The sequence below is a fragment of the Kitasatospora sp. NPDC088861 genome (assembly GCF_044750105.1).
Taxonomy (GTDB): domain Bacteria; phylum Actinomycetota; class Actinomycetes; order Streptomycetales; family Streptomycetaceae; genus Kitasatospora.
Window position 1 is genome coordinate 111,444 of sequence record NZ_JBIVJF010000018.1, and the last position, 57,671, is coordinate 169,114.

Annotated in this window: 44 protein-coding genes and 1 other RNA gene (2 of these 45 cut by a window edge); 10 read left to right on the forward strand and 35 right to left on the reverse strand. The window is 72.8% G+C overall.

All coding sequences use genetic code 11. The annotated features are described in order from the left end of the window. From ACIP37_RS26325 to ACIP37_RS26340, 4 genes are all read right to left on the reverse strand, one after another. On the reverse strand, window positions 1–706 hold the 5' portion of the coding sequence (locus tag ACIP37_RS26325) for an FAD binding domain-containing protein (protein WP_363587211.1). It extends 161 nt beyond the left edge of the window; only the first 706 of its 867 coding nucleotides appear in the window; its start codon is at window positions 704–706; the stop codon falls past the left edge of the window. A 310-nt stretch (window positions 707–1,016) separates the two neighbouring features. Beyond that, window positions 1,017–2,627: a beta-N-acetylhexosaminidase gene (locus ACIP37_RS26330; RefSeq protein WP_400810320.1), complete on the reverse strand. Its 1,611-nt coding sequence runs from the start codon at window positions 2,625–2,627 to the stop codon at window positions 1,017–1,019. Between the two features lie 129 nt (window positions 2,628–2,756). Further along, window positions 2,757–3,041 carry a DUF3039 domain-containing protein gene (locus ACIP37_RS26335; protein WP_063349181.1) on the reverse strand — a complete coding sequence of 95 codons (285 nt, stop codon included), beginning with the start codon at window positions 3,039–3,041 and terminating at the stop codon, window positions 2,757–2,759. 61 nt (window positions 3,042–3,102) lie between these two features. Beyond that, window positions 3,103–3,687, reverse strand: coding sequence for a YqgE/AlgH family protein (locus ACIP37_RS26340; RefSeq protein ID WP_063349180.1), 585 nt, complete (start codon window positions 3,685–3,687; stop codon window positions 3,103–3,105). Window positions 3,688–3,986: 299 nt separating this feature from the next. On the opposite strand from ACIP37_RS26340, the gene murA reads away from it, so the two are divergent. Continuing rightward, window positions 3,987–5,327 carry a UDP-N-acetylglucosamine 1-carboxyvinyltransferase gene (gene murA / locus ACIP37_RS26345; protein ID WP_363587206.1) on the forward strand — a complete coding sequence of 447 codons (1,341 nt, stop codon included), beginning with the start codon at window positions 3,987–3,989 and terminating at the stop codon, window positions 5,325–5,327. Window positions 5,328–5,456: 129 nt separating this feature from the next. On the opposite strand, the gene ACIP37_RS26350 is transcribed toward murA, so the two are convergent. From ACIP37_RS26350 to ftsE, 8 genes are all read right to left on the reverse strand, one after another. Next, window positions 5,457–5,738: an HU family DNA-binding protein gene (locus ACIP37_RS26350; protein WP_030059737.1), complete on the reverse strand. Its 282-nt coding sequence runs from the start codon at window positions 5,736–5,738 to the stop codon at window positions 5,457–5,459. A gap of 509 nt (window positions 5,739–6,247) precedes the next feature. After that, the gene (locus ACIP37_RS26355) at window positions 6,248–7,720 is read right to left on the reverse strand and encodes an NAD-dependent malic enzyme (RefSeq protein ID WP_063349178.1); all 1,473 of its coding nucleotides are present in this window, start codon (window positions 7,718–7,720) and stop codon (window positions 6,248–6,250) included. A 323-nt stretch (window positions 7,721–8,043) separates the two neighbouring features. Next, a complete protein-coding gene (locus ACIP37_RS26360; protein ID WP_363587207.1) occupies window positions 8,044–10,347 on the reverse strand; it encodes a UvrD-helicase domain-containing protein in 2,304 nt (767 codons plus the stop codon). Between the two features lie 128 nt (window positions 10,348–10,475). Beyond that, window positions 10,476–10,857: a transfer-messenger RNA gene (ssrA, locus tag ACIP37_RS26365) on the reverse strand. A gap of 85 nt (window positions 10,858–10,942) precedes the next feature. After that, window positions 10,943–11,419 carry an SsrA-binding protein SmpB gene (smpB, locus tag ACIP37_RS26370; protein ID WP_350881115.1) on the reverse strand — a complete coding sequence of 159 codons (477 nt, stop codon included), beginning with the start codon at window positions 11,417–11,419 and terminating at the stop codon, window positions 10,943–10,945. 43 nt (window positions 11,420–11,462) lie between these two features. Then, on the reverse strand, window positions 11,463–12,599 hold the full coding sequence (locus ACIP37_RS26375) for a S41 family peptidase (RefSeq protein WP_363628098.1): 1,137 nt from the start codon (window positions 12,597–12,599) through the stop codon (window positions 11,463–11,465). Window positions 12,600–12,709: 110 nt separating this feature from the next. Beyond that, window positions 12,710–13,621, reverse strand: a complete 912-nt coding sequence (gene ftsX, locus ACIP37_RS26380; RefSeq protein ID WP_350881111.1) for a permease-like cell division protein FtsX — start codon at window positions 13,619–13,621, stop codon at window positions 12,710–12,712. An 86-nt stretch (window positions 13,622–13,707) separates the two neighbouring features. Beyond that, the gene (ftsE, locus tag ACIP37_RS26385; protein ID WP_063349173.1) at window positions 13,708–14,397 is read right to left on the reverse strand and encodes a cell division ATP-binding protein FtsE; all 690 of its coding nucleotides are present in this window, start codon (window positions 14,395–14,397) and stop codon (window positions 13,708–13,710) included. Window positions 14,398–14,748: 351 nt separating this feature from the next. Here ftsE and ACIP37_RS26390 point away from each other — a divergent pair, with 351 nt between their 5' ends. Beyond that, window positions 14,749–14,943, forward strand: a complete 195-nt coding sequence (locus ACIP37_RS26390) for a hypothetical protein (RefSeq protein ID WP_363370334.1) — start codon at window positions 14,749–14,751, stop codon at window positions 14,941–14,943. 67 nt (window positions 14,944–15,010) lie between these two features. Here the strand turns inward: ACIP37_RS26390 and prfB are convergent, their stop codons facing one another. The 3 genes from prfB to ACIP37_RS26405 all read right to left on the reverse strand — a co-directional run bounded on the left by prfB (window position 15,011) and on the right by ACIP37_RS26405 (window position 19,611). Beyond that, entirely contained in the window at window positions 15,011–16,123 is a 1,113-nt protein-coding gene (gene prfB / locus ACIP37_RS26395) for a peptide chain release factor 2 (RefSeq protein ID WP_363587366.1), read from the reverse strand. A gap of 80 nt (window positions 16,124–16,203) precedes the next feature. After that, the gene (locus ACIP37_RS26400; protein ID WP_363587364.1) at window positions 16,204–17,463 is read right to left on the reverse strand and encodes a serine/threonine-protein kinase; all 1,260 of its coding nucleotides are present in this window, start codon (window positions 17,461–17,463) and stop codon (window positions 16,204–16,206) included. Between the two features lie 228 nt (window positions 17,464–17,691). Next, window positions 17,692–19,611, reverse strand: coding sequence for a protein kinase domain-containing protein (locus ACIP37_RS26405; protein ID WP_363628097.1), 1,920 nt, complete (start codon window positions 19,609–19,611; stop codon window positions 17,692–17,694). A gap of 320 nt (window positions 19,612–19,931) precedes the next feature. Here ACIP37_RS26405 and ACIP37_RS26410 point away from each other — a divergent pair, with 320 nt between their 5' ends. Then, window positions 19,932–22,886 (forward strand): FtsK/SpoIIIE domain-containing protein, encoded by a 2,955-nt coding sequence (locus ACIP37_RS26410; protein ID WP_363587360.1) that lies wholly within the window; start codon window positions 19,932–19,934, stop codon window positions 22,884–22,886. Window positions 22,887–23,243: 357 nt separating this feature from the next. Here ACIP37_RS26410 and ACIP37_RS26415 read toward each other — a convergent pair whose 3' ends face one another. From ACIP37_RS26415 to ACIP37_RS26480, 14 genes are all read right to left on the reverse strand, one after another. Then, complete coding sequence (locus ACIP37_RS26415; protein ID WP_363628096.1) at window positions 23,244–24,098, reverse strand: hypothetical protein; 855 nt, start codon at window positions 24,096–24,098, stop codon at window positions 23,244–23,246. 70 nt (window positions 24,099–24,168) lie between these two features. Further along, window positions 24,169–24,978 carry a hypothetical protein gene (locus ACIP37_RS26420; protein WP_363587356.1) on the reverse strand — a complete coding sequence of 270 codons (810 nt, stop codon included), beginning with the start codon at window positions 24,976–24,978 and terminating at the stop codon, window positions 24,169–24,171. Window positions 24,979–25,144: 166 nt separating this feature from the next. Then, window positions 25,145–26,053: an enoyl-CoA hydratase/isomerase family protein gene (locus ACIP37_RS26425; protein ID WP_363628095.1), complete on the reverse strand. Its 909-nt coding sequence runs from the start codon at window positions 26,051–26,053 to the stop codon at window positions 25,145–25,147. Next, window positions 26,050–27,240 (reverse strand): cytochrome P450, encoded by a 1,191-nt coding sequence (locus ACIP37_RS26430; protein WP_363628194.1) that lies wholly within the window; start codon window positions 27,238–27,240, stop codon window positions 26,050–26,052. The genes ACIP37_RS26425 and ACIP37_RS26430 overlap by 4 nt, the downstream gene beginning before the upstream one ends. A gap of 266 nt (window positions 27,241–27,506) precedes the next feature. Further along, window positions 27,507–28,892, reverse strand: coding sequence for a cytochrome P450 (locus ACIP37_RS26435; RefSeq protein ID WP_400810328.1), 1,386 nt, complete (start codon window positions 28,890–28,892; stop codon window positions 27,507–27,509). A gap of 111 nt (window positions 28,893–29,003) precedes the next feature. Then, window positions 29,004–29,594, reverse strand: coding sequence for an ATP/GTP-binding protein (locus tag ACIP37_RS26440; RefSeq protein ID WP_350881092.1), 591 nt, complete (start codon window positions 29,592–29,594; stop codon window positions 29,004–29,006). Further along, window positions 29,569–29,943: a DUF742 domain-containing protein gene (locus ACIP37_RS26445; RefSeq protein WP_350881090.1), complete on the reverse strand. Its 375-nt coding sequence runs from the start codon at window positions 29,941–29,943 to the stop codon at window positions 29,569–29,571. Before ACIP37_RS26445 ends, ACIP37_RS26440 begins: the two co-directional genes overlap by 26 nt. Then, on the reverse strand, window positions 29,940–30,350 hold the full coding sequence (locus ACIP37_RS26450) for a roadblock/LC7 domain-containing protein (protein ID WP_350881088.1): 411 nt from the start codon (window positions 30,348–30,350) through the stop codon (window positions 29,940–29,942). Before ACIP37_RS26450 ends, ACIP37_RS26445 begins: the two co-directional genes overlap by 4 nt. Next, on the reverse strand, window positions 30,347–31,654 hold the full coding sequence (locus ACIP37_RS26455; RefSeq protein WP_363628094.1) for an ATP-binding protein: 1,308 nt from the start codon (window positions 31,652–31,654) through the stop codon (window positions 30,347–30,349). Before ACIP37_RS26455 ends, ACIP37_RS26450 begins: the two co-directional genes overlap by 4 nt. A gap of 420 nt (window positions 31,655–32,074) precedes the next feature. Beyond that, the gene (locus ACIP37_RS26460) at window positions 32,075–37,021 is read right to left on the reverse strand and encodes an NAD-glutamate dehydrogenase (protein WP_363587348.1); all 4,947 of its coding nucleotides are present in this window, start codon (window positions 37,019–37,021) and stop codon (window positions 32,075–32,077) included. Between the two features lie 283 nt (window positions 37,022–37,304). Beyond that, window positions 37,305–38,930, reverse strand: coding sequence for an L-glutamate gamma-semialdehyde dehydrogenase (gene pruA, locus ACIP37_RS26465; RefSeq protein WP_363587374.1), 1,626 nt, complete (start codon window positions 38,928–38,930; stop codon window positions 37,305–37,307). A gap of 150 nt (window positions 38,931–39,080) precedes the next feature. Further along, a complete protein-coding gene (locus tag ACIP37_RS26470; protein WP_363587346.1) occupies window positions 39,081–39,740 on the reverse strand; it encodes a haloacid dehalogenase-like hydrolase in 660 nt (219 codons plus the stop codon). Window positions 39,741–39,825: 85 nt separating this feature from the next. Then, window positions 39,826–40,335, reverse strand: a complete 510-nt coding sequence (locus ACIP37_RS26475) for a DUF6912 family protein (RefSeq protein ID WP_400810332.1) — start codon at window positions 40,333–40,335, stop codon at window positions 39,826–39,828. A 90-nt stretch (window positions 40,336–40,425) separates the two neighbouring features. Then, entirely contained in the window at window positions 40,426–41,577 is a 1,152-nt protein-coding gene (locus ACIP37_RS26480) for a patatin-like phospholipase family protein (RefSeq protein ID WP_363587344.1), read from the reverse strand. Window positions 41,578–41,937: 360 nt separating this feature from the next. On the opposite strand from ACIP37_RS26480, the gene ACIP37_RS26485 reads away from it, so the two are divergent. Next, window positions 41,938–42,378 carry an Rv3235 family protein gene (locus ACIP37_RS26485; protein ID WP_063349159.1) on the forward strand — a complete coding sequence of 147 codons (441 nt, stop codon included), beginning with the start codon at window positions 41,938–41,940 and terminating at the stop codon, window positions 42,376–42,378. 140 nt (window positions 42,379–42,518) lie between these two features. On the opposite strand, the gene secA is transcribed toward ACIP37_RS26485, so the two are convergent. Continuing rightward, a complete protein-coding gene (gene secA / locus ACIP37_RS26490; RefSeq protein WP_363587342.1) occupies window positions 42,519–45,281 on the reverse strand; it encodes a preprotein translocase subunit SecA in 2,763 nt (920 codons plus the stop codon). Between the two features lie 242 nt (window positions 45,282–45,523). On the opposite strand from secA, the gene ACIP37_RS26495 reads away from it, so the two are divergent. Both ACIP37_RS26495 and ACIP37_RS26500 read left to right on the forward strand, forming a co-directional pair. Beyond that, window positions 45,524–46,096 (forward strand): GNAT family N-acetyltransferase, encoded by a 573-nt coding sequence (locus ACIP37_RS26495; RefSeq protein WP_400810335.1) that lies wholly within the window; start codon window positions 45,524–45,526, stop codon window positions 46,094–46,096. A gap of 56 nt (window positions 46,097–46,152) precedes the next feature. Continuing rightward, window positions 46,153–47,376 carry a DNA glycosylase AlkZ-like family protein gene (locus ACIP37_RS26500; protein WP_363587338.1) on the forward strand — a complete coding sequence of 408 codons (1,224 nt, stop codon included), beginning with the start codon at window positions 46,153–46,155 and terminating at the stop codon, window positions 47,374–47,376. Between the two features lie 19 nt (window positions 47,377–47,395). On the opposite strand, the gene ACIP37_RS26505 is transcribed toward ACIP37_RS26500, so the two are convergent. Continuing rightward, on the reverse strand, window positions 47,396–48,154 hold the full coding sequence (locus ACIP37_RS26505; protein WP_079135841.1) for a response regulator transcription factor: 759 nt from the start codon (window positions 48,152–48,154) through the stop codon (window positions 47,396–47,398). 205 nt (window positions 48,155–48,359) lie between these two features. Next, a complete protein-coding gene (gene hpf, locus ACIP37_RS26510; RefSeq protein WP_363587336.1) occupies window positions 48,360–49,052 on the reverse strand; it encodes a ribosome hibernation-promoting factor, HPF/YfiA family in 693 nt (230 codons plus the stop codon). Between the two features lie 370 nt (window positions 49,053–49,422). Between hpf and ACIP37_RS26515 the strand changes: the two genes are divergently transcribed. Beyond that, window positions 49,423–50,142, forward strand: a complete 720-nt coding sequence (locus ACIP37_RS26515) for a phosphoribosyltransferase family protein (RefSeq protein WP_363628092.1) — start codon at window positions 49,423–49,425, stop codon at window positions 50,140–50,142. 61 nt (window positions 50,143–50,203) lie between these two features. On the opposite strand, the gene ACIP37_RS26520 is transcribed toward ACIP37_RS26515, so the two are convergent. The 3 genes from ACIP37_RS26520 to mtrA all read right to left on the reverse strand — a co-directional run bounded on the left by ACIP37_RS26520 (window position 50,204) and on the right by mtrA (window position 54,828). After that, complete coding sequence (locus ACIP37_RS26520) at window positions 50,204–52,069, reverse strand: LpqB family beta-propeller domain-containing protein (RefSeq protein ID WP_363587332.1); 1,866 nt, start codon at window positions 52,067–52,069, stop codon at window positions 50,204–50,206. After that, complete coding sequence (gene mtrB, locus ACIP37_RS26525) at window positions 52,044–54,080, reverse strand: MtrAB system histidine kinase MtrB (RefSeq protein ID WP_400331400.1); 2,037 nt, start codon at window positions 54,078–54,080, stop codon at window positions 52,044–52,046. The genes ACIP37_RS26520 and mtrB overlap by 26 nt, the downstream gene beginning before the upstream one ends. Before the next feature lie 70 nt (window positions 54,081–54,150). After that, a complete protein-coding gene (gene mtrA, locus ACIP37_RS26530; RefSeq protein WP_030247322.1) occupies window positions 54,151–54,828 on the reverse strand; it encodes an MtrAB system response regulator MtrA in 678 nt (225 codons plus the stop codon). Window positions 54,829–55,116: 288 nt separating this feature from the next. Between mtrA and ACIP37_RS26535 the strand changes: the two genes are divergently transcribed. The 3 genes in view from ACIP37_RS26535 to ACIP37_RS26545 are tightly spaced (at most 5 nt apart) and all read left to right on the forward strand, a layout consistent with a single transcriptional unit that may run on beyond the window. After that, window positions 55,117–56,286, forward strand: a complete 1,170-nt coding sequence (locus tag ACIP37_RS26535; RefSeq protein ID WP_400810339.1) for a hypothetical protein — start codon at window positions 55,117–55,119, stop codon at window positions 56,284–56,286. A 5-nt stretch (window positions 56,287–56,291) separates the two neighbouring features. Next, entirely contained in the window at window positions 56,292–56,951 is a 660-nt protein-coding gene (locus ACIP37_RS26540; protein ID WP_363587328.1) for a DUF4129 domain-containing protein, read from the forward strand. Further along, window positions 56,948–57,671, forward strand: partial view of a DUF4350 domain-containing protein gene (locus tag ACIP37_RS26545; RefSeq protein WP_400810341.1) — the 5' portion only. The gene runs 509 nt beyond the window's last position; the window shows 724 of its 1,233 coding nt (coding positions 1–724); the start codon lies at window positions 56,948–56,950; its stop codon lies off the right edge, out of view. The genes ACIP37_RS26540 and ACIP37_RS26545 overlap by 4 nt, the downstream gene beginning before the upstream one ends.

Sequence of the window (57,671 nt, forward strand, 5' to 3'; positions counted from 1 at the left end):
CGGTCGCGGCCGGGTCGATCTCCCGGCTGCCGTCCCAGTCGATGCAGCCGGCGACCCAGGCCTCGGCCTCCAGCGGGCGCAGCGGCACCGGTGCGACGGCGCCGACCGCGCAGCGCACGGCGCGCCGGGCGGGGTCGAGGACCAGCGCGACGGAGGCGGTGGCGCGGGCCGGGCCGCTGCGGCCGGTGGCCTTGAGGAAGACCTGCGGGGCGTGCAGCAGCGGGACGCGCACCCAGGTGAGGAGTTCGCCGGGGCGCACCGGGTCGAGGCCGGTGAGCAGGTGACTGACCGGCACCTCGCGGCTGGCGCCGGCCCGGGCGAGGGTGACGCTGGCCTCCAGGGCGGTGAGCACCGGGAGGGTGTCGCCGGCCGGGGCGGCGGTGACGATGTTGCCGCCGAGGGTGCCGACGTTGCGGACCTGCGGCGGGCCGGCGGTGCGGGCGGCGTCCGCGAGCGCGGGGATGAGCGCGGCGAAGTCGGGGCGGTCCATCCGGGCGTGGGTGAGTCCGGCGCCGAGGACGGCGGTGCCGCCGTCCTCGTAGCGCCAGCCGCGCAGTTCGGTGATCCGGCCGAGGCCGACCAGGGCGGCGGGGCGTAGCCGTCCGGCGTTGACGGCTTCCATCAGGTCGGTGGCTCCGGCCACCGGTACCGCGGCCGGGGTGGCGGCCAGCGCGTCGACGGCCTCGTCGAGGGAGGCCGGCAGCATGATCGTCCGGTTCACCTGGGTCCCACCGTGCTCCACTTGCTCATCGATCGGCTGCCGCCCGCGGCCTTCGGCCGTGGTGTCCGCGTCAGCAGCCCGGCCTGGCCCGTAGGGTACGGGCGATCGGGCCGGGTTGGGCAACTCTGGCACACAATGCTCGATGATCATTTCGGGGCAGGTGAACGGGACTGCCCGATTGGGACGGATACCGGGCGGTATCTGCCCCGGCCCGAACCGGACCAGGGCAGATGTTCATCTGTTCTTGACGTCAGATGACCACTCAGAAGTTCCCGCCGGAACGAGTCCGTCGCGCTCAGCGCACCGGCGGCGGGCCCTCGATCGGCCGGCCGGCCACCCCGGGCCAGCGCTGCCAGGGATGCGGGCCGTCCGCCGGGCGGTACTCCACGCCGAGCGCGTCCAGCACCTTCAGGTGCGCCTCCAGCCGGTGCTGGAAGCCGGCGTAGTCGCGCTCGGCCGGATCGGTGGGCAGGTCGGACCAGGCGACCTCGGCGAAGGCCACCAACCGGGGGAAGGCCCGGTAGTCGATGTCCCGGGCGCTGTCCATGAACTCGCTCCACAGGTTGGCCTGGGTGCCGATCACGTGCCGGGCCGCGGTCTCGTCCAGCTGCCCGGGCACCGGCTCGAAGCGGTACACGTCCTCCAGCGTGCGCACGAAGCCGACCGGGATCGGCTCGTCCGGGCCGTCGGCCTGCCGGTGGTCGAAGTAGACGTGCTGCTCGGGGCACATCACCACGTCGTGCCCGGCCTTGGCCGCGGCGATCCCGCCACCGAACCCGCGCCAGGAGGAGACGGCGGCGCCCGGGGCGAGCCCGCCCTCCAGGATCTCGTCCCAGCCGATCAGCCGGCGGCCGCGCTCGGCCAGCCAGCGGTCGAAGTGCCGGATCACGAAGCTCTGCAGCTCGTCCTCGTTGGCCAGGCCGAGCTCGCGGATCCGCGCCTGGGCGGCCGCGCTGTCCTTCCACTGCTCCTTGGGGCACTCGTCGCCGCCGAGGTGGATGAACTCGGACGGGAAGAGTTCCAGGACCTCCTCCAGCACGCCCTCGAAGAAGCGCAGGGTGTCCTCGGAGGCGTTGAGCACGTTGTGGCTGACGCCCCAGTCCGTCCAGACGCCGAGCGCCGCGGTGTCCACCACGTCGGTGTTGCCCAGCTCGGGGTAGGCCGCGACGGCGGCCTGGGTGTGCCCGGGCAGGTCGACCTCCGGGACGACGGTGACCCCGCGCGCGGCCGCGTAGGCGACGATCTCGCGCAGGTCGTCCTGGGTGTAGTAGCCGCCGTGCGGGCGGTCGTCGCGGCGCTGGCCGGCCCGGTAGCCGACCATCGAGCGGTCCCGCCAGGCGCCGCGCTCGGTCAGGCCGGGGTAGCGCTTGATCTCCACCCGCCAGCCCTGGTCGTCGGTCAGGTGCAGGTGCAACACGTTGAGCTTGTGCGCGGCCAGCAGGTCGACGAAGCGCAGCACGTCCGACTTGGGCAGGAAGTGCCGGGCGACGTCGAGCAGCGCACCGCGCCAGCCGAACCGCGGGGCGTCCTCGATGTCCGCGCCGGGCAGCACCCAGCCGGTGCCGCGCAGCGGGGAACGGCGGAAGGCGTCCGGGCCGAGCAGCTGCCGCAGGGTCTGCGCCCCCCACAGCGCACCGGCCGGCCCGCCCGCGGCTATCAGGGCGTGGCCGCGGCGCACCGTGATCCGGTACGCCTCGGCGGCCAGCGCGTCGTCCTGGACCAGTTCGATGCCCGCGCCCGGCCGGCCCGGGCCGAGCGGCAGCCCGGTGGCCGCGGACAGCGCGGTGCGCAGCCACCGCTCGGCGTCGGCCAGCCCGGGCGGCGCGGTCAGCGTGGTGGCGTCGTCGAGGGGGAAGTCCTCGTCCGGGCGGCGGACGGCACTCGAAGGCACGGGAATGAGGTCCATTCCGACATCCTGCCCCCGCCCCGGACGACTGGCATAGACCACTTCGGAAACGCGGCACTATGCAAAACGGCGCTGTGCACAACCACACCCTGCGCAACGGCGCCGGGCACCGGCCCGCGGCGGTCGGTGCTACTTGCCGCCGTTGTTGTCGTCGCCGCCCTGCGGCTTGCCGATGCCGTCGTAGATCTCCTTGCACATCGGGCAGACCGGGTACTTCTTCGGGTCGCGCCCGGGCACCCAGACCTTGCCGCAGAGCGCCACCACGGGCGAGCCGGAGAGCGCGCTCTCCATGATCTTGTCCTTCTGGACGTAGTGCGCGAAGCGCTCGTGGTCGCCGTCCCCGTGGGACACCTGGGGGACTGGCTCGACCAGGGTGCCGGTGCCGAGGCCGCGCTCGGGCTCAAGAGTGCTCATAGGTGCCAAGTCTATGGGCGCCCCGCGAAACCCGGCCAGTATCGCGACGGCGGCCCGTACGTCAGTTCAGCGTCGGGTCGTCCGGATAGGTCGCGAGCAGCGCCAGCGGGCCGCGCTGGCGGCGCAGCACCGAGCGCCACAGCCGCTCCGGTTCCGGGCTGGAGATGTCCCCCGGCTCGCAGTCCACCAGGTACCAGGCGCCGCTCCCCAGCTCCGTCTCCAGCTGGCCCGGCGACCAGCCGGCGTACCCGGCGAAGATCCGCAGCGCGCCCAGCTCGCCGGCCAGCACCTCGGGCGGCGCCTCCAGGTCCACCAGGCCGATCGCGCCGTGCACCCGCCGCCAGCCGAGCGGCTCGCCGGTGCCCGGCTCCCCTGGCGCCACGGCGAGGCCGAGCGCCGAGTCCAGCGCCACCGGTCCGCCCTGGAACACCACGGCGGGCTGCCCGACCAGCCGCCCCCAGCCGTCCAGCACGCTGCCCACCTCGACCGGCGTCGGCCGGTTGAGGACCACGCCGAGCGCCCCCTCGACGTCGTGGTCGAGGAGCAGCACCACCGCCCGGGCGAAGTTCGGGTCGGTGAGCAGGGGCGTCGCGACGAGCAGACGGCCGGTGTGGGACCGTCCTGCGTGCGAGTGGGCCGCCGTCATGCCCACATGATCCCGCAGAACGGCCGGGGTCGGACACCTCAACGATCGAAACCCCGCCACGCCGGACAAACACCCGAACGGCCCCTCCGGCGGGCGGGAGCGAGCCCGGAGAGAGGACCATCACGGGAGAGGCTCACGGGAACCATCGGCACGCCCACTACCATCTACGGATGGTGGACGCCCTTCTACGGTGCCGACTCGGTTTTGCCGGGGGCCCGAGCGCGCCCGTACCAACCGGTCCACCACCGGCTCTCTACCGGAGCCTTCCCACTCCTCTGGCACCCCGGATTGCGAGAACGATGACCGACGACGTCCTGCTGGTCCACGGCGGAAACCCGCTCGAAGGCGAGATCCGCGTCCGCGGTGCGAAGAACCTGGTGCCCAAGGCCATGGTCGCCGCCCTCCTCGGCCAGGGCCCCAGCAGACTGCGCAACGTCCCGGACATCCGCGACGTCAAGGTGGTCCGCGGACTGCTCCAGCTGCACGGGGTCACCGTGCGGACCGGCGACGAGGACGGCGAGCTGATCCTCGACCCGTCGCACGTGGAGAGTGCGAACGTCACCGACATCGACGCGCACGCGGGCTCCTCGCGGATCCCGATCCTGTTCTGCGGCCCGCTGCTGCACCGCCTCGGCCACGCCTTCATCCCGGGCCTGGGCGGCTGCGACATCGGCGGCCGTCCGGTCGACTTCCACTTCGAGGTGCTGCGCCAGTTCGGCGCCACCATCGAGAAGCACCCGCAGGGCACCTACCTGGTCGCCCAGCAGCGCCTGCGCGGCACCAAGATCGAGCTGCCCTACCCCTCGGTCGGCGCGACCGAGCAGGTGCTGCTCACCGCCGTCCTCGCCGAGGGCGTCACCGAGCTGCGCAACGCGGCCATCGAGCCGGAGATCGTCGACCTGATCTGCGTGCTGCAGAAGATGGGCGCGATCATCACCCTGGGCACCGACCGGACCATCCTGATCACCGGCGTCGACGAGCTGGGCGGCTACACCCACCGCGCGCTGCCGGACCGCCTGGAGGCCGCTTCCTGGGCCTGCGCGGCGCTGGCCACCAGGGGCGACATCTACGTCCGCGGCGCCCGCCAGCTGGAGATGATGACCTTCCTGAACACCTTCCGGAAGGTCGGCGGCGCCTTCGAGGTGGAGGACGAGGGCATCCGTTTCTGGCACCCGGGCGGCGAGCTCAAGGCGATCGCCCTGGAGACCGACGTGCACCCGGGCTTCCAGACCGACTGGCAGCAGCCGCTGGTCGTCGCCCTGACCCAGGCCACCGGCCTGTCCATCGTCCACGAGACGGTGTACGAGTCGCGGCTCGGATTCACCGGCGCGCTCAACCAGATGGGTGCACACATCCAGCTGTACCGCGAGTGCCTGGGCGCCACCCCGTGCCGCTTCGGCGCGCGCAACTTCCTGCACTCGGCGGTCGTCTCCGGCCCGTCCAAGCTGATGGGCGCCGAGCTGGTCATCCCCGACCTGCGCGGCGGCTTCTCGTACCTGATCGCGGCGCTGGCGGCCGAGGGCACCTCGACCGTGCACGGCATCGACCTGATCAACCGCGGCTACGAGAACTTCATGGACAAGCTGCGCGACCTGGGCGCCCACGTCGAGCTGCCGTCCGAGCAGCTGGTCGACGCCTGATCCGCAGGGCCCACCGGGCCACGGGCCCACGGGCCCACGGGCCCACGGGCCCACGGGCCCACGGGCCCACGACGAGAGGCCGGGCTCCCCAGAAGGGGAGCCCGGCCTCTCGGGCGTTCAAGGGGTGGTTCAGGCGCCCTTGGCGGCTTCCTTCAGCTTGGAGCCGGCGCTCACCTTGGCGCTGTAGCCGGCCGCGATCTGGATCGGCTCACCGGTCTGCGGGTTGCGGGCGGTGCGGGCGGCGCGGTGGGTGCGCTCGAAGGTCAGGAAACCGGGGATGGTGACCTTCTCGTCGCCCTTGGCGACGACCTCGCCGACGATCTCGGCGAAGGCGGCCAGAACGGCGTCGGCGTCCTTGCGGGTCACCTCGGCGCGCTCGGACAGCGCGGCCACCAGCTCACTGCGGTTCATGTGTACTCCTGTGGTCTGTTCGCTTGCGGTGTGCGGGGGCCCATCGGTACTCCCACCGGGGGGCACCCGGATAGGCCGCAGGTCCGCACACTGTGCTCATGCAGGCAATGCGTGGTCGCAGGCCGGGTCCGTACCCGATGCCGCGCGCCGGTGCCGTCGAAGGCCCGTCCGCCTGCCTGGATACGAATCCTGCCCCGACCAGCCCCGAGAAAGCCAATCGGGCCCCGGCCACGACACCCGAACGAACCCCACCCGTTGGAGGTGTGACGCTCCGTCGGCTCCGGCGGACCGGGCCCGGGCGGCGGTCGGGATGACGCGCCGGAAGACCAGGGGGACGTTCCGTACTTGTCGGACACGCCTGCCCCGTGCAGGGCTACCGTACGCCCTAGGCACGACAAGCCCAAACACGCCCCTCGCCCTTGTGTCGCAAGGGTTCGGGGCGGGCTCGGGCGGGTAAGGCCGCTATTCGGACATTTGACCGATCAGCGACACGTCGGCCGCCTCGCCGGTCAGAGCTTGACGGTGGGGAAGGAGGAGGCGTCGAGCGTGCCGACGATTCCCGGGGTCGGACGGGCCGGCTCCGTGCTCTCCTGGACGCCCGCCAGCGCCGCCTCGCGCACCGCCGAGGCGACCGTCTTGGCGACGTCCTTGTGGAAGACGCTCGGGATGATGTAGTTGGCGTTCAGCTCGTCGTCGGCGACGGTGGTGGCCAGCGCCCGGGCGGCGGCGATCATCATCTCGGTGTTGACGGTGCGGCTCTGGGCGTCCAGGAGGCCGCGGAAGACACCCGGGAAGACCAGCACGTTGTTGATCTGGTTGGGGAAGTCGCTGCGGCCGGTGGCGACCACGGCGGCGGTCTGCCGGGCGATGGCCGGGTCGACCTCCGGGTCCGGGTTGGCCAGCGCGAAGACGATCGAGTCCTCGGCCATGGTGGCCAGGTCGTCGCCGTCCAGGACGTTCGGGGCCGAGACGCCGATGAAGACGTCGGCGTCCGCCACGGCCTCCTTGAGGCTGCCCGTGCGGCCCGAGCGGTTGGTGTGCTCGGCGATCCAGCGCAGGCTGTCGTTGAGGTCCTCCCGGCCCTGGTGGACCACACCGCGCACGTCCGCCACGGTGGCGTGCTCGACGCCGGCCGCCAGCAGCAGCTTGAGGATCGCGGTACCGGCGGCGCCGGCGCCCGACATCACCACCCGGATGTCGCTGATCTCCTTGCCGACCACCTTCAGCGCGTTGGTGAGGGCGGCCAGCACCACGATCGCGGTGCCGTGCTGGTCGTCGTGGAAGACCGGGATGTCCAGGGCCTCGCGCAGCCGGGCCTCGATCTCGAAGCAGCGCGGCGCGGAGATGTCCTCCAGGTTGATGCCCGCGAAGCCGGGGGCGATCGCCTTGACGATGGCCACGATCTCGTCGGTGTCCTGGGTGTCCAGGCAGATCGGCCAGGCGTCGATCCCGGCGAAGCGCTTGAACAGGGCCGCCTTGCCCTCCATGACCGGCAGCGCGGCGGCCGGGCCGATGTTGCCCAGGCCCAGCACCGCCGAGCCGTCGGTGACCACGGCGACGCTGTTGCGCTTGATGGTGAGGCGGCGGGCGTCCTCGGGGTTCTCGGCGATCGCCATGCAGACCCGGGCGACGCCCGGGGTGTAGATCATGCTGAGGTCGTCACGGTTGCGGATCGGGAGCTTGGACGACATCTCGATCTTGCCGCCGAGGTGCATCAGGAAGGTGCGGTCCGAGACCTTGCCGATCGACACGCCGTCGATCGCCCGCAGCTTCTCGACGATCTCCTCGCCGTGCGCGACCGAGGAGGCCGCCACCGTCACGTCGATCCGCAGCGCCTCCAGGCCGGAGGCGGTGACGTCGAGACCGGTCACCGAACCGCCGGAGGACTCCACGGCCGTGGTGATCGCACTGACGGCGTTGCCCCGGGCCGGGACCTCCAGCCGCACCGTGATCGAGTTGGAGACACTGGGCACCGTCGCCATCGACGCTTCCTTCTTCCGTCCGTGCGGCAGGTTCAACATTTTGTTGAAGGCATCGCCTGCGCATGCTAGACCTCGATCGTCGCACCTTCCAAGGGATAGCCAGAAATAACGTTCATTGAGTGTGCGGACCCGACAACTTCTTGCCTCTCCGGGCCGATGCGTTACATTGGACGGGACACCGGCTCGATCCAAGCCCCCGGGCCCAACCTTCGTCCCTTCGAGGGACCACTTGCCGCGAGGCGAGCATGGCGGGTCGGTGTCACTAACGTCTGAAGGCCCCTCACCATCCGGTGAGGGGCCTTCTTCGTCCGGCGAACCGGCCGTCAGCCGTGCAGCAGCGCGGGCACGCCGGCCGCGTCCGGCAGGTCGTCCGGACCGGACAGCACGGTCAGCCGCTGGGTCGCCCGGGTGAGCGCCACGTACAGCACCCGCAGGCCGGCCTCCGACTCGCCGGCGATGCCGGTCGGGTCGGCCACCACGGTCGCGTCGTACTCCAGGCCCTTCGCCTCCAGGCTGCCCAGCACCACCGCCCGCTCGCCCAGGCCCTCGGCCCAGCCGGCCGCCTCGGCCCGGCGGTCCATCGGCACCACGATCGCCACGGTGCCGTCCACCTCGCCCAGCAGCCGCTCCAGCTCCGCCCGGGCCGCCGCGCCGAAGGCCTCCGGGGCGGGGTCCACGACGGCCGCGAAGCGCGGCTCGACGCCGACCCGGCGCACCGCGGTCGGCGACGGGGTGCCCGGCGCGGCCAGCGCCAGCACCTTGGCCGCGACCTCGGCGATCTCCGCCGGGTTGCGGTAGTTGACGGTCAGCGTGAAGCGGCGGCGCGGCTTGCCGGACAGCACCTCGTCCAGCGCGGCCTGCGCCTCCTGCGGGAACGGCCAGGAGGACTGCGCCGGGTCGCCGACGATCGTCCAGGTCGCCATCCGGGCCCGGCGGCCGATCATCCGCCACTGCATCGGGGTGAGGTCCTGCGCCTCGTCCACGATCACGTGCGCGTACTCGGTGCGCTCGACGGGGACGCGCTCGCGCTGGCGGGAGCTGCGGTCGGCGAAGGTGGTGACCTCCTCCAGCCCGCTCAGCAGGTCCACCGCGTCCACCTCGCGCACCTTCGGCCGGGCCGCCTCGCCGAGCAGCACCTGGAGCTCGTCCACCAGCGCGACGTCGTGCGCGGACAGCGCGCCCTCGCCGTTCGGGGACAGCCGGCGCCAGGACGCCGCCAGCAGCCTCGCCTCGTCCGGGGAGACGGCGCGGCGGGCGATCCGGTTGATGTGCCGGTGCTGCTTGAGCGTGCCGAGCACCCGGCGCGGGGTCACGGCGGGCCACCAGGCATCCAGGAAGTCCAGGAACGACGCCTCGTCCGAGACGTACTCGTCGAAGGACTCCTTCTCCTCCTGGCGCTGCTCGCGGGCGTAGTGGTCGGTCGGCTTCGGCAGGTGCCGGGTGACCTCCTGCCACAGGGCGTCCAGCAGCAGGCGGCGGGCGCGCGGGCGCAGCAGGTTCAGCGGGGTGCCGCCGGAGCCGATCACGTTGCCGCGCACGGCCTTGAGTCGGCCCGCGTCCAGCTTGAGCACCTCGCCGCGGGCGACCACCTTCAGCTCCTGCGGCGCGCCCAGCTCCAGCGCGGCCCGGGCCGCCCGGCGCAGCAGCTGGACCATCCGGCCCGAGCCCTTGACCCGGGCCGCCTCCGGACTGTCGTAGGTGCCCGCCTCGATGCCGTCCACCAGCGAGCCGACCGCGCGGATGGCGACCTGCCCCTCCTCGCCGAGCGAGGGCAGCACGCCCTCGGTGTAGGAGACCAGCAGCGGGGTCGGCGAGACCACCAGGATGCCCCCGGCGTAGCGGCGGCGGTCCTGGTACAGCAGGTACGCGGCGCGGTGCAGGGCCACGGCGGTCTTGCCGGTGCCCGGGCCGCCGGTGACGAGCGTGGCGCCGGCGGCGGCCGCCCGGATCACCTCGTCCTGCTCCTTCTGGATGGAGGAGACGATGTCGCGCATCGAGTGGCTGCGGGCGCGGCCGAGCGAGGCCATCAGCGCGCCGTCGCCGACCACCGCCAGCTCCCGGCCGTTCAGGGTCGGGGTGAGGTCGGGACGCAGCAGGTCGTCCTCGACGCCGATCACCCGGCGCCCCTTGGACCGGATCACCCGGCGGCGGACCACCCGGCCCGGCTCGACCGGGGTGGCGCGGTAGAACGGCGCGGCGGCGGGCGCCCGCCAGTCGATCACCAGCGGACCGTACTCGGCATCCAGCACGCCCAGACGGCCGATGTGCAGGGTCTCGGCGACGGCCGGGTCGGCCGGGTCGAGCGGCGTGTCGGAGGGGATGCCGTGTTCCTCCGGGGCGTCCGCCCGCTGGAGGTCGATCCGGCCGAACAGGAAGTCCTCGAACTCGTTGTTCAGGCGCTGGAGGTGGGCGCCGGCCCGGTAGACCTGGGCGTCGCGCTCGGCGAGCGCGCCGGGGGTGCCGACGTGGACCCGCTTGGCGGCGTCCTCCAGGATGTACTCGGCCTCGGCGAGTTTCTCCTCCAGCCGGCGGTAGACGGTGTCGAGGTGCTGCTGCTCACCGGCGATCTCGCGCTCGCGCGCGGTCTCGCGGTCGGTGGCGGCGGTGGTGTCCGTGTTGCTCTGCATGGCCTCGGTGGTAGCGGCGGAATCCGGCTCCGGAAAACGAGCGGACGGATGATCCTACGCCCCAACCGGGGTAAACGTGAAGGCCGCCCACCGCAAAGCGGTGGACGGCCTTCACTGTCAACATGGGGTGGTGGAGATGCCGGGAATCGAACCCGGGTCCAGTGGAGTTAATTCAGGGCTTCTCCGAGCGCAGTCCGCTGTGATTTTCTCGGCCCTGGCAGTCACACGGACAAGCCGCCAACAGGCCCAGCTGCTGTTTGATTTCCCATCCACCCTCGCAGCCCGGGTGAACGGTTGAGTTCCCTAGATTATGCCAGGGTCCGGGTCGGGAACTCCCCGGTCTGACACCCAAGCGCTATCGGTGCTTATTAGGCAGCGAGAGCGAACTGCTGGGAATCGCGCTTAGAGTTGGCGATTATTTTTTTGCGACACGTGGTTAACGAGATCATTGCCGCGTTCCTCGGCTCGCTTCCCCTGTTTCAACATCCCCTGTCGAAACCGATCATCCCCATGTTTTGTTGAGAAACAGCCGGACGGTGACCGTCCGTGTTGCTGCCGCCATAGTACGCGAGGCAGCGGGTGAGGGTCCAGCGGATTAACGCTGGCGCCGCCGGGCGGCCGCCACCGCACGGGCCGTCTCGCGGGTGTCCTGCTTCTCGCGCAGCGTCTGCCGCTTGTCGTACAGCTTCTTGCCGACCGCGAGCGCCAGTTCGAGCTTCACCCGGCCGTCCTTGAAGTACAGCGAGAGCGGGACGAGCGTGTGGCCCGCGTCGCGGACCGTGCTCTCGATCTTGCGGATCTCCAGCCGGTGCAGCAGCAGCTTGCGCTTGCGCCGGGCCGCGTGGTTGGTCCACGTCCCCTGGGTGTACTCGGGGATGAACACGTTGTCGATCCAGGCCTCGTGGTTCTGGATGTAGGCGTAGCCGTCGACCAGGTTGGCCCGCCCCTCGCGCAGTGACTTCACCTCCGTACCGGTGAGCACGAGGCCGCACTCGTAGGTGTCGAGGATCGTGTACTCGTGTCGCGCCTTCTTGTTCTGCGCGATCAGCTTCTGTCCGGTTTCCTTTGCCATAGCGCGGCCATTCTCGCACTTCGGCCGGTTCGGGGCAGCCCCTTTAGGCCCGGGTACCGAGCCCGGCCAGCACCCGCAGGGCGAGCGCGTCGGCGTCCTCGCCGGCCGCCGCCGGGACGTCCGGGGTCAGGCCGGTGCCCTCCGGGGAGCGGCCGGCCGGGGTGTAGTAGCGGCCGACGGTCAGCTCCAGCACGGCGCCGTCGGCGAGCCGGCTGGGCTGCTGGACGGTGCCCTTGCCGAAGGTCCGGGAGCCGACCACCACGGCGCGGCTGCGGTCCTGGAGCGCGCCGGTGAGCAGTTCGGCGGCGCTCATCGTGCCGCCGTCGACCAGCACCACCAGCGGGGTGCGCTGGTCGCCCCCGGGCGGGGCGGTCAACTCCCGGGTCTCGCCGCGCTCCTGGTACGAGCCGACCGCTCCGCCGTCCAGGAAGATCCCGGCAGTGCCGGCGGCCTCCTCGACCAACCCGCCCGAGTTGCCGCGCAGATCGAGCACCACACCGGCGTGCGGGGCGCGCAGCGCGGCGCGCACCTGATCGGTCACGCCGCTGGTGAAGGCCCGCACGGCGATCCGCAGCACGCCCTTCTCCAACTGCTCGGCGGTGACCTGCTGGCTGTCCAACAGGGCCCGCCGCAGCCGCAGTTCGCGGACCTCGCCGACACCGCGCCGCACGGCGAGGGTGACCTCGGAGCCCACCCCGCGCTCGCCGTCGCGCCCGCGCAGCCGGGCCACCACCTCGGTGACCGGCAGGTGGTCGGCCTGGTCCTGGTCGATCCGCAGCAGCCGGTCGCCGGCCTCGATCCCGGCCGTGGCGGCGGGCCCTGCGGGCGCCACCTGGGAGATCGCGGTGACGCCGTCCTGGCCGCGGCCGACCGAGAGCCCGACGCCCAGGTAGCGGCCGTCCAGTCCCTGGCTGAACGCGGCATACTCCTGGGCGCTGTAGTAGGCGCCCCAGCGGTCGCCGTTGGCCCCGAGCAGGTGCTCGGCCTGCTGCTCGGACAGGGCGGTGCCGGCCGGGTCCGCCGGGAGGCCCGGGGCGGCGCCCGCGACCGGGGCGGCACCGGCGGCCGGGCGCCGCGGCGGGTCGCCCCAGGCGCCGGTGGCGGCCCCGGCGATCAGCACGACGCCGAACACCAGGCTGAGGGTGGCCACCTGACGTGCCCTGCGCGGAGTTTCCAGCATGGCACCGGAGTGTAGACACCGCGTCGGGCGCGACGGGCCGCAACGACGGGCGAAACGGCGGCGGCCCCGGACGGCGCAGTGCCGTCCGGGGCCGCCGGGGCCGGGGATGGTCAGACCTTGAGGTACTTGCGCAGGGTGAAGAACGCCGCCACGCCGGCCATGCCCATACCGACCACGATCAGCAGCGGTATCACCGCGAGCACCGAGCCGAGGCCGATGAAGTGGATGAACTGCACCCGGTCGGCCAGCCAGTTCTGGACGAAGAAGTGCCCGCCGACCAGCAGCCCGGAGGCCATGGCCGCGCCGAGCAGCGCGGAGAACGCGGCCTCGGCGATGAACGGCATCTGGACGTAGAAGTTCGAGGCACCGACCAGGCGCATGATGCCGGTTTCGCGCCGCCTGCTGTACGCCGACACCCGGACGGTGTTGACGATCAGCAGCAGGGCGACGAACAGCATCAGCACCATGATCACGAAGGCCGCCGTCTGGAGGCCGTTGAGCAGGCCGAACAGGTTCTCCAGGATCTTCCGCTGGTCCTCCACCGACTTGACGCCGGGTTTGCCGGCGAAGGCGCTCTGGATGACGTCGTACTTGGTCGGGTCGTTCAGCTTGACCCGCCAGGACTGCGGCATCGCGTCCGGGCCCAGGACGGAGATGAGCGGGTTGTCCGGGTTCATCTCCTTCCAGTGCTTGTACGCCTCGGCGGAGCTCTCGAAGGTCGACGACTGGACCACCGAGTCCATCTTGTCCAGCTGGGCCTTGATGTCCTGCACCTGCTGGTCGGTGGCCGCACCCTTGTCGCACTGCGGCGAGTTGCGCGCGTCCGACTTGGTGCAGAAGTAGATGCTCACCTCGACCTTGTCGTACCAGTACCCCTTCATGGAGTTCACCTGGTCACGGACCAGGAGCGAGGAACCGGCCAGGGCGAGGGAGAGCGCGACACTGACCACGACCGCGATGGTCATCGTCAGGTTGCGGCGGAGACCCACACCGATCTCCGACAGGACGAACTGGGCACGCATGCGGGTAACAACTCCAGGGTCGGTACTGCTGGTCTGGCGACGCGGGCGGACGGCCCTACGGGTTCAGCGCCGGCTGCGCCGGTCGGTCAGTGCTGGTATCCGTAGACGCCGCGGGCCTGGTCGCGGACGAGCAGCCCCTTGTCGAGCTCGATGACGCGCTTGCGCATCTGGTCGACGATGGCCTGGTCGTGGGTGGCCATCAGCACCGTGGTGCCGGTGCGGTTGATGCGGTCGAGCAGCTTCATGATGCCGACCGAGTTCTGCGGGTCGAGGTTGCCGGTGGGCTCGTCCGCGATCAGCAGCATCGGACGGTTCACGAACGCGCGGGCGATCGCCACGCGCTGCTGCTCACCGCCGGAGAGCTCGCCCGGCATGCGGTCCTCCTTGCCGCCGAGGCCGACCAGCTCCAGCACCTCGGGCACCACCTTGTTGATGGCGCTCTTGGGCTTGCCGATCACTTCGAGGGCGAAGGCGACGTTCTGCGCGACCGTCTTGTTGGGCAGCAGGCGGAAGTCCTGGAAGACGGTGCCCAGCTGGCGGCGCATGTGCGGCACCTTCCAGTTGGACAGCTTGCCGAGGTCCTTGCCCAGCACGTGCACCTCGCCCGTGGAGGGGCGCTCCTCGCGCAGGCACAGGCGCAGGAAGGTGGACTTGCCCGAGCCGGACGAGCCGACCAGGAAGACGAACTCACCCTTCTCGATCTCCAGCGAGACGTTGTCCAGGGCGGGACGGTTCTGCTTGGGATAGGTCTTGGAGACGTTGTCGAATCTGATCACGGCTGCATCACGGAGGCCATCCTAGGCGGCGCCAGTCCTCGGTCGGTCCACCCCGGGCGCCCGGCCCTGGGGCGGGTGGCGGGAGCGGAAAGGGCCGCTCCCGGTCTGGGACCATACGCGAATCGGCGGTCGGCGCGCAGGGCCCGCCCAGGACAGCCGTCGAAATCTGGGGGAGAATGTCTGGTTATGCCCCGAAAATTGGGAGGCATCTCACAGCCCGGGAGCCGGAACGGTCAGAACCTGGCAGAGTGGAGGTGGCGTCCCCGTGTTCGGGCGCTCCCCCGCACAGGGCAAGAAGAGGAACCAAAGCCCCGTCCGGTGCGTTGGCTGTAGCAGCGAGGAGGAGATCGCATGACCTGCGACCATCTGGTGTGCGCCAACTGCAACGGCCGCGTGAGTGACGGGCGCTGCGCGGTCTGCCGCGCCAACCGGGCCCGGCTGCAGGAGCAGCAGGGTCCGTTCGCGGCGCTCTCCCCCGCGATGCTGCTGGCCCTGCTGGCCGGTCTGCTCGCGGTGGCGCTGATCGCCCGGCAGGCACTGGCCTGAACCCACCGAGGCACACGAAAGGGCCCCCGACCACTGCGGTCGGGGGCCCTGTTTCGTCCGTCGGCGCCTACTGCGCGGCGGTCTCGCGCTGCTTGCGCCAGCGGATGCCGGCCTCGATGAAGCCGTCGATGTCGCCGTCCAGCACGCCCTGCGGGTTGCCGACCTCGTACTCGGTCCGGACGTCCTTGACCATCTGGTACGGGTGCAGCACGTAGGAGCGCATCTGGTTGCCCCAGGAGCTGCCGCTGTCCTTGAGCGCGTCCATCGCCGCCCGCTCCTCCTGGCGGCGCCGCTCCAGCAGCTTCGCCTGGAGGACGTTCATCGCGGACGCCTTGTTCTGGATCTGCGAGCGCTCGTTCTGGCAGGAGACCACGACACCGGTCGGGAGGTGCGTGATGCGCACCGCCGAGTCGGTGGTGTTGACGCCCTGGCCGCCGGGACCGGAGGCGCGGTAGACGTCGATCCGCAGGTCGCCCTCGTCGATGTCGACGTGGTCGGACTGCTCGACGACCGGGAGCACCTCGACACCGGCGAAGGAGGTCTGCCGGCGGCCCTGGTTGTCGAAGGGCGAGATGCGGACCAGGCGGTGGGTGCCCTGCTCGACCGACAGGGTGCCGTAGGCGTACGGCGCCTTGACCGTGAAGGTCGCGGACTTGATGCCGGCCTCTTCGGCGTACGAGGTGTCGTACACCTCGGTGGGGTACCCGTGCCGCTCGGCCCAGCGCAGGTACATGCGCATCAGCTGCTCGGCGAAGTCGGCGGCGTCGACGCCACCGGCCTCGGCACGGATGTTGATCAGCGCCTCGCGGGCGTCGTACTCGCCGGACAGGAGGGTGCGGACCTCCAGCTCCTCGACCGCCTTCTGGAGGGAGACGAGCTCGGACTCGGCCTCGACCCGGGTGTCCGCGTCGTCCTCGGCCTCGGCCAGCTCGAACAGCACGCCCAGGTCGTCGATACGGCTGCGCAGGCCCTCGACCTTGCGCAGTTCGCCCTGGAGGAAGGAGAGCCGGCTGGTCACCTTCTGCGCGTTCGCGATGTCGTCCCACAGGTTGGGGGCGCCTGCCGCCTCCTCCAGGACAGCGATGTCGGCCCGGATCTTGTCCAGGTCGAGGACGGCCTCGATCGACCCCATGGTCGATTCGAGGTTCTTGAGCTCTTCGGAAGGATCGACGGCTGCCACGCCCCCAGGGTAATGGTTCCGGGGGTGGTCATGACGACACCGGGGTCCTCCGGCTCTCGCGGTACCCGCCCGACGGCCCTCTACGGCGCCCGCGGGGCCGTGCCGGACACCGTCGGGCGGGCCGGGTGGCCGGCGTCCGGGGCGGTGGCCGCGAAGGCCGTCCAGGCCGCGGCGGCACCCGCCAGCAGCAGGACGGTGGCCAGCAGGACGGCCAGCAGCCGGCGGCGGCGCAGCAGCGCCTGCCGGTCCCGGCGGTGCCCGGTGCCCGGGGCGGTGCGCTGGGCGCGGGACTCCGCGGCGTACGCGGCCAGCTCGTCCGCGGAGGGGCGGCGCAGGCTGGTGTGGGTGTCCCGGGTGGAGTCGGGGGCGACGCCGGGCACCAGCGGGACGGCCGGGCCCCGGCGGCGCTTGTGGATGCCCGGGCCGGCGTCCACCTCGGCGTACACGGCCTCACCGGGGGTCAGCGCCTCCTCCGCCGGGGCACGGCCCTGGGAGGGGACGGCCAGCACCGGCAGGCCGGCCAGCGAGGGCAGCTGCTCGCGCAGCCGGGCGGCCAGCTCGGCGGCCCGCAGCCGGGAGGCCGGGGCCTTGGCCAGGCACTCGGAGATGATCCGCCACAGCCCGTCCGGCAGGCCCGGGATCGGCGGCACCTGCTCGGTGACGTGCCGGCGCAGCACCGCGCCGGTGTGGCCGCCGCCGAACGGGGTGAACCCGGCCAGCAGCTCGTACAGCACGGTGGCGAGGGCGTAGATGTCGACGGCGGCGCGCGGCTCCAGGCCCTCGATGATCTCCGGGGCGAGGTAGTCGGGGGTGCCGATGATCCGGGTGGCCCGGGTGCGGCGCGGGGCGTCGACCAGGCGGGCCACGCCGAAGTCGGTGAGCTTGGCGCGCGGGGCGCCGCCGGGGCCCGGGGCGGCGGCGAGGTCGAGCAGGACGTTCTCCGGCTTGACGTCGCGGTGGACGATGCCGGCGGCGTGCGCGGCGGCCAGGCCGTCGGCGACGTCCGCGATGACCGAGGCGGCGGTCTGCGGCGGGAGCGCGCCGTCGCGCTCCAGCCGGGAGCGCAGGTCGGTGCCCTGGACCAGCTCCATCACCAGGGCGAGGTCGCTGCCGTCCACGACCATGTCGCGCACGCCGACCACCCGGGGGTGGTCGAGGCTGGTCAGCGCGGCGCGCTCCTGGACGAAGCGGCCGACCAGCACCTGGTCGGCGGCCAGGTCCTCGCGCAGCAGCTTGACCGCCACCGGGCCGTCGGGCCCCTCACCGAGCCAGACCGTCCCGGCCGAACCCCGGCCGATCACCTGGTGGACGGTGTACCGGCTGCCGATCTTGCGTGCCAATGCTGCTCCGTGGGCGGCGCGGGAGCGCGCCCGGGGGTCCGGTGCGCTCGATGGGGCGGGACAACAGCGACCAACCTACGCGCCCCGGCGCCCCGCGCGGGCCGCCCGAGGGCCCTGGGCGGGCAGTCTCGGGCGAGAAATCTTATGAATTGTCGACAAAGCGTCAATCCCGCCGCGCGGGCCCGGTCCTGGACCGGGCGGCCCCGCGCGGCGGGGCCTGGCCCGGCGTCAGTTCTTCGAGCTGCCGAACAGGGCGTCCGCCCAGTCGCGCACGGTGTTGAACCAGCCCTGGACGTTGTCCCAGTAGTGCGGCAGCGACGTGAAGTTCCACAGCGCCACCCCGGCCACCACCAGCACCACCAGCACCATCAGGCACCCCTTGAGGCAGCCGAGCCCGGGGATGTACATCCGGTTGCGGCTGCGCGGGCGCCGCTCGCGCGGCGGGGCGGGCTCGCGGCGGTCCTGCTCGCGCGGCTCCTCCCGACGCTGCGGGGGCTCGCGGTGCTGCGGCGGCTCGCGGTGCTGCGGGGATTCGCGGTGCTGCGGCGGCTCGGCCCGGCGCGGGACCGGGGTGGGCGGGGGCGGCGGCGGGTAGCCGCCCTGCGACTGCCCGTACGCGGCCGGAGCCGGCCGGTAGCCGCCGGGCGGCTGCGGACGTCCACCGGGCCCGGGCTGCGGCTGGCCGCCGTGACCGGTCTGCCCGGCCTGGTAGCCCTGGCCGCCCTGACCGCCCTGGTACGGCGGCGGGGCCACCGGCGGCCGCTGGGCGTACCCGGGCGGCGGCGGGCCCTGGCGCCGCTGGTCGGGGTGGTAGCCGGCCGGCGGCTGCGGTTGCTGGTAGCCCGGGCGGCCGCCCGGCCCGGCCTGGAAGGGCCGCGGGGCGACCTGCGGGTCCTCGAAGTCCTCCGGGCCGAAGTAGCCGACCTGGGTCTGCTGGTTGCGGTCCCGGGCCGCCCGTAGCTGCGTCTGCCACGGGTGCGGCGTCTCCTCCCCCGGAGCGCCCGGAGTGCCCGGAGCGCCCGGCGGGAGCGGCGGCACGACGGTGGGCGGCATCACCTGGGTGCGGTCCGGGGCCCCGAACGGCGGGGCGGGCGGCGGCTGGGTGCCCATCACCCGGGTCGCCGCGGCCGGGTCGTACTGCGCGGCCGGGTCGTACTGCGGGGCCGGCGGGGCGGCCGGAGCCGCCGGCGACAGGCCGGGGACGCCCACGCCTGCGCTCGGGACGGAGGTCGGGCGCGGGTCCGGCAGCAGCAGCGAGCCGACCGCGAGCGCCTCGTCCACCGCCGCCGGGGAGGCGTGCACCCCGACGCCGGCCGCCACCACCCGCAGCGCGCCGGCCAGCGAGGTCGCGGACGGCCGCTGCGCCGGGTCCTTGCGCAGGCAGCGCTCGATCACCGTCCACAGCGGCTCGGGCATGGTGCTGGGCCGCTGCGGCTCCTGCGCCAGGTGGGCGTGGAGGAGCGCGATCGCGCTGTCGCCCTGGAACGGCTGGCGGCCGGTGACCAGCTCGTACAGCATGATCCCGGCGCCGTAGACGTCCACCGCGGAAGTCTGCGGGCGGCCCTCGGCGGACTCCGGCGCGATGTAGGCGGGGGTGCCGACGAACTCGTGGGTGCGGGTGATGCCCGGGGAGTCGGCGAGGCGGGCGATGCCGAAGTCGGTCAGCATCGGGTGCATCTGCTCGGTGCCGTCCAGCACCGTGGAGGCGAGCAGCACGTTGGCCGGCTTGAGGTCGCGGTGGACGATCCCGTCCTCGTGGCTGGCCGCCAGCGCGTCCGCGACCTGAGCCATCAGCAGGGCGCCGGCGATCGGGCTGAACGGGCCGTTGGAACGCAGGTAGCGGGCCAGGTCGGGGCCGTCGATCAGGTCCATCACCAGGGCCAGCAGCTCGCCCTCGACCACCAGGTCGCGGACCCGGACGATGTTCGGATGGGTCAGTCGCAGCAGCAGCGAGCGCTCGCGCAGGAAGCGCATCACGACGTCCGGGTCGGCCGCCAGTTCCTCGCGCAGCACCTTGATCGCCACCAGCTGCCCGGGCTCGCTGCCGGGCACCTGGACGTCGGGGCGCACCCGGCCGCGCCAGACCGTCCCGGTGGCACCCCGTCCGAGGGTCTCCTCAAGCAGATACTTGCTGCCGACTGGCCGCACCTGTCGCACTCCTCGTCGTGCCGCCCGCGCGGGGCGCTCCTCCGCCGGTGCGGTGAGCCTGCCGGGCCCGTGTCTGCGGCCACTCTAACGGTGTCCGTTCAGGTTTTTGGGGCGACCGGCAGGCCATCCCGGAGGGGTTGGGGGACATCCCCTAGGGGAGTTCCCGGACCGGTTCGGCGGGCCCGCCGACAGGGCCCCCGCCGCACCGGTTGACCTGACCCTCCGTCGCCTCCACCATGGCGATGATCGCAAGATCGTCAAATCCGGTACGGTGCGCGGACTGTCCGTGACGGATGGCAGGATGGACACTCGCCACTCGTGTGGCCCAAAGGGTCGCCGCGGCCGCCCCGCGCGCCCGCGACGACACCGGGCAGCGGTACCAGGCTCCACACCAGCAGAAGGGACCCGCGGGCGAGATGCAGATCCGGCTGACCGTCCTCCGACCGCGCAGCGGCCCGACCGCCGCCGGCTCCGCCATCCCCTACGTGGACGTGCTGGTCACCGCACCCGTCGGCACCGCGCTCGGCTCCCTCGCGGGCGCCCTCGCGGGCGCCGTCGGCGTGCGCGGGCCCCGGGCCGCCACCCACGTGCACCTGTACGCCGGGGCGCACCGGGTCGACGAGCACACGCTGCTCGGCCACCCCCCGCTCCTCGACGGGGCCGTCCTCAGCCTCAACGAGGCCGACCCGACCGCCGACGACCCCGACGACACCCCCGCCGCCGCCGAACTGCGCGTGGTCGGCGGCCCGGACGCCGGCGGAGTGCACCGGCTGCACGGCCGGGAGATCCGGATCGGCCGCTCCGGCGAAGCCGACGTCCCGCTCGACGACCCCGACGTCTCCCGGCTGCACCTGGCCCTGCACCTCGCCGACGACGGCAGGATCACCGTCCGCGACCTCGGCTCCACCAACGGCACCACCCTGGACGGTCGGCTCGTCCCGCCCGGAGCCCCCGAGGAAGCCGTCCCGCTGGAAGCCGGCGCCCTGCTGCGCATCGGCGAATCCACCCTGCACGTGGCCGCCCCCGACCCGGCCGACGGCACCGGCCGCGCCGCCCTGCCCGACGGCCACGGCCACCTCCAGCTCGCCGCCCCCGGCCCGGTCCGCCCCACCCCGCCGGTGGCCGAACCGCCAGCGGCCCCCGAACCCGCCCCCGGCCGCGGCCGCGGCCTGCTCTCGCTGCGGCTCGGCCGCACCGCCGAACCGCCCGGCCAGGAGAGCGCCGAACGCCACCACACCGCCGTACGGCTGCGCCAGGCCGCCGCCCAGCGCGAACGATGGCCGGATCTCGCCACCCTGCTGCTCAACGCCGTCGGCCCCGGCCCCCGGCTCTGGGAGCGCGGCCCCGGCCACCCCGACGCGCTCACCCTGCGCCTGGGCACCGCCGACCGCCCCGGCGGCCCCGGCACCGCGCCCGGCACCATGCTGCCCGCCGTCCCCGTCACCCTCGACCTGCAGACCGCCGGCAGCCTCGGCCTCAGCGGCCCGCGCGAACGCCTGGACGCGCTCACCCGCGCCGTCGTCGCCCAGCTCGCCGCCCTGCACCCGCCGACCGGCCTGAGCCTGGTCGTCGTCGACGCCGACCAGGCCCGCACCCCCGAAGAACGCGCGGACACCTGGGCCTGGGCCCTCTGGCTGCCCCACCTGCGCCCCGCCGACGGCCAGGACTGCCGCCTGCTGCTCGGCCTCGACGACGAACAGGCCACCGCCCGGCTGACCGAACTCACCGCCCGGCTCAGCGGCCCGGCCGGCCTCGGCGGCCACCCCGCCACCGTCGTCGTGGTGGACGGCCGCCCGACCACCGAGACCGCCCGGCAGGCCGTCGACCTGCTGCTGCGCCAGGGCCCGGCCGTCGGCATCTTCCCGGTCTGCCTCGCCGAGCAGCCCGAACTGCTCCCCCGCGGCCTCGGCGCCACCGCCCTGATCACCGGCGAGGTCGGCACCCAGCTCTCCCTCGACCGCCCCGTCGCCCGCGGCCGGGAGACCTTGCACGAGGTCTCCCTGGACGCCGTCTCCGACGCCTGGGCCGAACGGCTCGCCCGCGTGCTCGCCCCGCTGCGCGAGGCCGCCCCGGCCGCCCGCGGCCCGCTGCCCGACGCGCTGCGGCTGCTCGACCTGCTCCAGCTCGACACCGTCACCCCGGCCAAGCTGTCCGCCCGCTGGGCGGCGCACGCCGGCGGCATCGGAGCCGCCACCGCGCTGCTCGGCACCACCCGGGACGAGCTCTGCACGCTCGACCTGGCCGACCCCGAACTCGCCCTCCCCTCCCCCGACCCGGGCGGCCCGCACCTGCTCATCGGCGGCGCCCGCGGCTCCGGCAAGACCGAGCTGCTGCGCACCCTGGTCGCCTCGCTCGCCGTCTCCGAACGCCCCGAGCGCCTCACCGTCACCCTCATCGAGGGCCGGTCCACCGAGGACGGCCTGGACGGCTGCACCGAACTGCCGCACGTCACCGGTCTGGTGAACGCCGCCGACGACCCGCGGGCCGCGCTGCTCGCCGCGGAGGCCCTGGAGGACGAACTCGCCCTGCGCGAGCGGCTGTTCGACGGACTGGACTTCGCCTCCTGGCACGCCGCCCGCATCCTGGACGGGCAGAGCCTGGACGCACAGAGCCTGGACGGGCAGGGCCTGGCCGGACAGAGCCTCGTCGGACACCCGGCCGTCCCGGTGCCCGCCGTCGTCGGCGCGGCCTCCGCCGCCACCCCGAAGATCATCCACCCGCGCAGCGGCGACGGCGCCCGGCCGGTCACCTCCCCCGCCGCCGTCCCCTGCCCCGCCCGCCTGGTCGTCGTCGTGGACGACTACGACGCCCTGCTCTCCCCCACCTCCCCGGCCGGCCGCCCGCTCGCCCGCGCCCTCGCCGCCGTCGCCCGCCACGGCGGCCCGCTCGGCGTCCACCTCGCGGTCACCACCGGCCACCCGGAGGAGAGCGCCGGCACCGAGGTCGACGAGGCCGCCCTGCTCCGCATCGCGCTGCGCACCGAGGACCCGGCCGACTCCGACCTGCTGATCCACCTCGGCGACGCGGCCGCCCTGCCCGAGGACACCCCCGGCCGCGGCTACCTGCGCCTGCCGGACGGCGGCGTCACCGCCTTCCAGACCGCCCGGATCAGCGGCCGCATCCCGCGCACCGCCACCCTGCGCCCCACCGTCGTCGCGATCGACCCGCTCCAACTCGGCGCCCCACCCGCCCGCCGCCCGGTCCGCGAACTCGGCAACGGCCCCACCGACCTCGCCCTCCTCGCCAGCGCCCTCCAACGCGCGGCCGCCCACTGACCGGGCAGAACGACCTCCACCGCCCCTGCCGCGATCACCATCGCGGCAGGGGCGGTGCGCGTACGGACCTCCCCGAGACACCCGGGAGCCGGCGGGCCCACATCCGAGGACGCGGGCCCGCCCGACCGGCCTCGTACGCCGAATGCGGGCGCTGCCACGACCCGGTGCCCCGCCCGGGGTTCTGCCGCGCCCGTGCGGGCCTCGGCGGCAGGGCCGTCGCCGTCGACGCGGAGCACCGTCGCCCCCCCCGGCGGCGTCACCCGGGCCCGTGCGGCCCTGCGCGGACGGCCCGGGCTTCCCGTGGTGGCGTTCGACGGCTGATCACCACGGGCGGCCCTTCATCCAACCGTCAGGCGGTCAGGCGCACTTGATCTCGCGGTTCACCACGGCCATCCCGGCGACCTTGTCGCCGTCCACGGTGAACTCGTACTGCCAGCCCTGCTGCCCCTCGACCGGCATCACGTACTTGCCGCCCTTGGCGAGCTGGAGGCCCTTGGCGCCGTACGCCTGCTGGAGCGCCTCCACGGTGGAGCCGGCCCCGAGGCCCTCGGCCGTCTTCGCCTCGGCCGGGGCAACCAGTTCGCGCAGGCCCGTCGCCGCGAAGGAGACCCGGCCGGTGGCCAGGTACGCCTTGTCCTTGGCCTCCTGGGCGAACCGCAGGTCGACCAGGGCCATCGTCGCGTCCGCGATCGCCTTGGCGGCGTCGGCCAAGCCCTTGGCCCCGGCGGCGGAGCCCGCGGCGGCGGCGGCCGCGTCCTTGGCGGAGGCGTTCGGCGGCAGGGTGCCCCCCGGGGCGGGCGCCTTGCCCGAGGCCGCGTCGGCCTTGGCGTTCAGGTCCTTGTAGCGGGCCTCGGTGGCCGCCTCGGCGGTCATCCGGGCCTGGTCCGGCGCCGGGCCGCCCTTGTAGACGAAGTCCGTGCAGCCGTCGAGCAGCGAGACCGGCACGCTCTCCAGAGCGCCGGTGGCCAGCCCGGCGTCCTTGGCCATCCCCGGCTTCAACCCCCGGTACCCGGCCGCCGCGAAGGCCTCCGGACCCTTCGACGTGGACGCGGGCGCGGGCGTCGCCGCGGGCGCCCCGGTGGTGGCCGGAGCCTTCGCGGTGTCCTTCTCGTCCTTCTTGACATCGGACGTACAGGCCGCCGCACCGGCGACCAGCAGTGCCACCGAGATGCCCACGCCCACTGCGCGGACCAAGGCTCGGTTCTTCCTCATGCCACAACCTTCACTTGATCATTCGATGGTCGCCGCATCGAGAGTGCGACCACGGTCTACAGACGGTTTCTCAGGAGCAGTACGTGTTGTGCTTGACCAGGGCGAGGCCGGCGACCTTGCCCTCGGCCATGGTGAACTCGTAGAACCAGTCCGGGCCGCCGTTGCCGCCCTCGGCCGGGAGTTCGTACTTGCCGTCCTCGGTCGGCTTGAGGGCCTTGCCCTCGTAGGCTCGCTCGAGCTCGTCCTCCGCCGAACCGGCGCCGACTCCCTCGGCGGTGCGGGCGTCCGCCGGGGCGACCAACTGGCGCAGGCCCTCGGTGCCGAAGTTGACCCGGCCGGTGGCCAGGAAGGCCTGGTCCCGGTTCTTACGGGCGGTCACGATGACGTCCGCCTCCTTGAACAGCGCGTCGGACTCCTGCCGTTCGGCGGCCTCCTGCTTCAGCCGCTCCTGGAGGCGCTCGCTGTGCTTCACCATCTCCTCCGGCGAGGCCCCGGGCGCCAGGGTCTCGAACGGCTTCCGGTTCGCCCGCATCTCGTCGATCCTGGCAATCGCCTTGTCGGACTTCGCGCGGGCCTCCGTCTCGGCCGCCATCCGAACCGGGTCCGGCGCCGGGCCGCCCTTGTACGCGTAGTCGGTGCAGCCGTTGAGCAGCGAGACCGGCGACGGCTCCAGGGCTCCGGAGGCGAGCGCCTCGTCCTTGGTCATCGACAGCCGCAGTCCGCGGTAGCCACCGGTGCCGAACGGCTGCGGCGGCGTGCTGGCCGCCGAGGTCGCGCCGGTCTTCCGCCCCGCGTCCTTGCCGCCCTCGCAGGCCGCCGCTCCGGCCACGACCAGAGCCACCGTCAGTACGGCCCCCGCCGTGCGCGCGCTGCGCGTCATCCCCACGGTGATCCCCTCCCCTGTGTCGATCACACACGGTAGCGAATATGCGGGCATGATCCACAATCGGTTTCCACACCAGCGGAAGGGCCGTCGCCGTGAACGGCCGACGACTGGCCACCCCGCCGTCCGCCGTCTTCCGTAGGCGGCGGACGGCAGCTGCCGGTCAGTGGGCCGGGGGCTGCACGGCGAGGCCGCGGGTGTAGTGGGCGGCGGCGAGGACCGAGGCCATCAACTCGGCGTCGAGCACGGAGGCGTCGGCCAGCCGGGTGGCCGCCGCGTGGGAGGCGAGCAGCGTCTTGGTGACCCTCAGTGCGGCCTCGGGGCGGCGGGTGACGGGCCTGACCCACTCGGCCACCGCCCCGTCCAGGTCCTGCTCGGGGACGACGCGTTGCAGGATGGCGAGCTCCCGCGCCTCCACCGCGCCGACCGGGCGGCTGGTGAGGATGATCTCGCGGACCCTGGCCGCGCCGACCTCGTGGAGCAGCCGGGGCAGCAGGCCTCCCCAGGCGACGGGCAGGCCCAGGGCCAGCTCGGGCAGCCGGAAGACGGCGTTGTCGGCGCCGACCCGCAGGTCGCAGGCGAGCGCCAGGGCGAAGCCGGCACCGGTGGCCCGGCCCTGGACCCGCGCGACGGTCACGGCGGAGCTGTTGGTGAGGGCATCGCAGACCCTGCGGGCCTTCTCCCCGTAGTTCCGTATGCCGCCGCCGGTCGGGTCCTGGTCCAGACCCGCGAAGAGTTCGTCCCGGTCGCCGCCGAGGCAGAAGTCCCGGCCGGCCCCGGACAGCACGATCACGCGCACGGCCGGATCGGGTACGGCCAGCACGGCGAGGAGTTCGTCCAGCATGGCCGAGGTGACGGCGTTCCCGGTCGCCGGGCTGTCCAGCTCGATGTGGAGCACGGGGCCCTGGCGCTCGGTACGGACCGTACGGGCCACCGCGGGCGCGGGGACGGGCTCCGGGGCGGGCGACGCGACGGGCTCGGGGTACGGGTACGGGAGGTACGACGGCTGCGCCGCGTACGGCGGGTACTGGGGAACCTGGGGAACCTGGGGAACCTGCGGGGACACGTTCATGCGGCCACTCTCAGGGACGTCACCCGGTGGAAGACCATCCGGGGTGCGTACTCGGGCGGGCTCACCGCCCGCAGGGTAGGGAAGCGCCGCAACAGCTGGCCGAGCAGGGCACGTGCCTCCAGCCTGGCCAGGCCCGCGCCGAGGCAGTAGTGGGCGCCGCCGCCGAAGGTGAGGTGGGTGCCCCGGCGGAGCACGTCGAAGGCGTGCGGGTCCGGGTTGCGGCGCGGATCGCGGTTCGCCGCGCCGTACATCACGTGGACCATGGTGTCCTTGGGCAGGAACACCCCGGCCAGCTCGGTGTCCTCGCCCGCGACGCGGCTGTTGACGCGGATCGGCGGGTCGTAGCGCAGCGCCTCGTCGATCGCGTCGTCGATGTGCTCCGGCCGCTCCCGCAGCCACTCCCACCGGCCGGGCGACCGCAGCAGCGACCACACCAGCGAGGAGAGTAGCGTCGCCGTGGTCTCCAGCGAGGCGATGGTGACGAACATGGTGAGCTGGTAGACCATCCGGTCGGTGGCCTCGCGGTCGGACTCCAGCGCGTCCCAGGTGCGGATCCAGCCGGCGATCACGTCGTCGCCGTCGTTGTCGCGGCGCTCCCGGACGAGGCGGGTGAAGTACTCGCGCAGGTCCATGGTGGCCTGCTCCGAAACCGCCAGCTGGCTCTTGGTGGGCAGGAGTTCCTGGGCGTGCACCTGGTTGTGGGTCATCGTCAGGATGTGCGGGTAGTCCGCCGGGGCGATGTCCAGCCAGCGCCCGACGGTGCCGATCGGCAGCTGCTCGCTGACCAGGGACGAGAGGTCCGCCTCGCCGTCCGCCCGTATTCGCTCGGCCAGGCGGTCGAGCAGCCCGGTGACGTCGGCCTCGATCTCCGGCTGCATGTCCCGCAGGGTGGCGTGGTTGAAGAGGTTTCCGAGGCTGCGCCGCTGCCGGGTGTGCTCGGGGGCGTTGAGCCGGGAGAGCGTCCGGCTCATCTCCTGGGTGGCGACGGCCTCCCAGCGCTCCGTCCCGGTCTGCCGTTCCTGCCAGGCGAAATCGGGGACGAGCCAGGTCCTGCCGCGCAGGACCTGGTCGCACGCGTCGTACCCGGTGACCAGGTAGCCGCCCCAGGGCGCCGGGACGAGGTCTCCCAGCGCCCGCAGCCCGTCGTAGACCGGGCTCGGGTCGGCGAGTCCCTCGGCCGACCGCAGCCTGCGCAGGAGCGGCACGGCGGCGCGGCGGTCGACCACCCTTCCGTCCGGGCGCTCCGGGTCTGCGGGGCGGGCTTCCAACGTGGCGGTCACACGGGGCTCCTTACGCGCGGGCGGGCAGTACGGCGGCGATCTACCCAGCAACAGCGCGCTCAAGCGTCGATCCGTGTTGCCCCCGTCACGTACCCGCACCGCCGTCGGACTCCGTTCACGCCGCGGTGGCGGAACGGCTTCCGACGGCGCGTCGGATCGGAGCCCGGGGTGTGTCAGACCCGGAAGACGTCCAGGAAGGAGCTCCACCACCCCTTCTTCTGCCCGGCCCGGCCCGGCGCGGGGGCGGTGGCCTGCGGGTACGCCTGCGTCGCCTCGGGGCCGACCGGCGATCCGCCCGGCGCGGTGTCCGCACCCGCGGCCGGCCGCGTGGTGCGGGCGGGCGCCGGGCTGAACCGCACCGGCAGCGAGACCAGGCCGCGCTGGAACGGGCCCGGCCGCCACTCCACGCTCTCCGCGGGCACCGCGAGCGTGACGTCCGGGAGGGCGTTGAGCAGGCACTCGATCGCGCTCAGGGCGATCAGCTGGGCCGGGGACTTGGCCGGGCACGCGTGCGGGCCGGCGCCCCAGGCCAGGTGGGCCCCCTTGCTGAGGGTCAGCCGGGCGTCCGTCAGCGCGGGGTCGCTGTTGGCGGCGGCGAAGCTGATCACCACCGGGCTGCCCGTGTCCATCGGGACCCCGCCCACGTCGAGGTCCTGCATCGGGTAGTGCGTGGCGTAGTTGGCGATCGGCGGGTTGTTCCACAGCACGTCGTCGAGGGCGTCCTCGATGCGCAGTCCGGAGCGGCCCTCGCCGGACAGCAGCAGGAGCAGCGCGTTGCCGATCAGGTTGCGCTCGGGCTCGACGCCGGCGCCCATCAGCATGACCAGCTGGTCCTTGAGCTCCTCGTCCCGCAGGCCGGCCGGGTGCTGGATGAGCCACGAGGTGATGTCGTCGCCGGGCTGGCGGCGCTTCAGCGCGACCAGGTCCATCAGACAGGCGGTCAGCTCCTCGTTGGCCTGGATCACGTCGAGGCCGTCGAAGAGCGCGGACATGCTGCGGGTCAGCCGGTCGCCGATGTCGGCCGGGCAGCCGAACAGCTGGTTGAACAGCAGCAGCGGCAGCAGCTTGGCGTAGTCGTTGAGCAGGTCGGCCCGGCCCAGCGGACTGAACTGGTCGATCAGGTAGCCGGCTATCCGTTCGACGTGCCGGTTGAGCCGGTTGTCGTTGAGCCGGCCCAGGCTCTCGGTGACGGCCTTGCGCAGCCGCAGGTGCTCGGCACCGTCCGTGAAGAGGCAGTTGGGCCGGTAGAACATCATCGGCAGGACGGGGCTGTCCAGCGGCACCCGTCCTTCGTTGAGCGCCGCCCAGCGCCGCGAGTCCCGGGCGAACATCCCCGGGTTCTGCAGCACCCGCAGAGCGGCCTCGTGCGAGGTGACCAGGGTGGCCTCGACCCCCGGGGCCAACTCCACCGGAGCGGCGGGACCGTTGGCGCGCAGCTTGTCGTAGACCGCGCCGGGGTCGGACGAGAACATCTCCCCGTAGAGCGGTGTGCTCACGCCGACGTGCATCGGGCAGCCCTGCGGAGGCGACTGCGGGGCGGGTCGCTGCGGAGATTCCATGGGTCGTTCCTTGGAGGTGGCCCCGGGCGGGTGCGGACCCGGGAGGCGTGAGGGGAGGGAGGCGTGGGGGAGGTCAGGAGTCGCGGGGGAGGTCAGGAGCCGCGGTCGAGGTCAGGAGGCGCGGTCGAGCAGGTGCCGGACGAGCGTCAGCAGGGCGTTGGCCGAGGAACGCTGGTCCCGCGCGTCGCAGAACACCACCGGTGTGTGCGGCAGCAGGTCGAGCGCCTCGCGCAGCTGGTCCTCTGTGTACTCGTCCTGCCGGTCGAAGCTGTTGACCGCCACGGCGTACTCCAGGCCGTACTGCTCGATCAGGTCGATGACGGGGAAGGTGTCCGCGAGGCGGGTCGGGTCGGCCAGCAGCAGCGCCCCCAGCGCGCCCCGCGCCATGTCCTCCCAGAGCTGCATGAACCGTTGCTGCCCCGGCGTGCCGAACAGGTACAGCACCAGGTCGTCGCCGAGTGTCAGCCGGCCGAAGTCCAGGGCGACGGTCGTGGTCTTCTTGTCCGGTACGCCGCGGAGGTCGTCGACGCGGATGGACGCCTGCGTCATGCTCTCCTCGGTGCTCAGCGGGGCGATCTCCGACAAGGCCCCGATGAGCGTGGTCTTGCCGACCGCGAAGTGCCCCACGACCAGGATCTTGACCGCGGTCGTCACCGCGCCCGGGACGTAGATGTCCTCAGGCGAACCGGCGTTGAAGTCCATGCAGTACCTTCTCTAGAAGTCTCGGATCCGGGGCCTGGGCCGGGGGCGGGGCCGACCGGCACAGCAACCGTCCCTCATGGATCAGGTCCGTCAGCAGCAGCCTCACGACCCCCACCGGCAGCTCCAGCCGGGCCGCGACCTCGGCCACCGAGAGGTAGCCGCCGGAGCACAGCTCCCAGATCGCCCGGGTCTCCGGGCTCGGCAGGGCAGGGAGGTCCTGCTCGGGCGCGACGGTGACCAAGGTGATCAGAGACAGGGCTTCCGCACTCGGTAACTCGCGCCCACCGGTGATCACGTAGGAGCGGATGAAGCCGCCGGTGACCCGCTGTTCCTCGCCGCCGGCCGTCATGAGCCGCTGAGCGTGCTCTGGCGCGGCGCCGCCGACATCGCCCGTCCGAGCGCGCCCACCTGCTGCTGCATCCGGAAGGACATCGCCTCCATGTCGACGTCGGGGGCGGTGGAGGCGGCCAGGTACGCGCCGCTGCCGGCCGCGATCAGGAAGATCCAGCCGTGGTCGTACTCCAGCAGGGTCTGGCGCCAGACCCCGGCGCCTGCGCCGTCTCCGCCGACGAACGGGGCGACCGCGCGGCTCAGCGACTGCATCGAGCTCATCGCGGCGGCGTTGGTCTCCGCCTCGTCACGGCCTATCTCGCTGGACCGTTCGAGCAGGAGGCCGTCGGCGGAGACGAGGATGGCGTGCCGGGCGCCGGGTACCTGGAGTACGTCGTTGAGCACCCAGGAAAGATCGCGGCTCACTGGATCTCGGTTCCTTCCGTGTTCGTGGTGTTACGCCCGGACAGCGTGCCGCGCTGGAACGCGCCGAGGCGGGACGGCGTGTTCTGGCCGGGGCTCCGCGCCGGCGCCTCGGCCCGGCCGGGGTCCTGCGGGGAGGGGAGGACCGACACCGGGCGGTGGCGGCGGCGGCGGGGCAGCTGTCCGTCCGCGGTCATCTCCGGTTCCGTCACCGCCGCCGGCGGCACCGGGGCCAGGGGCGCCGCCGGTTCGGGCAGCGACACGAGTCGCTGACCGGGGGCCTGCGCCCAGGCCGGCGCGGGCTGCTCCGCCGGCGGGGCCTGGTAGTCGCCGCGCGCGCCCTGGTGGTCACCGTGCGCGGCCTGGTGCTCGCCGTGCACGGCGGTGGCCGGGGCCGCGACCTCGCTGCTGAGCAGCTCGGCCGGCAGCAGCACCACGGCCCGCACGCCCCCGTACGGGGAGACCGAGTCGACGGAGACCCGGAAGCCGTAGCGGGCGGCCAGCATGCCGGAGACGGCGAAGCCGAACTTCGGGGGGTTGCCCAGGCTGGTGAGGCCGATCGGCGCGCCCGGGTTCAGGAGCACCGCCGCGCGGTCCTTCTCCTCCTGGCCCATGCCGAGGCCGGCGTCGTCGACGATCAGGCAGACGCCGGTGGGGACGGCCTGGACGCTGACCTCCACCGGGGTGTCCGGGGCGGAGTAGTTGGTCGCGTTGGCGAGCAGCTCGGACAGCACGACGGCGACCGGCTCGACGACCTTGCTGACGAGCGCGACGCTGACCTGGGAGTGGATCCGCACCCGGTCGAAGTGCCGGATCCGGCCCTGGGCGCTGCGGACCACGTCGTAGACCGAGGCGACGCTCTCACGGCGGCCCAGCCAGCCGCCGCAGAGCACCGCGATGCCCTGGGCACGCCGGCCGAACTGGCTGTTCGTGTGGTCGATCGTCATCAGGTCGGCCAGGATCTGCGGGCTGTCGCCGTACTTCCGCTGCACCTTGTCGATGACGACCTGCTGCTCGTCGGCCAAGCCCTGCAGCGTCCGCATCGCCGCCTTGAGGACGGCCTTGGTGTCCTCCTCGGCGTCGCGGCGGACGTCCGTCAGCTCGGACGCGTGCTGGCTCCGCAGGTGGTCGTGCAGCACGGCGAACTCGTCGCGCTGCCGCTGCGCCAGGGCGCCGGCCTCCTCCAGGGAAACGTTTCGCCGCCGCAGGGCGAGGTTCGTCCTGCGGGCCTGGAGGGCCGCTCCGACGGCTACGAGCATCACCACGATGAAGACCCAGAAAAAGGGTTCCTGCACAAATGACGTCATGAAACTCTCTTCAGGTGGCACCGCGTGGAGCCGGTCCGGGCCCCAAGGCGCGAATGGGACTGGCGGCCTGAACCCCTCCGAAAGACACCTGATGTCACATCACATCGCGGTGCTTTCCGGCACGGGACCTGCGGCGACGCCTATCGCGGAGTCAGCCTACTGCAACTCCTGGTAGGTCAGAACAGCTACCAAAAAGGGCAGTTGGGGCGAAGTTCCGCGACCGGCCGGGAACTCCGGTGGGACTTGGCGGACTTCGTAGCGCGACGTTAATCGCAAGGACATATCCCGACCACGCCCCGGCTCGTGCGCAGCGTGACGACTCCGTCACCATCCGGAATCCGCCGCCCGTCGGCCGGTCGCGAAAAGCGGCGGGCCCGCGTCCGTGGACGCGGGCCCGCCGCCTGGCTGTACCGCCGGCCGTCAGCGCATGGAGCCCGTGCGCAGGAGGGTGCGGATGACCCGCATCGCGACCGAGAGGCTGGACAGCTCGTAGTTGTCCGAACCCCTTATGTCGTCGAGGGTGCTCTTGGCGCGGTTCAGCAGGGTGGCGTTGAGGTCCGCCCAGGCGCTGTAGCGCTCCTCCGGGGTGGCGCCCTCGGGGCCGCAGGCGAGGATGTCGGCGGTCAGCGCCGCGTGCGCCGCGAAGAGGTCCTCGCGGATCGCGGCCCGGGCCATCGACGACCAGCGGTCGGTGCGGGGCAGCTCGATGATGCGGTCGAGCAGGTGGGTGATCTGGAGGCGGTCGGCGAGGTCGTAGTAGAGCTCGGCGACCTCGGCGACGTCCTTGTCGGAGCGGTCCGCGACCTCGCTGATGTCCAGGGTCGGGAAGGTCGAGGAGAGGCCGGCGATCCGGGTGGCCAGTTCCTCCGGCACCCCGGCCGAGGCGAGCTCGTTGTAGACGGCCTCGAACCAGACCAGGTCGTCGCCGCGCAGCGGCTTGGGCAGCGAGCCCCAGACCTGGTCGACCCGGTCGTGGAAGAACTCGATGGTGCCGGCGATGTCGAGCGGCTGGCGGCGGTTGTTGAGCATCCACCGGGTGGCACGCTCGACCAGGCGCCGCGAGTGCAGCCGCATCTTGGTCTGGACCCGGGCCGTGACCTCGTTGTCCAGGCCCTCGATCTCGGCCCAGATGTCCTCCAGGTCGAACACGGCCCTGGCGGCGGTGTGGGTCCGGGCGATCTCCTCGTAGGTCGCGCCGGTCTCCTCCTTCAGCCGGAAGGCGAAGGTGCAGCCGCCGCGGTTGATCGTGTCGTTGACGATCAGGGTGGTGATGATCTCGCGGCGCAGCGCGTGGTTGTCGATCGCGTCGGCGAACCGGGCCCGCAGCGCGCTCGGGAAGTAGTCGTGCAGCGCGGTGCGGAAGTACGGGTCGTCGGGCAGCGCGGTGGCGAGCAGCTCCTCGGCCAGCGTGATCTTGGTGTACGCGAGCAGGACGGACATCTCGGGCTGCGAGAGGCCGCGGCCGTTCTGCTGGCGCTCGCGGATCTGGCGCTCGGTGGGCAGGAACTCCAGGCCCCGGTCGAGCTGGCCGGCCGACTCCAGCCGGTTGATCATCCGGGAGTGGACGTTGACCATGCTGTGCGCCTGGGCGACGGCGTTGGCCAGCACCACGTTCTGCGCGTAGTTGTTGCGCAGCACCAGGTGGCCGACCTCGTCGGTCATCTCGGCCAGCAGGACGTTGCGCTGCTTGACCGTCATGTCGCCGTCGGAGACGACCTGGTTGAGCAGGATCTTGATGTTGACCTCGTGGTCCGAGGTGTCCACACCGGCCGAGTTGTCGATGGCGTCGGTGTTGATCCAGCCGCCGGTGCTCTCGGGGCCGCCGACCGCGGCGTACTCGATGCGGCCGAGCTGGGTGCAGCCGAGGTTGCCGCCCTCGCCGATGACGCGGGCCCGGACCTGGTCGCCGTTGACGCGGATGGCGTCGTTGGCCTTGTCGCCGACCTCGGCGTTGGTCTCGGTGGAGGCCTTGACGTAGGTGCCGATGCCGCCGTTCCAGAACAGGTCGACCGGCGCCTGGAGGATCGCCTTCATCAGCTCGGCCGGGGTGAGCCGGGTGTCCTGGACGCCGAGGGCGGCCCGGACCTGCGTGCTGAGCTGGATCGACTTGGCGGTGCGCGGGAAGACGCCGCCGCCGGCCGAGATCAGCGACTTGTCGTAGTCGTCCCAGGAGCTGCGGGGCAGTTCGAAGAGCCGGCGCCGCTCGGCGTAGGAGGCGGCGGCGTCCGGGTTCGGGTCGAGGAAGATGTGGCGGTGGTCGAAGGCGGCGACCAAGCGGATGTGCTCGCTGAGCAGCATGCCGTTGCCGAAGACGTCGCCGGACATGTCGCCGATGCCGATGACCTTGAAGTCCTCGGTCTGGGTGTCGACGCCGAGCTCGCGGAAGTTGCGCTTGACCGACTCCCAGGCGCCGCGGGCCGTGATGCCCATGCCCTTGTGGTCGTAGCCGGCCGAACCGCCGGAGGCGAACGCGTCGCCCAGCCAGAAGCCGTAGGACTCGGCGACGCCGTTGGCGATGTCGGAGAAGGTCGCGGTGCCCTTGTCGGCGGCGACGACGAGGTAGGTGTCGTCCTCGTCGTGGCGGACGACGTCGGCCGGGTGGACGACCTCGCCGGCGACCAGGTTGTCGGTGATGTCGAGCAGCGCGGAGATGAACGTCTTGTACGAGGAGATGCCCTCGGCCAGCCAGGCGTCCCGGTCGACCGACGGGTCCGGCAGCTGCTTGGCGACGAAGCCGCCCTTGGCGCCGACCGGCACGATGACGGTGTTCTTGACCATCTGCGCCTTGACCAGGCCGAGGATCTCGGTGCGGAAGTCCTCGCGCCGGTCGGACCAGCGCAGACCGCCGCGGGCGACCTTGCCGAAGCGCAGGTGCACGCCCTCGACCTGCGGCGAGTACACCCAGATCTCGAACGCGGGGCGCGGGGCCGGCAGGTCCGGGATGGCCTTCGGGTCGAACTTCATCGACACGTAGGAGTGCCAGTCACCGGAGCCGTCGTGCTGGAAGAAGTTGGTCCGCAGGGTGGCCGTGATGAGGTGCAGGAAGGAACGCAGGATGCGGTCCTCGTCCAGCGAGACGACCTCGTCGAGCGCGCCGGACAGCTCCTCCAGGATGCCCTCGGTCAGCTCGGCGGCGCCCTGCTGGTGGCTGGGGCTCAGCCGGGCCTCGAACAGGTTGACCAGCAGCCGGGTGGTGTGGGTGTTGTTGCGGAGCGCGTCCTCCATGTAGTCCTGGGAGAACGTGGAGCCCGCCTGGCGCAGGTACTTGGCGTACGCGCGCAGCACCGTCGCCTGGCGCCAGGTCAGCCCGGCGGTGAGGACCAGCTCGTTGAAGCCGTCGTTCTCGGCCTTGCCGGTCCAGGTGGCGGCGAAGGTCTCCTGGAAGCGCTCGCGGGCCTCGTCGGTGAGCTCGGTGGCCTCGCGCAGCCTCAGGCCGAAGTCGTACACCCACGCGGTGGTGTCGTCGGAGCGGCGCAGCGCGTACGGGTGCTCGTCCAGCACCTCGACGCCCAGGCGCTGGAGCACCGGCAGGACCTCGGTGAGCGAGATCGGGCCGCCGACCCGGTAGACCTTGAAGCGGCGCTCGTCGTCGCCCGCGCCGACCGGCTGGTACAGGTTGAGGCGGAAGTCGCCCTCGCCGTGCAGCGACTCGATCTGCTTGATGTCGGCGACGGCGGTGCGCGGCGGGAAGTCGGCGCGGTAGCCGTCGGGGAAGGCGTTGGCGTACTTGTGGCCGAGCTCGGCGGCCTTCTCCTCGCCCAGTTCGGTGTGCAGCTGGTCGTGGAAGCCGTCCATCCAGAACCGGGCGGCCTCGGCGAGGCGGTTCTCGATCCGCTCGATGTCGGAGTCGGTGAGCCGCGGCAGTTCGGTGCCGGGGGCGACGCGGACCACGAAGTGCAGACGGGTCAGCACCGACTCGGTGGCGTACACCGTGTAGTCGATGGTGGCGCCGTTCAGCTCCTCCTTGAGGATCTCGGTGAGCAGCAGCCGGATCCGGGTGGTGTAGCGGTCGCGCGGCAGGTAGATGAACGCGGAGAAGTAGCGCCCGTACTCGTCCTGGCGCAGGAAGAGCCGCAGCTTACGGCGCTCCTGGAGGTACAGCACGCTGGTGGCGATGGAGATCAGCTCGGAGGCCGCGGTCTGGAACATCTCGTCCCGCGGGAAGGTCTCCATGATCTGCAGCAGGTCACGGCCGTCGTGGCTCTCGCTGGAGAAGCCGGAGCCTTCGAGCACCTCCTGCACCTTGCGGCGCACGACCGGGATGCGGGTGACCGACTCGGTGTAGGCGGCGGAGGAGAACAGGCCGAGGAAGCGGCGCTCGCCGATCGGCTCGCCGGCGGCGTTGAACTTCTTGACGCCGACGTAGTCCAGGTAGGACGGGCGGTGCACGGTGGAGCGGCTGTTGGCCTTGGTGAGGACGAGCAGCTTCTTCTCGTGGGCCTTGGCGCGGACCGGCGCGGAGAGGCGGCCGAAGGCCTCGCTGGCCGGGTGGTGGTGGTCGTCGTGGCCGCGCGGGTCGGAGCGCAGGATGCCGAGGCCGGTCCCGGCGACGGCCTTCAGGACCTCCTCGCCCTCGTGCTCGACCAGGTCGTACTCGCGGTAGCCGAGGAAGGTGAAGTGGTCGTCGGCGAGCCAGCGCATCAGCTCCCAGGCCTCGCCGACCTCCTGCTCGGGCAGGCCGGTCGGGGGCTCCTCGGCGAGCTCGTCGGCCAGGCGCAGCGCGCTCTCGCGCATCTTGCTCCAGTCCTCGACGACCTCACGGACGTCGCCGAGCACCCGGCGCAGGTCGGTCTCGATCGCGCGCAGGTCGTCGCGGTCGGTCTCGCGGTCGATCTCGATGTGCATCCACGACTCGACGGTCGCGTCGGCGGGCCACTCGGTGCCGGCGGCCTGGCTGCGGGAGCAGGCGTCGACGTCCAGGATCTCCAGCAGCTTGCCGGTGATGTCACGGCGGACGACCAGCTGGGGGTGGATCACGACGTGGATGGCGCGGTCCTGGCGGGACAGCTCGTTGGTGACGGAGTCGACCAGGAAGGGCATGTCGTCGGTGACGACCTCGACCACGGTGTGGCCGCAGGACCAGCCGTTCTCCTCGACCGAGGGGGTGTACACCCGCACCTCGGCGGTGCCCTGCGGGCGCTTGAGGCCCAGCCGGTAGTGGGAGGCCGCCGCGCCGTAGACGTCGACCGGGTCGCGGTCGACCAGGTCCTCGGGCGCGGTGTGGAGGTAGTAGTGGTGCAGGTACGCGGTCAGAGCGCCGTTGCTCAGGCCTTCCCCCGGCGCCGCTCCCCCCACCTGGCTGTTCTCAGCGGCTGTGGCTGCCTTCTTGAGCAGGTCGGCCTTGGCTGCGTCCAGCTTGGTCTGCATGACTTCTTGGCTCCTGTCGCGCGCCGTTGCGTGACTCGGTGGTGTGTGGGTGTACACCGACGGGTCACTCGCAATCCTGCCGCACCTTCCAACTGAAAGGGCTTCATGGCACGCATGAAATACCTTCGCAGTGGGTAGGACGATTCGTCCTGCGGAGCCACCCGACGACGCCAGCCAGCCTAACCGGATCAATCGAAGGTGGACAGGGACAGGGAGGCGCAAACCCGCAGGATGATCGGTCCGTCCTGGACACCATGTCCAAACCGGAGCCTCCCGTTCACTCTCAGCCCATGTGCGGGTACCGCAGGTCCGTGGGGGGAACGAAGGTCTCCTTGATCGCGCGGGCCGAGGTCCAGCGCAGGAGGTTCTGGGCGGCGCCCGCCTTGTCGTTGGTCCCGGAGGCCCGGCCGCCGCCGAAGGGCTGCTGGCCGACGACCGCACCGGTCGGCTTGTCGTTGATGTAGAAGTTCCCGGCGGTGAACCGCAGCGCCTCGACCGCCTGGGCGATGGCGTAACGATCCTGCGCGATCACCGAGCCGGTCAGGCCGTACGGGGCGCCGGAGTCGACCCGGCGCAGCACGTCCTCCCAGCGGGCGTCCTCGTAGACGTGGACGGCCAGGATCGGACCGAAGTACTCCGTCCGGAAGATCTCGTTGCGGTAGTCGGAGGAGACCAGGACGGTCGGCCGGACGAACCAGCCGATCGCGTCGTCGTACTGGCCGCCCGCCGCCAGCTCGATCGTCGGATCGGCCTTGGCCCGCTCGATGGCGTCCCGGTTCTTCTCGAACGCGCGCCGGTCGATGAGCGCGCCCATGAAGTTGGAGAGGTCGGTGACGTCGCCCACCGTGAGCGCGTCCACCTCGGCCACCAGCTCGTCCTTGATCTTCTGCCAGAGGCTGCGCGGCAGGTAGGCCCGGGAGAGCGCCGAGCACTTCTGGCCCTGGTACTCGAACGCGCCGCGGACCAGCGCCGCCTTCAGGATCGCCGGATCGGCCGAGCGGTGGGCCAGCAGGAAGTCCTTGCCGCCGGTCTCGCCGACGATCCGCGGGTACGTCCGGTAGCCGCCGATGTTGGCGCCGATGGTCTGCCAGAGCGACTGGAAGGTGGCGGTGGAGCCGGTGAAGTGCAGCCCGGCGAGCGCCGGGTCGGCGAGGGCGACCGCGGACAGCTGGACGCCGTCGCCGGTGACCAGGTTGACCACCCCGGGCGGCAGACCGGCCGCCTCCAGCAGCCGCATCAGGTAGTACGCGGCCAGGGTCTGGGTCGGCGCGGGCTTCCAGACCACGGTGTTGCCCATCAGCGCGGGCGCGGTCGGCAGGTTGCCGGCGATCGCGGTGAAGTTGAACGGGGTGATCGCGTAGACGAAACCCTCCAGCGGGCGGTGGTCCACCCGGTTCCAGACGCCCGGTGCGGAGATCGGCTGCTCGGCCAGGATCCGCCGGGCGAACTGGACGTTGAACCGCCAGAAGTCGATCAGCTCGCAGGCGGAGTCGATCTCGGCCTGCTGCGCGGTCTTGGACTGGCCGAGCATGGTGGCCGCGTTGAGGGTCTCCCGCCAGGGCCCGGCCAGCAGGTCGGCGGCCCGCAGGAAGACCGCCGCCCGGTCGTCGAAGGACAGCGACCGCCACTGCCGGCCCGCCGCGAGCGCCGAGTCCACCGCCGCGCGGGCGTCCTCCCGGGTGGCGTTGCCGAGCACCCCCAGCTTGGCGGCGTGGTGGTGCGGCTGGACGACGTCGATCCGCTCACCGCCGCCGAACCGCTGCTCGCCGCCGATGGTCATCGGCAACGGGATCTGCTCGGCCGCCAGCTCGTCCAGCCGCCGGACCAGCCGGTCCCGCTCCGGGCTGCCGGGCGCGTACCCCAGCACCGGCTCGTTGACCGGGAGGGGCACCTCGGTGACTGCGTCGATCGGCATGGCGGCTCCGTCCTGCTGACTGCTCCGGTGGGAAGGCCCGATCCACCGGACAGGCCCTGGTCCAGCCTGACCAGCGGCCGCGCGATCCGCCCGCTCAGACACGCGGACGGCGGACGTGGCGCCCGCCACGCCCGCCGCGGACGGTCAGCCCCGCCCCAGCCGCCCGGCCAGCTCGACCGCCTCCGCCAGGCTGTCCACCACCGGCACCCCGAGCGGCTCCAGCTTCTCCCGGGTGTGCGAGCCGCCGGTGTAGAGCACCGCGTGCGCACCCGCGCCCAGCGCCGCCCGGGCGTCGTCCGCGGCGTCGCCGATCAGCACCGTACGGGCCGGGTCCACCCGCTCGCCGAGCGCGGCCAGGTGCCGGGCCAGCTGCTCCGCCTTCTGGCCGCCGGACGGGCCGCTGCGGCCGTCCACCCGCAGGAACCGGCCGGTCAGGCCGAAGGCGTCGACCAGCGGCAGCAGCTTCTCGTGCTCGTACATCGACAGCAGCGACTGGCTGTGCCCGGCCTCCCGCCAGCCGTCCATCAGCTCGTGCACGCCGTCCGTCAGCCCGCAGGCCGGGCTCAGCTCCCGGTAGCGGTCGTGGAAGGCCTCGTCCAGCCGGAGCCACTCCTCCTGGGACGGCATCCGGCCGAGCAGCCGCTCGTAGAACCGGGGGATCGGGATCTCGTACTGCTCGCGGTACTCCCGCATGGTCATCGGCCCGACGCCGATGGTCGCGAACGCGGCGTTGCTCGCGCCGAGCACCGCCTCCATGTCGTGGAAGAGCGTGCCGTTCCAGTCCCAAACGATGTGTGTAGCCACGCGCGAAACGGTAGCCCCGACCACCGACACGCCGGTAGGACGGGGCTCACGCACCCTGCTGCTCCGCTCCGGCGCGACCGGCCGTTCAGGCCAGCAGCGCGGAGATCTCCTGGGTGGCGAACCAGAGCAGGTCGTGGTCCTCGGCCCCGTCCACGGTGAACTGGGCGTCCTGGTCGCCCGCGTCGGCCGCGGCCACCGCCGCCACCGCCGCCGCGACGTCCTCGACCACCTCGCCGTCGGCGACGTCCGCGTGCACCGCCGCCGCCTTCTCCAGCGGCAGCGGGCCGGCCAGCACCACCCGGCCGAGCGAGGCCTGGTCCTGGTACTCGTCGCCGGGGAACGGCCGGACGGCCGAGTCGGCCACGTCCAGGGCCACCACGACCCGGCGGCGCGGGGCGTCCGGGTCGGCGGCCAGCAGCCGCAGGGAGGACTGCGCGGCCCGGTTCAGCGCCGCGTACTCCAGTTCCTCCAGGTCGTCACTGACGTACCACTCGCGCAGCGCGGGCGTCACGGCGTAGGCCGCGGACTGGTCCAGGGCACCACCCGGGTGCGCCGCCGCCAGGCCGTTCAGGGTGGTGGGCACGTACACGCGCATCGGTGGCACTCTCCGGTTCGTCCAGCGGCACAGCTTCCAGCGCCCCAAGAATAAGCGCCGCCGGGCCGGGCGTGATCACCTCGGCCCGACTCAGCGGGCGGCCCGCAGGGCCTCACCGCACGTGCGCAGGGCGCTCTCCAGCACCGCGTCGCGGCGGGCCGGGTCCATCATGTTCGGGCCCATCACGGCCAGGTCGGCCGGCGTCGGCGCGAGCAGCCGCACCCGTACGCCCTCGGCCCGCAGCAGCACGGCCTCGCGCAGCAGCTGCCGGGTGACGGCGCGGCGGTAGCGACTGACCAGCTGGGCCAGCACGCCGCGCGGGCGGTCCCGGGCGCGCCACTCGCGCAGCGCGGCGAGGGAGCCCGCGAGCCCGCTGGTGCCGGCGACCCCGCCGGCGTCGGCGTCGGCGTCGGCGCGGTCGGCGCGGTCGGCACGGGGGCGCAGCCGCAGGGCCATCGGGGCGAGCACGTACACCTCGTCCAGGCCGCGGCCGAGCAGCAGGTCGGCGTTGGTGGCGGACCAGCAGCCGCCGTCCACGTACGCCGAGCCGTTCAGCCGCACCGGCGCGAACCAGCCGGGGATCGAGCAGGAGGCCATCACCGCGTCGGCGACCGCGACCGCCGGGGCGTCCGGGTCCCCGAAGACCACCCGGCGGCCGCTGCGGTAGTCCACGGCCGCCACCCGCAGCGCCGCGGCCCCGGCGCCGGCCTCGCCGTCGGCGCCCGGCGGCGGCCAGCCGCCCGGGCCGAGCAGGCCGCGCACCAGCTCGCCGACCGGGGCCAGCGAACCGCGGCCGGGCGGCGCCATCGCCGACACCATGGTCAGCAGCGGGTACTCGCGCGGGTGCCGGACGGCGTCCCGCAGCAGGCCGGGCGAGCCGATGCCCGCCCCGGGGCGGGGCGGCAGCGCGCCGCCGGCGGCCGTGTCGTAGTCGAAGTCCACCCCGGCCAGCGGGCCGTCGGTGATCGGCAGGCCGCGCTGGTGGTCACGCAGTTGCTCGGTGCGGACCCCGCCGGCCAGCATCGCGCCGAGGATCGAGCCCGCCGAGGTGCCGAGCAGCACGTCCGCGCGGCCCGGCCGCCAGCCGGTGGCCTCCTCGACGGCGCAGAGCGCGCCGACCGTCCAGGCCGCACCGAGCATCCCGCCGCCGCCCAGCACCAGGCCGCGCCGGGGTGCGTCCCCGGTCGGCGGGGCGGTGCCCGCGACTGCCGGAGCCGGAACCGCCGCTACCCGTGTCGTCATCGCGGCCGCCCGTCGTCGTGGGTGCGGTCGTGGCCGCCCGGCCCCGTCCCGCTCCGCGCGGTTCCCGATCAGGCTCCGATGGTGCGCGCCGACGGCCGGGCACCGCAACGGGGGCGGCGATTCGGGCCACCCGGTCCGGCGCATCGAACCGTCCTCTTTCGGACCGTACGGCCCGCCCACGCACGTCAATCGGGCACCGTGCGACCGCGCGCCGGGCCCGGCACCGCACTGATCGATTCACTCGGATAGGTGAACTTGCCGGTCACTCCGGGGGCAGCGGCAAAAGCCCTTGCCGCCCGACACGGCCCACCGCTAGCAAGGACCCGTCCGCACCCGCACCACCGTGTCGAGGAGCCCACCGTGACCGCACCGCTCACCGCCCGCCCGCACCGCCGGCCGCGCACGACCGCCGCCCACGACCCGGCCGGGCGCCGCCCGCGCCACCCCCGCGCCGCCTGCACCGGCCCGGGCGGCCACGACCCCCGGGCGCTAGCCTCCCGCTTCGCCCACCAGCTGGTCGAGGTGCTCACCGGCGCCCGGCCCTCCGGCCAGCTGATGCGGCACACCAGCCTGGACGGCTACGGGCAGCTCGCCTCCCTGGTCCGGGCCGGCGCGCTGCGCCGCGGCGGCGCCGCCGACCGGCCCCGGCTGGGCCCGGTGCACGACCGGTCGCCCTCGCCCGACGCGGTCGAGGCCTGCGTCCGGGTCGACCTCGGCCGGCGGCACCACATGGTGGCCTTCCGGCTGGAGCAGCGCGGCCAGGCCGGGCAGTGGCAGTGCACCGCCGTGGAGGCCCGATGACCACGGCCGTCACGGCGACCACGGTCGTCACAGCGGCCAGGGCGGCCACAGCGGCCCCCACGACCGCGTGCCGGCCCGGGACGGCACAGGGCGCCGCCCCCGTCCGGGAGCGGCGCCCTGTGCGGCGTCCTGCGGCCTGCTCAGCCCTTGCGGCGGCGGCCCTTGGCCGACTTCGCGGCCTTGCGGCGCTCGGCGCGGGTCAGCCCGTCGCCCTCGTCCTCCGGCGCGAGGTCCTCGAAGTCGCCCTCGATGACACCGCCGCCGACCTCGTCCGAGGGGGCCGTGTAGTGCAGCCGCTGCGGCTTCGGGGCCTCCAGGCCCTTGGCCTTGATCTCCGGGCGGGCGGCGTCCTTCTCCAGCTTGTCGAGCAGCACCTCGGCGTCCGCGACCGGGACCTCCTCGACCTGCTGCTCGACCTGGACCTCCAGGTTGAACAGGTAGCCGACGGACTCCTCCTTGATGCCCTCCATCATCGCGGTGAACATGTCGAAGCCCTCGCGCTGGTACTCGATCAGCGGGTCGCGCTGCGCCATGGCCCGCAGGCCGATGCCCTCCTGGAGGTAGTCCATCTCGTAGAGGTGCTCGCGCCAGCGGCGGTCCAGCACCGACAGCACGACCCGGCGCTCCAGCTCACGCATGATCTCGGCGCCGAGCTGGTCCTCGCGGGCGCCGTACTGCGCCTGGATGTCCTCCTGGACGACCTTGACCAGGAACTCGGAGGTCATCCCGGCGGAGCCGCCGGCCTCCTCCTCCAGCTCCTCCAGGTCAAGGGTGAGCGGGTAGAGCTGCTTGAGCGCGGTCCAGAGCTTCTCCAGGTCCCAGTCGTCCTCGAAGCCCTCGCCGGTGGCCGCCTTGACGTAGGCCTCGACGGTGTCGTCCATGAAGTGGCCGACCTGCTCCTGCAGGTCCTCGCCCTCCAGCACGCGGCGGCGCTCGCCGTAGATGACCTCGCGCTGGCGGTTCAGCACCTCGTCGTACTTGAGGACGTTCTTGCGGATCTCGAAGTTCTGCTGCTCGACCTGGGTCTGCGCGGAGGCGATCGCCCGGGTGACCATCTTGGACTCGATCGGCACGTCCTCGGGCACGTTGGCCATCGACAGCACGCGCTCGACCATGCCGGCCTTGAACAGGCGCATCAGGTCGTCGCCCAGCGACAGGTAGAAGCGGGACTCGCCCGGGTCGCCCTGACGGCCGGAGCGGCCGCGCAGCTGGTTGTCGATCCGGCGGGACTCGTGCCGCTCGGTGCCCAGCACGTAGAGGCCGCCGGCCTCCTTGACCTCGTCCTGCTCCGCCTTGACCGAGGCCTTGGCCTTCTCCAGGGCGGCGGGGAACGCGGCCTCGTACTCCTCCGGGGTCTCGGTCGGGGTGAGCCCGCGCTGCGCCAGCTCGGCCGCCGCGAGGTGGTCGGAGTTGCCGCCGAGCATGATGTCGGTACCGCGGCCGGCCATGTTGGTGGCGACAGTCACGGCGCCCTTGCGGCCCGCCTGCGCGACGATCTGCGCCTCGCGCTCGTGGTGCTTGGCGTTCAGCACCTCGTGCGGGATGCCGCGCTTGCGCAGCTCCTGCGAGAGGTACTCGGACTTCTCCACCGACACGGTGCCGACCAGCACCGGCTGGCCCTTCTCGTGCTTCTCGGCGATGTCCTCGACCACGGCGGCGAACTTGGCCGGCTCCGACTTGTAGATCAGGTCGGGCTGGTCGATGCGCAGCGGGTTCTTGTTGGTCGGGATCGGCACCACGCCGAGCTTGTAGATCTGGTGGAACTCGGCGGCCTCGGTGGTGCCGGTACCGGTCATGCCGGCGAGCTTGTCGTACAGGCGGAAGAAGTTCTGCAGGGTGATGGTGGCCAGCGTCTGGTTCTCGTTCTGGACCTCCACCCCCTCCTTCGCCTCGATCGCCTGGTGCATGCCCTCGTTGTAGCGGCGGCCGGCCAGGATGCGGCCGGTGTGCTCGTCGACGATCATGACCTCGCCGTTCATGACGACGTAGTCCTTGTCCGCCCGGTACAGCTCCTTCGCCTTGATGGCGTTGTTCAGGAAGCCGACCAGCGGGGTGTTCACCGACTCGTAGAGGTTGTCGATGCCGAGGTAGTCCTCGACCCGGGTGACGCCCTCCTCCAGGATGCCGACGGTGCGCTTCTTCTCGTCGACCTCGTAGTCGCGGTCGATCTTCAGGCGCAGCACCAGCTTGGCGAAGTCGGCGTACCACTTGGTCGCCTGGTCGGCCGGGCCGGAGATGATCAGCGGGGTGCGGGCCTCGTCGATGAGGATCGAGTCGACCTCGTCGACGACCGCGAAGTTGTGGCCGCGCTGGACGAGTTCGTCCTTCGACCAGGCCATGTTGTCGCGCAGGTAGTCGAAGCCGAACTCGTTGTTCGTGCCGTACGTGATGTCCATCGAGTACTGGTGCTTGCGCTCGGCGGGCGTCATGTTGCCGAGGATCACGCCGACTTCGAGGCCGAGGAAGCGGTGCACCCGGCCCATCCACTCCGAGTCGCGCTCGGCGAGGTAGTCGTTGACGGTGATCAGGTGGACGCCCTTGCCGGTGAGCGCGTTCAGGTATGCGGGCAGGGTGCCGACGAGGGTCTTGCCCTCACCGGTGCGCATCTCCGCGACGTACCCGTGGTGCAGGGCCGCGCCACCCATGAGCTGAACGTCGTAGTGCCGCTGACCGAGCACCCGCTTGGCGGCCTCGCGCACCGTGGCGAACGCCTCGGGGAGGATGTCGTCCAGGGTCTCGCCGTCCGCGAGCCGCTGCTTGTACTCGTCGGTCAGCGCGCGCAGCTCGGCGTCGGTGAGGTTGACGAAGTCCTCTTCGATGGAGTTGACCTGGGCAGCAATCCGCTGCAGCTTGCGAAGGATCTTGCCTTCGCCGGCGCGCAGGATCTTGTCGAAGACGGACACTTGGGCGGGCTCCTTGCCTGTATTGGCACTGGACGACTGCACGGCGGGTTCACCCCACCGCACGGGCCATCGTATGCGAGGAGTCCAATGCCCCGGGAGGTGCGTCAGCACGGTATTCCCGTGTCACCCGCGCGAGCACTTGATCCGATAGCACCGCCCACCGGGACAAACCGGTCAGCGGATCGAGGGGTCGGCTCGATATTCGGATGCCCGAATTCCTCTCTCCACGGAATAATCCGCCCATGGAAGAGCCCCGCACCGTCACCCTCACCACGGACCGCCTCGTCCTGCGGGCCCCGCAGGAGTCGGACATCGACGCCGTCTTCGCCGCCTGCCAGGACGCCGAGATCCAGCGCTGGACGGTCGTCCCGAGCCCGTACCGGCGCGAGGACGCCGAGTACTTCGTCCGCGACCTCGCCGCGCAGGGCTGGCGCACCGGCGAGAACCGGATCTGGTGCGTGTTCGAGCGCGGCTCCGACGCCCTGGTCGGCACCCAGGGCCTCGTGCTGCGCCACGGCGACCCGGGCTCCGCCGAGGTCGGCTGGTGGGCGACGAAGGAGTTCCGCGGCCGCGGCTACACGGTCGAGGCCGCCCGCGCGGTCGCCCGCCACGGCCTGGTCGAGCTCGGTCTGCGCCGCCTGGAGTGGCAGGCCTACGTGGGTAACGAGGGCTCCCGCGCGGTGGCCGAGAAGGTCGGCTACCGCTTCGAGGGCACCCTGCGCTCGTACGCCGAGCAGCGCGGCACCTTCCACGACGCCTGGGTCTCCTCGCTGCTCGCCTCGGACCTCCCGGACCTCCCGGGCCTCCGCCCCTGACGTCCGCGCCGGCGCCCCCCGACCGGCTGTCGGTGCCCCGGACTACCCTCGCCGACATGACCGCCCTGCCTGCCGCCGGCTCCCCCGCCGGCCCGCCGCCCGTCACCGTCCTGAGCGCCGACGAAGCCCGCCGGATCGCCCTTCGCGCCCAGGGCCTGCTCGGCGCGCCGGACCGCCGGGCCGGGGTGCGCGGGGTGCTGCGGCACCTGGGCGCCGTCCAGCTGGACACCATCTCGGTGCTGGCCCGCTCGCACGAACTGGTGCCGTACGCCCGGCTCGGCGCGGTCGGCCGTCCGGCCGTCGAGGCGGCGTACTGGGGCGCGGGCACGAGCTTCGAGTACTGGTCGCACGCGGCCTGCATCCTGCCGGTCGAGGAGTGGCCGCTGTTCGCGTTCCGGCGCCGCCGCTACCGCGAGCGCGGCCACCTCTGGGGCCACCAGGTGACGCCCGAGACGTACCGGCACGTGCTCGACAAGCTGCGCGCCGAGGGCCCGTTGACCTCCACGGAGCTGGGCGGCGCCAAGAAGACCGCCGAGTGGTGGGACTGGTCGGACACCAAGATCGCGGTGGAGCGGGCGCTGGCCTTCGGCGACGTGGTCTGCACCGAGCGCCGGAGCTGGAAGCGCGTCTACGCGCTGGCCGAACAGGCCATCCCCGAGGCGCTGTTCGGGCAGGACCGCACCGACCGGGAGTGCGTGCGCACCCTGGTCGCCCAGGCCGGGGCCGCGCTCGGCGTGGCCACCCGGGCCGACCTGCTGGACTACCACCGGCTGCGCGCCGAGGAGCTGGACCCGGTCCTCGCGGACTGCGGGCTCGTCCCGGTCGAGGTGGCCGGCTGGGGCCCGGGCGGCGGCGCGGCGGCGGCCTGGGCCGACCCGGCCGCGCTGGCCACCACCCCGCGCGGGCGCCACCGCACCACGCTGCTCTCGCCGTTCGACTCGCTGATCTGGGACCGCGCACGCACCGAGCGGATCTTCGGCATGACGCACCGACTGGAGGCCTACACGCCCAAGCACAAGCGGGTGCACGGCTACTTCGCGATGCCGCTGCTGGCCGGCGGCCGGCTGGTGGGCCGGGTCGACCCGGCCCGGGAGGGGCGCACCCTGGTGGCCCGTCAGGTCTCGCTGGCCGGCGACCGAGGGCACGGCGCCCGACACGTCGAGGCGCTGGCGGCGGCCCTGCGCGAGGCGGCCGCCTGGGTGGGCTGCGACGGCGTCCGGGTCGAGGCCCTGCCGGACGAACGGCTGCGCCCGGCCCTCGAGAAACTCCTCGCGAGCTAGGGCCGGGGCGCAGCCACGGTCACCCTATTTCGAGGATCTTCTCGCGCATCGCGTACACCACCGCCTCCATCCTGGAGTGCAGTTGGAGCTTCTCCAGGATGTTGCGCACGTGGTTCTTCACGGTGTTCTCGCTGATGAACAGCTCCTTGGCGATCTCCCGGTTGTTCATCCCGGTCGCCACCAGCTTGAGCACCTCCAACTCCCGGTCGGTGAGCCGGGGTGCGGGCACCAGGTCCCGGTCGTCGGAGCGGCGCTGGATCATCGACTTGAACTCGGTGAGCAGCTTGGACGCCATCGACGGGCTGATCTGGGACTGCCCGTCGGCGACCGCGCGGATCGCGGTGGCGACCTCGTCGGTGGAGATCTCCTTCAGCAGGTAGCCGGTGGCGCCCGCCTTGATCGCCTCGTAGAGGTCGGCCTCCTCGTCGCTTATCGTCAACATGATGATCTTGGTGCTGGGTGCCACGTCCTTGATCGCCGTGCAGGCCTCGATCCCGCTGCGGCGCGGCATCCGGACGTCCATCAGGATGATGTCCGGCAGCAGGTCGGCAGCCTTCAACACGGCCTCGGCGCCGTCGCCGGCCTCGCCGACGACCTTGATGTCCGGCTCCTCCGCGAGCACGATCTCCAGCCCCCGGCGGAACAACGCGTGGTCGTCCACCACCAGTACGCGGATCGGCTCACCCCGGTGCGGCGCGTACGCGGGTTCCTCCTCCGGTCCCGGTGACAGTCCGGTGACCGGCCCCGTAGCGGGCCCCAGCCCGAAGTGATCCCCCATCCGCTCCTCCCCCTTCGCGGGTCGTCGTGCGCCAATCATTCCACGCCGCGCGGCCGTTGCTGTCACCCTCCGACGCCGCCGTTCCGCATCGGGTGACCTCCCGGGCCCGCCCTCGACTCCCGCTCCACCCGCCCTGCCCCGAAACGCCGGTGACCCCGGCGGACTCGGCCGCCGGGGTCACCCCTCCAGGATTGTCTTCGGACGGTCAGTCCTCGTCGTCGCTTTCGCCGATCGCCCCGCCCGCGCCGCCGCCCGCGCCGGCCGACCCGTCGGTCTGCAGGTGGATGACGCCGTAGTGGTAGCCGTGACGGCGGTAGACGACGCTCGGCAGGCCGCTGTCCTTCTCCACGAAGAGGTAGAAGTCGTGGCCGACCAGTTCCATCTCGTACAGCGCCTGGTCCAGCGCCATGGGGGCGGCCGGGTGGGTCTTCTCCCGGACCACCAGCGGGCCTTCGCCCTCCACTTCCAGGGATCCCATCATGGTCTTGCGGACGGCCCCGTTGGTCTCGCCCTCCCGCACCGCCGTGTCCGGCAGCGCGGCCAGCGCCGCGGTCGCCTCGGCGACGCTGATGGGGGTGCGGCCGTTGCCGCCCTTGTGCACTCGGCGCCGGTCCGCGGACTTGCGCAGCTGGGCGTCGAGCTTCGCCGAGGCCAGGTCGAGCGCCGCGTACGGGTCGGCGGCGGCGGCTTCGGCCCGGATCACCGGCCCACGGGTACGGAGAGTGATCTCCACCCGCTCGGACCGGTCGGCCTGCCGCGGGTTGTGCTCCTTGGACACCTCGACGTCGAGGCTGATCACCTTGCCGTCGAACTTCTGGACCTTCTCCAGCTTCTCGGCCACGTGCTCGCGGAACCTCTTGGGCACCTCGGTCTTGCGGCCCTTGACGACGATGTCCACGCAGAACTCCGATCCCTCGTGCTGACGCCGATCCGGGTGCTACCGGACCGGACTGAGACCCAGCTGGACCAGCCCATCCACTGCCGGCCCCCCGCCCCCGCCGCCAGCGGCGGGAAACGACTGGCCCTCACCTCACTTCCTCCCCACCAGGGACGGTTGAAACCCCTTGGAGCTTTATCGAACACCTCACACGGGGTTTTCGCCTCCCCAGGCGCGGAGTCGGGTATGACCCGATACTGCGGGCGGGCGGTCAAGCTGTTGGACCCTGTCTACCCTCCTGCGAGTGAAGCACGGGTAAATACCTGGACAACACCCCCCGTACGGCGCATCCTTTGCTCACTCTCCGTGCCTGCCGTCGCCAGGAGCAGCCGTGCCACCACCCCCCGCCCCCACCCGTCCGCCGTCCGCCCAAGGGCCGTTCGGCCACGCACTGGCCGGACTGCTGGACGTCCTGGTCCCGGCCCGCTGCGCCGGCTGCGGCGCCGAGCGCACCCAGCTCTGCCCGGCCTGCCGGCACGCGCTGGCCGCCACCCGGCCCGGCCCCACGCTGCTGCCCTGGGCGCACGCCGCCGCCCCGTACGCCGACTCCGTCCGGCAGTTGCTGCTCGCCCACAAGGAGCGCGGCGCGCTGCGGTTGGCGGGCCCGCTCGGCGAGGCGCTCGGCCGGGCCGTCCGCTCCGCCCTGGGACCGCGTGCCGCCGCCGCGCCGCTGCTGCTGGTCCCGATGCCCTCGGCCCGCTCCGCCGTCCGCGCCCGCGGCCACGACCCGACGCTGCGGCTGGCCGGGGCCGCCGCCCGCTCGCTGCGCCGGTGCGGCCTGGACGCCCGGGCCGAGCCGCTGCTGCGGCACGCCCGCCCGGTCGCCGACCAGGCCGGGCTGAGCGCGGCCGAGCGCCACCGCAACCTGCACGGCGCGCTCACCGTGCTGCCGCGCGCCCGGCGCGACCTGCTGGGCCGTCAGCCGGTCCTGGTGGACGACCTGGTGACCACCGGCGCCAGCCTCGCTGAGGCGGCCCGGGCACTGGCGGACGCCGGACTGCCCGCCCGGGCGGGCGCCGCGGTCGCCGCCACCGCGCACCGGCCCGGCTGAGGCACCGGGCGGCCCGACATGGCGTCAGGGATCGGAACGTCAGAGCGTGATCGGCGGGTTCCTAGCCCGCGTAGAAGAAGGACCCGGCCTTGTCGGCCAACTGGACCTCGCGCCACTGACTGCCGATCAGCCGGTAGATCGCACCTCCGGCCGCCGCGAGCACCGACGGCGCCTGGGCCAAAACGTTGCCCCGGGACTCGGAGGCCGAGACCGTGAGCATGTTCTCGGCCTGCAGCGTGGTGTCGGCGCTCTGCGTGCCGTCGGTGCCGATGTAGTACAGCTGCTTGATCCGGTCGGCCTCCTTGCCGAGCACCAGCAGCTGGTCGGCCTCCGCCCAGGAGACCGAGGCGACGTCGGTGAGCGAGGGGGCCGCCCGGCGCAGGCCGGTGATCCGCGCGGTCGGCGCCTCCGGGGTACCGCCGTGCACCACCAGGCCGAAGTACAGCGAGCGGCTGGGCACGCCCGCGGTCTTGACCACCAGGGCGGCCCGGGCGCCGTCCGAGGAGATCTTCAGGGCCTGCACGGTCTGCCCGTCCAGCCCCTCGACCGCGACGGGGTACGTCCGGTTGCCGCGGACCATCACCACCCGCGGGCCCTGCGGGTTGCGGTCCACCACCCAGAGGTCGCCTCGGCCGTCCCAGCTGGGCGAGGCGAGGCCGTCCTCCTTGTCGGCGGTCTTCACCGGCGAGGTGAGCACCGGGTCGGGCAGCGCCACCGCGCTGTCCGCCAGCGGCACCGAGTAGAGCTGGTGGCCGTCCCCGCTGATCGCGGCGGCCCGGGAGCCGTCCCGGTTGACGGCCATGGTGCCGAGCGGCGCCTTGCCGGCCGGCTGCGGCTTGCCGAGGACGCCGCGCACCGGCTCGCCGTTGCGCTGCTCGTCGGTGACCATCAGGAGGCCGTTGTCGGCGCGCTGGTAGTACTGCTGCGCGGGCAGCGGCCCGGCCAGGGCGCCGGGGCCGGTGGCCGGCAGGTCGTTGCGGCTGGCGAAGCAGTTGCCCCGCTGGCCCTTGAGTTCAAGCCGTTCGACCTGTCCCTTGCCCTGGTCGGCGAGGGTGTAGAAGAGCTGGGTCGCCATCCGCCGGCAGGACACCGGTTCGCTGACGTCCGCCCCGCCGAGCTGCACGTGGGCGATCCGGCCGTCGTCGACGCTCACCCGGTCGACGCTGACGCCGCTCGGGAAGGACGTCCGGGCGACCGGCGCGAGCCAGGTCGAGGGCCCGGCGACCAGGGCCTTGGCAGCGGCGGTCAGCGGGTCTGTCCGGCGCCGCAGGTAGATCGGGTCGGGGATCAGGACCTGCTGGCCGGCGCTCCCGGTGACGGTCGAGGACGGGTCCGGCGTGGTGTAGAAGTACCGGTCGACCTGGCGGTAGCTGTTGTTGAAGTTGGTCTCGTTCATGATCACGCCGGTCGGCAGCTTGTCGATCCGCCACTCGCCGTCCTTCTCCCGGACGAGGGTGAAGTCGGCCGAGACGTCCCGCTGCCCCTCGGCCAGGTACGAATGCTTCTCGTCGATCCTGGCGATCAGCGACCCGGTCACCGTCGCGGAGACGCTGGTGTCGGTGTCGGCGATCTCCTGGCCGGCCGGGAGGTTCGGGGTGGCGGCGGAGAGCACCTGGATGCCGGCGTCCGGGTTCCAGTGCGCGGAGGCGTTCTCGGTGAGGTACTGGCGCGCGGTCTCGTACCCCTCGTCTGCGGTCACCGCGTCCAGGAACCCGGTCAGTAGGGCGCGCGGCTTGGCGCCCTTGGCCGGCGCCACCGGGTAGACCTTGGCCTGCAGGTTCTTGTCGGCCGCCCCCTGCGACAGCTCCACCCGGGAGATGCCGCCGGAGTCCGGCATGGCCGCGCAGCCGCTCGCCACCAGGGCGCCGAGCACCACGCCGGCCACCGCCGTGAACCGCGGCTCAGTCCTGCTGCTCGTCCTTCGCACGCTGCGACCCCTCCAGGTCCGTCCCGCCCGTCCCATCCGTCACGTCCGGCTCCGCCGTCCGCTGTGCCACCGACGGCCGTCCGGGCGTCGGGTCCACCATCACCTGGGCGCCGGTGGCACCGTACCCGCTCCCCGCCGTCCGGACGTCCGAGGGGTCCGCGCGCGGCCCTTCGGGCAGCCGGCGCTTGCCCAGGTCGGGGCCGATGTTCAGCACCCCGCCGAGCCCGCTGCCGAAGCCGTTGACGGGCCCCTCCGGCGTCTCCGCCTGCTCCTCGGCCGCGGTCATCGCGGTCGCGCCGGGCGGGCTGATCGCCCGCCGGTACGGCACGCCGTAGGTGCCCAGGCCCCGGTTGTTGCGGGAGTCCTCCGGCTCCAGCCGGAACGGCGCCCGGCTGATCTCGCCGCCCCGGGTGCGCGGCAGGGTGAGCCGGAAGTGCGAGCCGCCGCCGGGCTCGCCCCAGGCCTGCAGCCAGCCGCCGTGCAGGTGCGCGTCCTCGACCGCGATGGACAGGCCGAGGCCGGTGCCGCCGGTGGTCCGCACCCGGGACGGGTCGGCCCGCCAGAAGCGGTGGAACACCCGGGACGCCTCGCCCGGCTTGAGGCCGATGCCGTAGTCGCGCACGCCGACCGCGACCGCGCCGTCGGCCGAGCCCAGCCGCACCACCACGTCGCGTCCCTCGCCGTGTTCCAGGGCGTTGACCACCAGGTTGCGCAGGATGCGCTCGATCCGGCGGGAGTCCACCTCGGCGACGACCGGCTCGCCGTCGCCGCGGATCACCACCGCACTGCCCTTGGCCTGGGCCAGCGGGTCGGCGGCCTCCACCACCCGGGCGACGATGTCGCGCAGGTCGACCGGCTCGCCGTCCAGGATCGCGGCGCCGGCGTCGAAGCGGCTGATCTCCAGCAGGTCGGCGAGCAGCGACTCGAAGCGGTCCAGCTGGCCCTGCAACAGCTCCGCCGAGCGGGCCGCCATCGGGTCCAGGTCCTCGCGGCTGTCGTAGATGAGGTCCGCGGCCATCCGGACCGTGGTCAGCGGGGTGCGCAGCTCGTGCGAGACGTCCGAGACGAAGCGCCGCTGCACCCGGGACAGCTCCTCCAACTGGCGGATCTGGGCCTGGAGGGCATTGGCCATCCGGTTGAACGACTCGCCGAGGCGGGCGATGTCATCCGTGCCGGTGACCTTCATCCGCTCTTCCAGGTGCCCGTCGGCGAGCCGCTCGGAGATGCCGGCGGCCATCCGGACCGGGGTGACCACCTGGCGCACCACGACCCAGGCGATGCCGCCCATCAGGATCACCACGAACACGCCGGCGGTCGCCAGGGTGCCGGTGATCAGGTCGAGGGTGTCGGTCTCCTGGCCGAAGGAGAACACGTAGAACATCTGGTAGCTGTTGCCGGCCGGGCCGGTGAACTGCATGCCGAGGGCCAGCCCGGGCTCGGTCCGCTCGTCGGCCCGGTGGATCCGGGCCGGCTGGTCGAACATCTGGCCGGGCTCGGAGTGGACCCTGTCCCGCAGGGTGTCGGGGACGCTGCTGGGCAGGATGTCGCCCGAGAAGCGCGGCGCGAAGCCGTTCTCCGGGACGATGGCGTCGGTGCCGGCGGCCATCGCGATCACCGAGTAGACGGTCTGCCCGCTCGCGGCCAGGTCGTTGACCTGCCGCAGCAGCCAGGTGCCGGTCTCCTCGATGGTGGGGTCGGGCGTGGCGCCGACCCGCAGCCGCTGGTCCTTCGCCTCGTCGATCTTCTTCAGTTCCGCCTGGAACCCGATCCTGGCCTGCTCGCGGGCGGCCGCCATCTTGGTGCCGAGCAGGCCGGTGCGCACCTGCGCCATCACGACCACGCCGAGCACCAGGACGACCGCGATGGACGCGAGCAGCGAGACCGCCACCACGCGCAGCTGGATCGACCGGCGGTACAGCGCCGTCACCCGGCGCGCGGGCCGACGCAGCTGACGGGTCAGCAGCGCGAACGCGGCCGCCCGGCGCCGACGGCGGGTGGTCGAACTCAGCACGGACCCGCGAACCGCGTCGGCCCCGTCGGTCGCGGAACCCGACGGGGCTTCGTCAGCCAGGTGCGTCACGTCAGCTGGGTCCGGCCTTGTAGCCGACGCCACGGACGGTCACCACGATCTCGGGGCGCTCCGGGTCCTTCTCGATCTTGGACCGCAGGCGCTGCACGTGGACGTTGACCAGGCGGGTGTCCGCCGCGTGCCGGTAGCCCCAGACCTGCTCCAGCAGCACCTCACGGGTGAACACCTGCCAGGGCTTGCGGGCCAGCGCGACCAGCAGGTCGAACTCCAGCGGGGTCAGCGGGATGCCCCGGCCGTCCCGCTTCACCGAGTGGCCGGCCACGTCGATCACCAGGTCGCCGATGGTCAGCTGCTCGGGCGTCGGCTCCTCGGCACGGCGCAGCCGGGCACGCACCCGGGCCACCAGCTCCTTGGGCTTGAACGGCTTGGTGACGTAGTCGTCGGCACCCGACTCCAGGCCCACCACGACGTCGACCGTGTCGGTCTTCGCGGTCAGCATGACGATCGGAATACCGGACTCCGCCCGGATCTGCCGGCAGACGTCGATACCGTCCCGACCGGGCAGCATCAGGTCGAGCAGGACCAGGTCGGGCTTGGTCTCCCGGAACGCAGCTAGCGCCCTGTCCCCATCCGCGACGAAAAACGGCTCAAAACCCTCACCACGCAGCACGATACCGAGCATCTCGGCCAGTGCGGAGTCGTCATCAACGACGAGGACGCGTCCCTTCATGCGTCCATCCTCTCATTACCGGATTGTGACCTGCCGCACAGCAGTGCCAATGCTCCACAACGGCCAACTCCTCCCACCGGTTAATTCCGGCCATACCGGGCGAATGTGCCCGGCTGGAACGTCTTCGAACGGCCCGCGGCCCACCGCCCGACCACCGGAAGGCCCCCGTTTCCGATCAGCGGCCGGATACCCATGGGGCCTTCCCAGACCCCATGGCACGATGGGCGCTGCGCGCGGGCGAAAGATCCGCCCGGAACCGCGCCCGTGACGCCCCTCCGAGGAGCAGTGATGACCGACACTCCGGGCTGGGCCTCGCCCGGCTCGCCCGAGCCGCCCCGCGACGACGCCCGGCCCCCGGCCGACGCGCCCGCCGCCGTGCCCGGGCCGTCGGCACCACCGCAGGGCGCCCCGGCCCCCGGCTGGAACGGTCAGCAGGCCCGGCCCGACTGGAGCCGGCCCGCACCGGGCGGCCACCACCCCTACGGCTGGGGCGCTCCGCAGAGCCCCAAGCCCGGCGTCATCCCGCTGCGCCCGCTCGGACTCGGCGAACTCCTCGACGGCTCCGTCGCCACCATCCGCAAGCACTGGCGGACGACCCTCGCCCTCTCCCTCGGCATCGCCGTCGTCGAGCAGGCCGGCAACGTCGCCGCCCAGCTGCTGGTCAAGGGCAAGACCGGCCCCGCCACCCAGGTGACGACCATGCTGGCCTCGATGCCGCTGACGGTGCTGCTCGGCGTGGTCGCCACCGCGCTGCTCACCATGGTCGTCAGCCGCGCCGTCCTCGGGCAGTCCGCGAACGCCGGGGACGCCTGGCGCGACGCCCGCCGCCGGCTGCCGCAGCTGCTCGGGCTGACCCTGCTCACCGGCCTGATGTCCGGCGGTGTGGTGCTGCTCGGCTTCAGCCCCTGGTACTTCTACGCCTCCGGCTCGGCGGGCGCCCCCGAGACGGAGGCCCTGCTGTTCCTCGTCGGCATCCTGACCATCCCGGTCGGGTTCTGGCTGTGGATCCGGTTCAGCCTGGCCGCCCCCGCCCTGATGCTGGAGAAGCAGGGTGTGCGGACCGCGCTGTCCCGCTCCCGGCGGCTGACCCTGGGCTCCTGGTGGCGCATCTTCGGCATCTCGCTGCTCGGCGAGGTGCTGACCTTCATCGTCGCCATGGTCATCGCGATCCCGTTCCGCTTCGCCGGACTCGTCCTCGGCTTCAGCGACCTCGACCGCCAGGTCGACCTCAGCTCGGCCCACGAGCCCACCGCGATGCTGATCACCACCGCGATCGCCGGCATCATCGCCGCCACCCTCACCATCCCCTTCCGGGCCGCCCTCGGCGTCCTCATCTACGTCGACCAGCGGATCCGCCGCGAGGCCCTGGACATCGAACTCGCCCGCGCCGCCGGCCTCGCCGAGTCCGGCGCCACCGGCTGGGGCGACCAGGCCGGCCGACCCCCCGCGAGGCGCTGACCCGGATGCCTACCTGGGGGGACAGGCTCCTCGTCGCGGGCGGCGCCCCGGTCACCGTCCCGCGTGACCCGGCCCGCGACGCCGCCCGCGACGAGCTGCTCAACGCCGAGTACCACAAGCACGACCCGAGCGTCCTGGAACGGGTCATGACCTGGCTCAACGACCACATCACCGACGCGCTCGACAGCATCTCCGGCAACGGCACCAGCGGCACCACCGGCCTGGTGCTCTTCCTGATCGTCGCCCTGCTGATCGGTGCCGCCCTCTGGTGGCGCCTCGGCGCGCCACGGCGCGCGGCCCGCACCGTCCTCGACGTCTACGGCGTCGAAGGACCGCGCGGCGCCGGCCAGTACCGGGCCGACGCCGAACGGCACGCCGCCGCCGGGCACTGGAACGAGGCCGTCCGCGCACAGATGCGAGCCCTGGTCCGGGCCCTGGAGGAACGCACCCTGCTCGACGTCCGCCCCGGCCGCACCGCCGACGAGGCCGCCACCGAGGCCGGCCGGGCCCTGCCCGACCACGCCGCCGCCCTGGCCGCCGCCGCCCTCACCTTCGACGACATCGCCTACGGCGAGCGCACCGCCGACCAGGCCGCGTACCAGCTGCTGCGCGAGCTCGACCGGACCCTGGAACGCGCCCGCCCGGCCCTGGGAGGAGCGGCATGACCAGCACCGCCCCCGCGCCGCCCGCGCCGCAGCCGCCCGCCACCCCTGCCCCCGGCGGGCCGGCCACGACCAGCCTCGCCCCCACCGGCCGCGGCCTCTGGCGCCGGGCCCGCTGGTACCTGCTCGTCCTCGCCGTCCTGCTGATCGGCGCCACCGCCGTGGCCGCCCTCGGCCAGGACCGCCGCTACCCGCCGCTCGACCCGCGCTCCTACGACCAGGACGGCAGCCACGCCGTCCTCGCGCTGCTCGAACACCAGGGCCTCAAGACCGACCTCACCACCGACCTCACCGGCCACCCGGGCGGCGCCGACACCCTCGTCCTGCCCGAGCCCGACCTGCTCGGCCCCGCCGAACTGCGCGCCGTCGCCGCAGCCCGGCACAGCCGGCTCGTCCTCGTCGCCCCCGGTCCGGCCGCGCTCAGCGCCCTGGCCCCCGGCATCCGCCCCTCCGACGAGGACGGCGGGCCCTCCTACGCCTCCGTCCGCAGCACCGCCGCACAGTGCCCGCTCACCGAGGCCGTGCGGGCCGGCAGCGCCGAGATCGGCGGAATGCTCTACACCAGCGGCAGCCGCGGCGCCGGCTGCTACCCGCGCGGCCACGGCTACCCGCTGGTCAGCGCCCCGACCGCCGGCGGCGACGTCATCGTGCTCGGCACCGGCGCCTTCCTCCACAACGAGCAGCTCGCCAAGGACGGCAACGCCGCCCTCGCCCTCGGCCTGC

What these genes read in the sequence shown, in the direction of transcription:
- ACIP37_RS26330 (WP_400810320.1), bottom strand. Translation starts at nt 2,627, where the DNA reads ATGGACCTCATTCCCGTGCCTTCGAGTGCCGTCCGCCGCCCGGACGAG.
- ACIP37_RS26335 (WP_063349181.1), bottom strand. Translation starts at nt 3,041, where the DNA reads ATGAGCACTCTTGAGCCCGAGCGCGGCCTCGGCACCGGCACCCTGGTC.
- ACIP37_RS26340 (WP_063349180.1), bottom strand. Translation starts at nt 3,687, where the DNA reads ATGACGGCGGCCCACTCGCACGCAGGACGGTCCCACACCGGCCGTCTG.
- murA (WP_363587206.1), top strand. Translation starts at nt 3,987, where the DNA reads ATGACCGACGACGTCCTGCTGGTCCACGGCGGAAACCCGCTCGAAGGC.
- ACIP37_RS26350 (WP_030059737.1), bottom strand. Translation starts at nt 5,738, where the DNA reads ATGAACCGCAGTGAGCTGGTGGCCGCGCTGTCCGAGCGCGCCGAGGTG.
- ACIP37_RS26355 (WP_063349178.1), bottom strand. Translation starts at nt 7,720, where the DNA reads ATGGCGACGGTGCCCAGTGTCTCCAACTCGATCACGGTGCGGCTGGAG.
- ACIP37_RS26360 (WP_363587207.1), bottom strand. Translation starts at nt 10,347, where the DNA reads ATGCAGAGCAACACGGACACCACCGCCGCCACCGACCGCGAGACCGCG.
- smpB (WP_350881115.1), bottom strand. Translation starts at nt 11,419, where the DNA reads ATGGCAAAGGAAACCGGACAGAAGCTGATCGCGCAGAACAAGAAGGCG.
- ACIP37_RS26375 (WP_363628098.1), bottom strand. Translation starts at nt 12,599, where the DNA reads ATGCTGGAAACTCCGCGCAGGGCACGTCAGGTGGCCACCCTCAGCCTG.
- ftsX (WP_350881111.1), bottom strand. Translation starts at nt 13,621, where the DNA reads ATGCGTGCCCAGTTCGTCCTGTCGGAGATCGGTGTGGGTCTCCGCCGC.
- ACIP37_RS26390 (WP_363370334.1), top strand. Translation starts at nt 14,749, where the DNA reads ATGACCTGCGACCATCTGGTGTGCGCCAACTGCAACGGCCGCGTGAGT.
- ACIP37_RS26415 (WP_363628096.1), bottom strand. Translation starts at nt 24,098, where the DNA reads ATGAGGAAGAACCGAGCCTTGGTCCGCGCAGTGGGCGTGGGCATCTCG.
- ACIP37_RS26420 (WP_363587356.1), bottom strand. Translation starts at nt 24,978, where the DNA reads ATGACGCGCAGCGCGCGCACGGCGGGGGCCGTACTGACGGTGGCTCTG.
- ACIP37_RS26425 (WP_363628095.1), bottom strand. Translation starts at nt 26,053, where the DNA reads ATGAACGTGTCCCCGCAGGTTCCCCAGGTTCCCCAGGTTCCCCAGTAC.
- ACIP37_RS26435 (WP_400810328.1), bottom strand. Translation starts at nt 28,892, where the DNA reads ATGGAATCTCCGCAGCGACCCGCCCCGCAGTCGCCTCCGCAGGGCTGC.
- ACIP37_RS26440 (WP_350881092.1), bottom strand. Translation starts at nt 29,594, where the DNA reads ATGGACTTCAACGCCGGTTCGCCTGAGGACATCTACGTCCCGGGCGCG.
- ACIP37_RS26445 (WP_350881090.1), bottom strand. Translation starts at nt 29,943, where the DNA reads ATGACGGCCGGCGGCGAGGAACAGCGGGTCACCGGCGGCTTCATCCGC.
- ACIP37_RS26455 (WP_363628094.1), bottom strand. Translation starts at nt 31,654, where the DNA reads ATGACGTCATTTGTGCAGGAACCCTTTTTCTGGGTCTTCATCGTGGTG.
- ACIP37_RS26460 (WP_363587348.1), bottom strand. Translation starts at nt 37,021, where the DNA reads ATGCAGACCAAGCTGGACGCAGCCAAGGCCGACCTGCTCAAGAAGGCA.
- ACIP37_RS26475 (WP_400810332.1), bottom strand. Translation starts at nt 40,335, where the DNA reads ATGCGCGTGTACGTGCCCACCACCCTGAACGGCCTGGCGGCGGCGCAC.
- ACIP37_RS26480 (WP_363587344.1), bottom strand. Translation starts at nt 41,577, where the DNA reads ATGACGACACGGGTAGCGGCGGTTCCGGCTCCGGCAGTCGCGGGCACC.
- ACIP37_RS26495 (WP_400810335.1), top strand. Translation starts at nt 45,524, where the DNA reads ATGGAAGAGCCCCGCACCGTCACCCTCACCACGGACCGCCTCGTCCTG.
- ACIP37_RS26500 (WP_363587338.1), top strand. Translation starts at nt 46,153, where the DNA reads ATGACCGCCCTGCCTGCCGCCGGCTCCCCCGCCGGCCCGCCGCCCGTC.
- ACIP37_RS26505 (WP_079135841.1), bottom strand. Translation starts at nt 48,154, where the DNA reads ATGGGGGATCACTTCGGGCTGGGGCCCGCTACGGGGCCGGTCACCGGA.
- mtrA (WP_030247322.1), bottom strand. Translation starts at nt 54,828, where the DNA reads ATGAAGGGACGCGTCCTCGTCGTTGATGACGACTCCGCACTGGCCGAG.
- ACIP37_RS26535 (WP_400810339.1), top strand. Translation starts at nt 55,117, where the DNA reads ATGACCGACACTCCGGGCTGGGCCTCGCCCGGCTCGCCCGAGCCGCCC.
- ACIP37_RS26540 (WP_363587328.1), top strand. Translation starts at nt 56,292, where the DNA reads ATGCCTACCTGGGGGGACAGGCTCCTCGTCGCGGGCGGCGCCCCGGTC.